Origin of the sequence: Aurantimicrobium sp., from assembly GCF_036667855.1 — a bacterium.
Taxonomy (GTDB): Bacteria; Actinomycetota; Actinomycetes; order Actinomycetales; family Microbacteriaceae; genus Aurantimicrobium.
Genome location: NZ_JAVWTF010000002.1, coordinates 1 through 53177, shown reverse-complemented (window position 1 = coordinate 53177; position 53177 = coordinate 1). Strand labels below are relative to the sequence as shown.

The following is a 53177-nucleotide window of genomic DNA, read 5'->3' as shown; positions in this document are numbered from 1 at the left end:
ACCTGCATATGCCTTGAAGTCGATGCCTTTGAGAACCTCTACAGGTCCAAAGCTCTTCTTCACGCTTGCAAGTTCAATTAGTGGCACATCCATGCCCATCTCCCTTGATTGTGTTCGCCTCTATGTAGACGACCGGATAAAAAACTTGTGGCCTCAGGCGAGGAATGTCACTCGCGTGGGCAGTGGTGCGGTTCTTGCAAGAAGTACTGATGTAAGAGCTTGGCGCCGACCGAGAAAACGATCGGCGCCAAGCCTGACTTACAAGGTTGTTACTTTACGCCGTACTTTGCGCAAGCCTCTGCCAGAGCTGCGGTGCAGATGTCAGATGCCTTTGCGTCACCAGCGGTTACAACGTCGATGACCTTTTCAGGACCGACCTTGATGGGGGTAACAGCGATGAAGGGGGTTCCGTCTGCAAGCTTCTTGTCTGCAGTGGGGAGTTCACCCTTGAGGATCGCGATGATGGTGTCAGCAGCTGCACCAGCCTCGAGAGCAACAGGCTTGTACACGGTGCAAGTCTGCTTTCCGAGGAGTACGTTCTGCAGACCAGCTACAGATGCGTCCTGACCAGAAACAGGAACGGTCTTGCCGTTCTTGTCGAGGATGTTGATAACTGCAGCAGCGTTGGTGTCGTTTGCTACCCATACAGCGTCAACAGCGCCACCGAGAGAGGTGTAAGCCTGCTCGAATGCGGTTCCAGCCTTTGCGCCATCCCAGGTACCAGGAGTTTCAGCAGCAGGCTTGATACCAGCAGCAGACATAGCTGCTACAGCACCGTCGTAGAACATCTTTGCGTTACCGTCAGCAGGGTCTCCACCTACGTAAACAACAGATGCGGTTGCGGGGTCCTTGCCAGCAGCCTTGAGGCCGTCAACGATGCACTCACCTTCGAGCTGACCTACGTACTCGTTGTCGAACGAGATGTAGTAGTTAGCACCCTCGAGTGGGCGGTCGTAAGCGATAACAGGAATACCCTGTGCAGCAGCCTTCTCAGCTACCTGAACGCCTGCGCCCTGGTAGTCGTCGAGAACCATAACGCCACAGCCCTTGCTGAGCATCTGGTCACCGATGGTTGCGTACTTTGCGGTGTCACCCTGTGCGTTCTGGATGTCAGCTTCGAAACCAGCTTCGGTCAGTGCTGCCTCAAGTGCGGGGCGGTCCTGTGACTCGTAGCGAGGTGAAGACTCAGTGTCAGGAAGAATTACACATGCGCGCTTACCTGCAGCGTTGGTGTCGCTGCCAGGAGTGCCGTTGCTGGCACAGCCTGAAAGGGTAAGTGCTGCTACTGCGGTAAGTGCAGCGATTGAGATCAATGAAGACTTCTTCATTTCTCCCCCTTCATAAATAAAAAAGGATCCCGGACTAGTCCGGGGGCGGCTCGTCGGTGAGCCACACTCTTATGTTGCCGTAGCCAACAAATAAATAGCAAATGATTTTGGTCACGAACGCATAACAAATATGGGAAGTTTCTTTATTTGTTGTGTAGCAGAACAAAAAGAAAATCGTTTGTTGTAACAAAGAACACCAATTGTCACCCATCTTTTCTTTAGCTTTTTTGCCACTGATTAGAGACAATGGAGCTGTGAGTACAACCCCACCCATCCCTGCTCGTCACGCGATGACGACCAAGGGCAGCAACCGTGAAGACATTCGTCGACACAATCTCTCTGCTGTGCTCACACTGCTCTCTCGCACCGGCCAGATGCCACGTTCTGCTCTGACGGAACTCACCGGTCTCAACCGCTCCACCATCTCTGACTTGGTTACTGAGCTGGAAGATCTCGGCCTGGTTACCGAATCTGAGGCGGTGACGACGCAGGGCGTCGGCCGCCCCAGCCTGATGGTCTCCCCCGCTGAGGAAGTTGTCGCCTTCGCTGTCAACCCTGACATTGACGCCATCACCGTCGGCGTCGTCAGTTTCTCCGGCAAGGTCATTGCCAAGGTGCGCCAGGCAACATCGGTCCAACCTGCTGCAACAACAGCTGCCGAGACAGCCAACAAGCTCATTGAACAACTTCGCAAGGATCTGCCTGCCAATTACCGCATTGCCGGTATTGGCGTCGCCATCCCCGGGCAGGTTCGTCACGCCGATGGCGTGGTCCGCCTCGCTCCCCACCTGAACTGGGTAGAAGTTCCCTTTGCACGCATGCTGCAGCAACTCACCGGGCTTCCCGTCTATATCGATAACGATGCGTCTCTCGGCTCACTAGCCGAGCGTGACTTTGGTGCCGGTAAGGGCTTCCGCGAGATCGTCTACCTCTTCGGTTCTGCTGGAGGTATCGGTGGTGGCGTGATCCACGACGGCATCCCGCTCCGCGGTGCTGCCGGCTACGCCGGCGAGCTGGGACACGTGCGCATCTCGGATTCGCCCAACGAAGACGGTTCCGGTCTCACCGGAACACTGGAATCGTTGGTGCGTCGTGATGTGCTGCTGAACGCTCTGGGCCTCATCAACGCGGACGACGAGCAGCTTGCTGCTGCCCTAGCCGCAGACAAGTCAGCCAAGGTGCGCAAGATCATAGAAGCACAGATTGATGCCCTCGCTATTGCCGTGGGCAACTACGTCAACATCTTCAACCCAGAAGTGATTCTTCTTGCTGGTTACCTCTCCACGCTCTTTGCCTACGACTCTGACCGCTTGCTCTCTCGCTTCCGCTGGAGCTCGCTCACCGCGTCACAAGACCGCATGGTGGTGCGCCAGGCAGCACTGGGAGCAAACCTGCTCATGGTCGGTGCTGCCGGTTTGGCATTGGCGCCTCTGGTCAACGCGCCAGCGAGTACTCAGCTCACTCCCGTGCGAAGCAAGTAGCTAGTTCCTGGCTTCTCCGGTCAAGAACGCGCCAATCTGGTGGCGTGCTTGCTGAATCAGGCTGATGTCGGAAACGGCTTCTGACAGCGGACGGGCAGGGGAATCAGTGAGACCCTGCTCCACATACGAAGCCAAAGCTGTTGCTTGATAGCTGAGGCCCTCATGAGCCACGATGCCGGACTCGTCTTTCCACGTGGCCACAACAGCAGGGTTGAAGTCAGCCCCAAACAACGTCAGCGAGGTGGGCGTGAAGAAGGGCTCACCCACGGTCAGCATTCCCTTCACGCCGGAGATACTCGCGGCTGTGGGAGTAAACGCAGCGATCGACGTCGTGATCGCGGCCTGAGCACCAGAGTGATATCCCAGCAACACGGAGACGGTGTCATCAACGCCGCTGGCGGTCAGTGTTCCAGAAGCTGACACCTTCTCAGCTGCGCCCAACACAAGCGATGTGAATGCGAAGTTATAGATTCCGAGGTCGAGCAACCCTCCACCGGCAATGGGATCTACCAAGCGAGGGATGTGGTGAAGCGCCTGACCAAAGTCAGACTGCACCAGCGTGATTTCCCCAAGAATTCCTTCAGACACAATCTGACGAATCACGTCAGTTTGTGGTAGGTAGCGAGTCCACATTGCTTCCATCACCAGCACTCCTGCTGCTGCCGCAGCATTAGCAATAGCCTGGGCATCTTCTGCAGTGGGAGCTAGGGGCTTCTCAATGAGCACGTGCTTGCCGGCAGCAATTGCGAGCTCCGCGTGCGCACGGTGGTGTTGTGGATGCGTTGCCACATAGACAACGTCCACATCTGGGCGTGCCACGAGGGCTTCGTAGGAGTCAAGAGCGACCTCGATGCCGCGTGGCTCAGCAAAAGCTTCTGCACGACCCGGAGTCTGTGAGGCCACGGCCACCACACGCTGGTTGGTGTGTTTGTGAGTGGCGTCAGTAAATACTTCCGCAATCATGCCCGGGCCAATGATTCCCCAGCGCAGTGGGCGAACCGAGTCAGCAGGGATGAGGCGTGGGGAAGGAAGACTCCTAGGCAACATGACTAGGACGCACGCTTAGGTCGAAGTTCTTTCGGCAGCGAGAAGATGAGATCTTCTTCTGCCGTCTTCACTTCTTGAATCTCGGTGAATCCACCCGAGGCAAGCACTTCGAGAACATCTTGCACGAGTTCTTCTGGAACAGAAGCACCACTGGTGACGCCGACTGAAGAGACGCCCTCGAACCATTCCTGCTTGATCTCATCAGCGAAGTCCACGCGGTAGGAAGCCTTGGCACCGTATTCGAGAGCAACCTCAACCAGGCGAACTGAGTTCGACGAGTTCGCAGAACCGACCACAATCACGAGATCAGAGTTGGCGGCAACCTTCTTGATCGCAACCTGGCGGTTCTGGGTTGCGTAGCAAATGTCATCACTGGGGGGATCTTGCAGGTTGGGAAAGCGTTCGCGCAGGAGACGAACGGTTTCCATGGTCTCGTCCACGCTTAGCGTGGTCTGAGACAACCAGACAACCTTGTTGGGGTCCTTGACCTCGATGTGAGGGACAGCGTGTGGTCCGTCCACGATGGTGACGTGGTCGGGGGCTTCGCCAGCAGTTCCTTCTACTTCCTCGTGGCCTTCGTGCCCAATAAGCAAGATTTCAAAGTCGTCACGAGCAAAGCGCACCGCTTCACGGTGAACCTTGGTCACCAGCGGACAGGTGGCATCAATGGCTTGCATGTTGCGAGCTTCAGCTTCAGCCACCACCGCTGGTGAGACACCGTGAGCGGAGAAGACGAGGTGTGAACCTTCTGGAACTTCGTCAACTTCGTCGACGAAGATGGCACCAGCTTCTTCAAGGGTGGTGACCACGTGCTTGTTGTGAACGATTTCCTTGCGCACGTAAACAGGAGCACCAAAGGTTTCGAGTGCCTTCTCCACGGTGATGACTGCGCGGTCAACACCGGCGCAGTAGCCACGAGGAGAAGCCAAGAGCACACGCTTGGGCTCGGGGGAAGGAAGTTCCACCAGAGTGATTTTGGGACGGGGGACGCGGGGCATGCCCAGACCAATATTCGTTGCGCTCACGTGTTCAAGTGTAGGTGACGAGGGTGAGAGTTTGTCCGGAGTCTCGACTACCGTAGAAGGTATGAGTGAAGAGGCATCGACCCCGGAAGATCCGTGGCCCATTGCTGCCCTCACCACCAAGCTCAAGGCATACCTCGATCGTCTTGGTTTGGTGTGGGTTGAGGGTGAAATTACTCAGTGGGATCAGCGCTCTTCCGGCATCTTTGGCAAGCTCAAGGACCTCACCGAAGACTCCACCATGGGCTTCACCATTTGGTCCAATGCCCGCACCAAGATGCCCGACGACATCAAACAAGGCGACCGCGTTATTGCCTTGGTCAAGGTTGACTTCTGGAAAAAGAACGGCAACCTCGGCCTCAACATCCTCGAGCTGCGTCACGTAGGCCTCGGTGACCTTCTGGAGAAGCTGGAGCGCTTACGCGCACAGCTCGCCAAAGAAGGTCTCTTCGATGCTGACCGTAAGGTTCCACTGCCCTTCTTACCTCAGTGCATTGGTTTGATTACCGGTCAAGACTCTGATGCCGAGAAGGACGTGCTCAAGAACGCCCACCTGCGCTGGCCACAGGTGGAGTTCAAGGTCATCCACACCAAGGTGCAAGGCGACCAGACAGTTCCTGAAGTTATTGCCGCTATTCAGAAACTTGATGCAGACCCTGAAGTCGATGTCATCATCGTTGCCCGCGGTGGTGGAGACTTCCAGAACCTGCTCCCCTTCAGCGATGAGAAGCTCGTCCGTGTAGCTGCTGCCTGCGTCACTCCCCTGGTCAGTGCCATCGGCCATGAGGCCGATGCTCCGCTTCTGGATAATGTGGCCGACCTCCGCGCCTCCACTCCTACCGATGCTGCCAAGCGCGTCGTTCCCGACGTGGGTGAAGAATTGGCACGCGTAGCCGATGCGCGCAGCCGCATTAGCAACCGCGTGACTGCTTTCCTGACCGGAGAACTTGATCGCTTGGAATCCCTGCGTTCACGCCCCGTGTTGGCAGATGCGGACTGGATCATTTCCACTCGTGCAGAGGAAATCGTTCGCAACGTTCAGCGCGGTTCTGACCTGGTCGACCGCGCCCTGCACAATGCCGCGCAGGAAACGCTGTCACTCAAGACTCAACTGCGAGCGCTGTCACCACAGCAGACGCTGGACCGCGGCTACGCCATTGCGGTCTTACCGAATGGCAAGGTAGCTCGCTCCGCGAAGGATGCACCCGCAAAGACTGAATTCGCCCTCACCCTGGCAGAGGGCACTATCGACGCGGTTTCGGCCGGTCCACGGAAGGTAGAATCGTAACCATGGCAGCACCAGTAGATGTCTCGAAGCTCAGCTACGAAGACGCACGTAATGAACTTGTTGCTGTTGTTTCTCAGCTGGAGCAGGGAAGCCCCACGCTCGAAGAGACTCTTGCTCTCTGGGAACGTGGCGAAGCACTTGCCAAGCGCTGCGAGGAGTGGCTCGTTGGCGCCAAGGAGCGCCTCAATGCTGCCCGTGCCGGACTAGATTCAGGCGCTGCCGCCGAATGAGCAAAAAGCCCAAGATTGTTGCCGAGCTAGGTCGTCCTGAGACACCAGCGGAAACTGCTGCTCGTAAGGCAGAGAATTCCAGGCTGTATAAATCTCGCAAGACCATCAACAACCTGGTCTATTCGCTCCTCGTGACTGTGGGATTGGTCGCTGTAATTTATTTCCTAGTCCCCCGCGCTGATGGTGAGCCCAACTGGCAAGTTGACTATGTTGCCCAGAGTGAAATTGCCTCAAAATCGCTAGGTGAATCCCTCCTCGTTCCTGCAATGCCTGAACAGTGGCGAGCTAACGCAGCAGAGCTGCGTAATGCCACCAACGGGCAGGTCACCAGCTGGTATATCGGCTTCATTACTCCGAGCGATAAGTTCATCGCTTTCAATGAAGCCTTTGATGCCAACGAGACCTGGGTTGCCAACGAACTCAAGGATTACCCCGCCACCGGTACCGTCACGATTGATGGCCAGCAATGGACCGTCTATGACAATCGGTCCATGAATGATGCCGGAAATGTTGAGTACGCCATGGTGACCACACTGGGACGTTCCACTGTTGTCCTCTATGGCACTGCTGACGATGCAGAATTTGAACAACTTGCCACGTCGATCACGGCTGACCTGAGGAGTGAGCAATGACCCGAATAACTCCTGCAAAGGCCTGGGCTGAAATGGCGCGGGGAAACGAACGTTTCGTTTCCGGCGCCCCTGCTCACCCTCGCCAAGATGTTGACCGCCGTGCCGAGCTCGTGGATGAACAGCGCCCCACTTCGGCGCTCTTTGGCTGCTCTGACTCTCGCCTTGCAGCGGAAATCATCTTTGATAAGGGCTTGGGCGACCTGTTCGTAGTTCGTAACGCGGGTCAGATCATCTCTGACTCAGTCGTTGGTTCTCTCGAATACGCCGTGGGTGTTCTCGAAGTTCCCCTCATTGTTGTTCTCGGCCACGACAACTGTGGTGCCGTCAACGGCGCCATCAACATGCTGGGTCCTGACTCCACTCCCCTGCCTCCCCACATTGAGGCACTTGTTTCACGTATCGTTCCGGCCATCCGCCGCGTTGCGGGCAAAGCAGGGCTGTTTGCCCCAGATGGTTCGCTGAACCCGGAACAGGTCGATGCTCTGGCAGTAGGCCGCGAACACCTCCGTGACACCATTGCAGAACTCATGGAAAGCTCTGAGCTGATTACTCAGGCCATTGCTGAAGGTAATCTCGCCATTGTGGGAGCCAACTACCGTCTAGGTCAGGGTGTCGTACAGCCTGACGTTGTCGTCGGCGACATCGGCGTCTAAGTCTTTTCCCTCTTCACCCACGCAAGGAAGCGCTCATGGCACAGAACAAAGATTTCCGTATCGAGCACGACACCATGGGTGAGGTGCTCGTTCCCATCAATGCCCTCTATGGCGCACAGACTCAGCGTGCAGTGGAAAACTTCCCCATCTCGGGCACCACTCTTGAACCTGCTCACATCGCTGCATTGGCTCAGATCAAGAAGTCAGCGGCACTGGCCAATGCCGAACTGGGTGTTCTGAACCAGAAGATCGCTGACTCTATTGCCTGGGCCGCTGACCAGGTCATTACCGGCAACTATGACGACCAGTTCCCCATCGACACCTACCAAACAGGTTCTGGCACCAGCTCCAACATGAACATGAACGAGGTGCTGGCCACCCTCGCCTCCGGAAAGCTCAAGAAACCCGTTCACCCCAACGACCACGTGAACTGCTCACAGTCTTCTAATGACGTCTTCCCCACCTCTGTTCACGTGGCCGTGACAAGTGCACTTCTGAAGGACCTCATTCCTTCTTTGGAATATCTCGCCAGGTCACTGGAGAAGAAAGCCAAGAAGTGGGCAACTGTAGTCAAGTCCGGCCGCACACACCTCATGGATGCGACTCCCGTGACTCTCGGCCAAGAATTTGGTGGCTATGCAGCTCAGATTCGCCTCGGCATTGAGCGCATCAAGGCTGCATTGCCTCGTATTGCCGAAGTCCCCCTCGGCGGCACAGCCGTGGGAACCGGCATCAACACTCCTAAAGGCTTCCCTCAGCTGGTGATCAAGAAGCTAGCGAAAGAAACCAAGCTTCCCATTACCGAAGCACGTGATCACTTCGAAGCTCAAGCCAACCGCGATGGCCTGGTTGAAGCCTCCGGCGTGCTGCGCACCATCGCGGTGTCACTGACCAAGATCTGCAACGACATTCGCTGGATGGGCTCCGGTCCCAACACCGGCCTGGCCGAGATTCACATCCCTGACCTGCAGCCAGGCTCCTCCATCATGCCCGGCAAGGTTAACCCGGTTGTTCCTGAAGCCGTGCTCATGGTCTGCATGAAGGTCATTGGTAATGACTCCACCGTTGTGATGGGTGGCGCATCTGGTTTGTTCGAGCTCAACGTGGCCATCCCCGTGATGGGTAGTGCTGTTCTCGAGTCGATCCGCCTACTCTCCTCCTCCGCACGCATCCTGGCTGACAAGACCATTAACGGTCTCGAGGCGAACGTGAAGCGCGCTCGTGCCATGGCACAGTCCAGCCCGTCCATCGTGACGCCGCTGAACAAATACATTGGCTACGAAGCCGCTGCCAAGATTGCCAAGCATGCTGTTGCCACCGGCAAGACCATCCGCGAATCAACCATTGAGTTGGGCTTCGTTGATGGTAAGAAGCTCACCCTTGAACAGCTCGACAGCGCACTTGATGTGTTGTCGATGACGCACCCCTAAGGATTCCCATGAAATACACCAAGCTTCGCGACCTCACCGTCTCTCGTATTGGTCTGGGCTGCATGGGCATGTCCCACCTTTTCACAGGCAAGGACCAACCGGACGAAGTTCACATTGCCACCATTCATCGCGCTCTCGAGCTCGGTGTGACGTTCTTCGACACTGCCGAGATCTACGGCCCCTTCAAGAACGAAGTTCTAGTGGGCAAGGCACTCAAAGCACACCGTGACGAGGTTGTCATTGCAACGAAGTTCGGCATGATGACAGGTGAATTCCCCGACAGAAAACTCGGTTTCGACAGCTCCCCCGCCAACATTCGCTACGCCGTTGAGCAGTCGTTGAAGCGTCTGGACATGGACTACATCGATCTCTACTACCAGCACCGTATCGATAAGAACATTCCCATCGAAGACGTCATTGGCACCCTCAAAGAACTCATCGACGAAGGCAAGATTGGCCACATCGGTCTCTCCGAGGCTGGCCAAGCTAACATTCGCAAGGCAAATGCCGTCCACCCCATCACAGCGCTGCAGTCGGAGTATTCGCTCTGGACTCGTGACGGTGAAGATGGAACACTCGACCTGCTCGCCGAGCTCGGTATTGGCTTTGTGCCCTATTCGCCACTCAGCCGAGGCATGCTCAGCGGCAAGATCACCACACTGGACAAGTTCGACGAGGATGACTGGCGCCTGACCAACCCCCGCTTCTTGCCTGATGCATTCGAGAAGAACAAAGAGATTCTCGGCGAGGTCACCAGCATTGCTGCTGAGGTTGGCTGCACGCCAGCACAGTTAGCGCTGGCTTGGCTGTTGGCCAAGGGCGCTGACTGGGCACCCATTCCAGGAACTGTGCGCATTAGCCACCTCGAAGAGGACCTCGCTGCTGTGGACGTGGAGCTCACCACAGAACAAGTGATACGTCTCGACAAGGTGACCCAGCCCGTTGGTGGACACCACAACGAGGCACAAATGAAGATGTTGGACCGCGAGGTTTAGTCATGACGCGCATTGCAGTGATCGGTCCCAGCGACGCTGGCTTACGCCTCGGCGTCGCACTTCAGGCTGCCGGTGCTGAGGTGGTGGGATTCGAACTAGCTCCTGCCGAATACGTGCCCATTCCTGTGGCAAGCGACATCTTAGAAGCAGCCAGTGCAGATGTGGTGCTGAGTTTCGTTGCTCCACATCTCGCCGAAAAGAAAGCACAAGAGTTTGCTCCCCTGCTGCAATCAGGCGCTATCTATGCAGACTTCACCACTGGCACTCCTGAACTCAAGAAGCGCTTGGCAGAGCTGTTTCCTGCCCATGCCTACGCAGATGCTGCCCTCCCCACCGCAGGAAATGTAGAAGCTGCGGGTTCTGCCGCTCACGCGCTCTTTGTGGTTCTAACCAATCTCAAGATTGCAGTCACTGTGATCTCTGATGTTCCTGGCGACGCTGCCGCTCGCACTCTGATTCGCACCCTGCTGAGCAATGGCCTGGCAGAGGTCGTCGCAGACACTCTGTGGGCAGCAGAAAGCCTGGGTATTGAAGAGTGGGCCTGGAAAGACATCCAGGCCGAACTCACCTCTTTCAATGCAGACGCCACCCAGGCTCTCATCGATGACGCTGCCCACAACTTCAAACGCCACCAGATTGCGATGCAAGACGTGGTCGAACTTCTGGCCAGCAGTGGCTATGACAGCACCATGATTGCGCCTATCCAGTTCACCCATGGCCGGATCATGCATGGCAAGAAGATTCCGTTCAGCCAAACGCCAACAAAGAAGTGGCTTAAGTAACGACTTCGCGAGGTAGCCCTCCCCAGCTTCGAACATAGAAAGTTACTCCCAGGTTGTGACCTACTTGGCATAACCGAATGGTCAGCCTCCCAAACTGGGCGGATGCCGCGAACACCTCCAGACCGATTTGGCTTTATTCCGTTACGGCCTGTCGACATCGCCCACATTCTTGATGGGGATGCTGAGGGCGGCGGACATAGGTTTGGCGCTAACAGAAAGAAATCTGAATTCCCTCCTGGGTGGGATGAACCAGAGCTCATCGCAGCAGTCGAAGAAATCCAGTACCGGGTTATTTTGGCTTATGGCTCTTTGTCCCCTGGAGTTTTCGAAGCAGTGATTGCGAGAGTAAAAATGCGAATGATTATTGATATTGATGAAGTCTCTCAACAACTCATGGTTGCCACCGTGATTCCGCTTGAAGGTGACGGAGTTACCATCTGGACAAGTGGCAAAAGAAAACCACGCCCATTACGCGAGAACGAGGCCGGAGCTAGAATATGAGCATGTTGATGTCCGAATCCATTGCGCAGAGAGTTCTCCCCCAGGTGAAGAGCTCTATGACTCGTGCACAATTCAAGGACGCACAGTTCATGTTCAATGAAGGCGAATATGGAATCGTGTTGACAGACACGCTCCGCCTCGCTGTAGCGAAGAACATCCCCATCTCAAAAGATGTGTTGGACGATCTGGAAACATTCTTAGAGGGCCGTGACCCAGTACGTCACGTTCCTAGCCTGCGAATCTATCTCGAAAAACTCAGACGAGACATCGCAGCTTAATTCAGCTCTACACACAAAGAATCCCCGCATTGCTGCGGGGATTCTTTTGTTGTGCCTTGAAGCGGCAGGTAGAGCTTAGTAGTCGAGCTGCTGTTGGAGTGCGTCGAGAACGATGTAGCAGGGAAGAACCTGAGCAACGCTGGCGTTGGGCTCGCGGCCTTCTTTGATAGCTGCCACGAACTCACGGTCCTGAAGCTCAATACCGTTCATGGAGACATCCACGTTGGAGACGTCAATGACTTCTTCCTTGCCGGTGACGAGGTCGTCATAACGTGCGATGTAGGTCGCGGTGTCACCGATGTAGCGGAAGAAGGTTCCCAAGGGACCATCGTTGTTGAACGAGAGGGAGAGGGTGCAGATCTTGCCGGTTTCGGTGGCCAGCTGGATGGACATGTCCATCGCAATGCCCAGCTCAGGATGCTTGGGGCCCTGAATGGCGTTGGCCTTCACGATCTTCTCGCCTGTTTGGTACTGGAACAGGTCCACGGTGTGGGCTGCGTGGTGCCAGAGCAGGTGGTCAGTCCACGAGCGTGGCTGTCCGAGTGCGTTCATGTTGGTGCGTCGGAAGAAGTAGGTCTGCACATCCATCTGCTGAATGTTGAACTCACCCGCAGTGATCTTGTTGTGAACGTACTGGTGAGAAGGGTTGAAACGGCGGGTGTGACCAGCCATGGCAATCAAACCGGTTTCCTTTTGCACATCCACAATCTCTTGAACACCAGCCAAGTTATCTGCCATGGGGATTTCCACCATGACGTGCTTGCCTGCGCGCAGTGCCTCAATGGTCTGATCGTGGTGCATCTGGGTGGGGGTGGCCAAGATGACGCCATCGAGGTCTGGCTGGGCCAGCAGCTCGGTGTAGCTATCAAAGCCCTTGTCTGCGCCATACTTCTCAGCGATTTCATCCGCCACGTTCTGACGGCTGTGGCCGACGTACTTGATGGTGGCATCAGGAATGTTGGCCAGCGCATCGAGGTGCTTCTGGCCGAAGGCACCGAGGCCAACAACAGCAATATTGACGGTCATGTTTAGTCTTCCTTGGGGGTCAAAATGAGGTGGCCAACTGAGGTGTTGGAGGCGGGAACGTGGTTGAAACGATAGACCTCGTTGACCTGGTCACCGAGAGCTCCACGCATGATGAGCCACATAATGAGCTCCACGCCTTCGGAGCCTGCTTCGATCATGTATTCGAGGTGTGGCTTGTATTGGAGAACTTCGGGCTGGTTGATGAGGTCATCCATGAACTGGATGTCCCAGGGCAGGTTGATCAGACCTGCACGAGCACCCTGGATCTGGTGACTCATGCCACCAGTTCCCCACACCTCTACCTTGAGGTCACCGTCGAACTGCTCCACCGCACGCTTGATGGCCTTACCCAGCGCGAGGCAACGCTCACCGGAGGGCTGAGGGTTCATCACGACGTTGACGGGCAACGGAATGACCTTGGTGGGCCACTTATCGGGCGTGCCATACATCAAGGACATGGGCACGGTTAGGCCGTGGTCCACTTCCAAAACATTGAGCACCGTCATGTCGAAGTCATCGGTGATGAGTGAAGCAGCAACGTGTGTTGCCAGCTCCGGAGCACCTTCCACAACAGGAACGGGTCGGGGGCCATAGCCCTCGTCGCAGATGGCGTAGCTATCTGCAATGCCGATCGCGAAGGTAGGCATGATCTCCATACCGAAGTAAGAAGCGTGGTCGTTGTAGACAATGATCGCCACATCAGCAGGGTTATCTTTAGCCCACTGCTTGGAGAATTCATAGCCATCAAACATGGGCTTCCAGTAGGCATCCTGTGTCTTACCGGAGTCCACAGCGTGGCCTACGGCAGGGACGTGACTGGTCGCAATACCAGCAACAATCTTCGCCATTATGCTTCGCCTCGTTCCTTCTTCGAGCGCCAGCCTTCGATGTTGCGGCCGCCGTTAATCATCATTTCTTGATACTGCTCTGTGGTCATATCCGTCATGGTGCTCACGGCCTGAACATAAGAGAGCCCTTCCGAAGCAAAGATCTTGGACAGGAAGTAGACGTTGCCGCCCAGATCCAGCATCTTCTGGAAGTCACGGTCAATGACCGCCTGCTTTTGCTCTTCCGTCATGTCCCATTCGTCGAGGTAGGCACGGTTATCGGCCAAGAAGCGCTTGCGGTTTTCCTCACTGCGCAGGCTCATGCAGAACTGGTTGAGGTGGAAACCCTGACGGGCCAACTCAATAGTGAAGATGGTTGTGCCAGGAATGTCCTTGTACTGCTCAAAATTGGGCTTCATGATTAGCTCCAGTAGAGGGTGTTGGGGTTGGTTACAAGCAATTTGGTTTGCAGCTCAGGGGTGACTGCAATCGAGGGAACATAGTCAACCAAGATGCCGTCGTCCGGCATCTCTGTCTTCATGTTGGGGTGCGGCCAGTCGGTGCCCCACAGAACACGGTCGGGGAATTCTTCGACGATCTTCTTGGCAAAGGGAACAACATCGGCATACTCAGGTGAACCGCTCTTGGTGAGGCGGTCCGGACAGCTGACCTTGCACCAGACGTCCTTGTTGCCCCGCATGAAGTCGAGGAACATCTCGAACTCCTCGTTGTCCACAGGCTTGGTCACATCGGGGCGACCCATGTGGTCAATGACAAGTGGAATGTTCAACGAGTTGAAGAAGTCTTTCTTCTCCTTCAAGTCCGAAGGCTCGAAGTAGAGGACCACATGCCAGCCCAGAGGGCGGATCTTCTCAATGATTTCGCGGTAGTAGTCATCAGGCTTGGGATCAACCAAACGCTTGACGTAATTGAAGCGCACCCCCCGCACACCCAAATCGTGCATGCGCTGGAGTTCTTCAACCGAGATATCTGGCTTCACGGTGACCACACCGCGGGCCTTGCCGTTGGCACGCTCAAGCACATCCAAGAGTGCAGAGTTGTCGGAACCGTGGCAGGTTGCCTGCACGACAACGTTCTTGTCAAAACCAAGGAAGTCACGCAGGGAAAAGAGCTGCTCCCAGCTGGCATCACACGGAGTGTATTTGCGCTCGGGAGCGAAGGGGAACACATCTCCAGGACCGAAGACGTGACAGTGCGCATCTACTGCGCCAGCTGGCACCTGAAACTTAGGCTTGCTGGGGTTGGGGTGCCAATCGAGCCAGTCAGCATCCTTCACAAATGCGCTCACAGTCCACGCTCCTTCAACTTGGCATCCAGGCGAGGGAAGACGGTGCGGGCGTTCTTGGAGAAGATGTTGGTGCGTTCTTCGTCTGAGATCTTGGCGGCATCGATGTAACGCTTGGTGTCATCGAAGTAGTTGCCGGTCTGAGGGTCGATGCCGCGAACGGCACCAATCATTTCTGAACCGAACAAGATGTTCTTGTTGTCGATGACATCGACCAACAAGTCGATGCCGGGTTGGTGGTAGACGCAGGTGTCAAAGAACACGTTGTTCATCAGGTGGGTGTCCACGCTGGGCTGCTTCAACATGTCAGCCAGGCCGCGGTAGCGACCCCAGTGATAGGGAACAGCTCCACCACCGTGAGGAATGATGAATCGCAGTGTGGGGAAGTCTCCGAACAGGTTTCCCTGCAGCAGCTGCATAAACGCCGTGGTGTCTGCGTTCATGTAGTGCGCACCAGTTGCGTGGAAGTTGTGGTTGCAGGACGCCGACACGTGAATCATGGCAGGAACGTCGAGTTCGACCATCTTCTCGTAGAGCGGGTACCAGAACTTGTCCGTCAAGGGAACGGTCTGCCACTGACCGCCAGAGGGGTCAGGGTTGAGGTTCACACCAATGAAGCCCAGTTCATTGATGCAGCGTTCCATTTCCTTGATGGTCTCGGTCAGATCAGCACCAGGAGACTGGGGCAGCTGAGCAACACCGACGAAGTCTTCAGGGAACAGATCCACCACACGCTTGATCAGGTTGTTGCAAGCAACAGTCCACTCGAGGCTGATGCGTTGGTCACCTTCGTGGTGGCCCATCGCAGAAGCACGAGGAGAGAAGATGGTGAGGTCTGAACCGCGCTCCTTGATGAGCTTGAGCTGGTTCTGCTCAATGGTCTCGCGGATGATCTCGTCCGAGATCTCGGGGTATTCAGGGCTGGGCTGACCTGCTGCATAGGCTGCGAGCTGGTCAATGCGCCACTGGTTGTGAAGCTCAGGGGCCGTTGTGTAGTGGCCGTGGATATCGATGATCATGCGTTGTTCTCCCAAGCAGATTCGAGGACATAAATAGAACCCGACATGAGCATGCGGGCGGTGCGCAGCAACGCAGACTTCGTCACAACAGGGGTTCCAGTGGAGTTATCTACTTCCATCTGGACGGTGAAGAACCCGGTGGGGTGCTCAACTTCCACCTCGAGGCTGGAACCGACGGTGTCTAAACCAGCAATCTGGGCAGCAACACTGCCCTCGAGCATGCAGGCGGTGGCAACAGAGACAGCGCCCAACACACCGATGCTTTCGTGCACACGGTGTGGAATGAAGGTGCGAGTGGAGAGCAGGCCACCGTCTTGCGCGGGTGCGAGCAAGCTCATCTTGGGCACGGTCTTGTTGGTGACGTCGCCTAAGTTCATGAGCGGACCCACGGCTAAACGAATCTCTTCCACGCGAGCCTTGAGCTCAGCGTTCGCCTCGAGCTCTGCAGGAGTTTCATATCCGGAGATTCCAAAGTCTGAAGCATTGAGGCAGACAACGGGCATGCCGTTGTCGATGCAGGTCACCTGCACACCCAACACCTCATCCACCACGTTGCCAGTGGGAAGCAGAGCACCGCAGCTCGAGCCAGCAACATCTTCAAAATTGATGTTGATGGGAGCGTGAGTTCCAGGAACTCCGTCAATGCGTGCGGTGCCGGCGTAGTTGACGACTCCACCGGGAGTCTCGACGAAGGCCGTGGCCTTGGAGTCGGTGTTTTCCATGTAGATCGCAACAGGAGTCACGCCATCCGCAGCTGGAACAAGACCTTTTTCAATAGCGAAGGGCCCCACGCCAGCAAGAATGTTGCCGCAGTTCTGCTGGTCACTGACTTCAGCGCGGTCGGGCCACACCTGCAAGAACAGGTAGTCCACGTCGATGCCGTCACGCTCGGACTTGGAGACAACCGCAACCTTCGAGGTCAGCGGGTGTCCGCCACCCATGCCGTCGATCTCGCGCACATCAGGGGAGCCCATAGCCGCAAGGAGGAAAGTGTCCCGGGCAGCGCGATCTGCAGGCAAATCACTTGCCAAGAAGTAGAGACCCTTTGACGTTCCCCCGCGCATAACCACGCAGGGAATGGCAACCTGAGAGTTATTCACCCGCGTAGTCCTCGTAGACGAGTCCCTTAGCAGCGAGCTTCTCACGCATTTTGTAAATGTCGAGACCTAGCTCACCAGAGGCCAAGCGTGTGCGCTTGCCTGCTTCCATGGCTTCGCGTTCCTGGGCTGCCTTGAGAACCTTTTCGGCGTCTTCACGCTTGACCAAGCACACACCGTCAATGTCGGCCACGATAACGTCACCGGGACGAACAAGCTGGTCTGCCATAAGAATCGGCGTCTGCACGTTTGCAATGGTTTCCTTGACGGTTCCCTGCGAGCTGATGGTCTTCGACCAGACAGGGAAGCCCATTTCAGTCAGGGTTGCCACGTCACGCACACCGGCATCAATAACGAGACCTCGAACGCCGTGAGCCATCAGGCTCTCAGCGAGCAGGTCACCGAGGTAACCGTCGTCGCAAGGGCTTGTGGGGGTCACAATCAGAATGTCGCCAGGTTGTGCCTGCTCGACGGCAACGTGAATCATCCAGTTGTCACCGGGCGCAACTTCACAGGTGAGCGCGTTGCCAGCAATCATGGCGGGGAAGATGGGGCGCAGGCGACGGTTCAGCAAACCAATGCGTCCCTGTGCCTCGTGCACGGTGGCAGATCCGAGAGCGGCGAGGCCGTCCACAATCTCAAGTGGGGTTCGTGGTGTTCCTCGAACGACGCGTGCCATGATTCTCCTTCGAATTAACGCAAATATGCCTGATTACAGACAACTGCATTTGATAGGAGAAAACCAAGGAGCCTTCCGGATAGTGGAAGGCCAATCTGAATGAGCTTTAGGAGCTTGCTTGCAGGCGAGCAGCGTCGCCCAGACCTGCTTCAACCAGCTTCTTCGACAAAGCTGCTCCGGTGACCTGCATTACGGGGACAAGTTTGCCTAGATCACGACCATCACTCGGTGCCACGATGCCCAGTGCGGCGATGACATTGCCGCCCTTGCCTCGCAAGGGCACAGCAATGGAAACCGCACCCTCCGCAAGCTCTTCTTGGGTCTTGGCAAAACCCTGCACCTTGATGGTCTTCAGCTGTGTTTCCAAAATTCCAGGATCAGTAATGGTCTGGTCGGTATACCGATCCAGAGAGTTCAGCACTGCCTTCTGCAGTTCCGCATCACCATGTGCCAGAAGCACTTTCCCCACGCCGGTGGCGTGGAGAGCAAGCCTGGAGCCCGGTTTACTGATGACTTCTAGGGTTCTCGAGCCTGCAATGCGCTCCACAATCAAACAGCGCAGGCCATCGAGCACCGCAATCTGCACAGCATCATTGTGGAGTTGGTAGACGTCTTCCATATATGGAAGTGCCACCTCACGTAAGTCTGAGTGAACCGATGCCAACAGGCCCAGCCGCCAAATCTTGCTGCCGATTTCGTAGTCGCCATCGGAACCACGAACCAACGCGTTCTGCTTTTCCAACTCGTGCACCAAGCGGTGAACGGTGGTCAGCGGCAGGTCTGCGCGACGCGAGATGGATGCCAGCGATTGCCGGCGGTGCCTCACGTCGAAGGTGTCCAAGACGGCGAGCGCGCGACCAGTCACGGTGCGGGTAGGAACGCTCTTCTCGGTCACACTTACAGCCTAGGTTCACCAGACCTTGATTGCACCCGAGTTAGAGAGGGACAGCTTCCTCCAACACACGATCACGAAGAAATGGCCTGAGGCTTTTCTCTCCAACAACATCAACTTCAACCCCTAACAATTCGCCGAGTGCGAATTGCAGGCGAGCAATACCCATAAGGCTGACACCTTTGTCGAAAGTTGCTAACAGGTCAATATCAGAGCCTTCATGCTCTTTGCCCGTCACAACGCTTCCGAAGACCTTCAGGTCCCGAGCACCATGGGATTTCGCAATCTTGATGACCTCGCTGCGGTGCTTACGAAGCTTCTTCCCCAATGGGGTCTGCCCTTGGAACCGAACCAACCTCGAAACCTCAGGCTGGCTCCTGCCCACGGCAGCAGCGATTTCCCGCTGGCTGAGGCCCGCCCTGATTCCTGCACGGACGGCATCTACCAAGATCTTCCGAGACCTGGCATAGAGCAGGTCAGCAGCGCGGGCTTCAGCCTGCAGCTGCTCAAAAGAAGAAATGCTAGACATATAGTAAATGCTATCAGTTATACACAATTACTGACAGAGCATTATTCACAAGGAACTTAGCCGTTTTAGTGACCGTCGAGTTCGGCTGAGATCGACGCGGCTGCATCCGTCAGGGTTGAAACCAAACGGTTCACATCAAGTCTGTTCAAGTGCACAATCACGCCCACTGCCGCAACACAACGCCCATTGCGCATGATGGGGACGGCTATCGACCCGCTGCCCCGGGTCATCTCCTGGCGTGTGATGGAATACCCGTTTTTGCGCACCTCAGCGAGATCCCTCCGCAGTGCATCTGGCTGCGTAATGGATTGCGGGGTGGGCCTGGGGAGGGGCTTGGAAAGGTATTGCTCGATGGCTTTCTCCGATTGATATGCCAGCAACACCTTCCCCACACCCGTGGTGTGGAGGGGAAGGTGGCCACCAGCACGGCTGATGGTGGGGATGCTGCGCTCCCCCACGAGACGGTCAACGTAGAGCGCTTGACCACGGTCGAGAACAGCCAGCGTCACGTTCTCTCCGGTCTCTTCATAGAGACGAGCAAGAGTGGGAAGTGCACTTTCGCGCAGACGTTCACTCAGAGGAGCGTGCTGTGCAATGGTCCAGAGTTTGGTGCCTACGCGGAACTTACGGTCACTGCCTTTACTGAGAAACCCTCCATCTTCGAGTGTTCCCACGATGCGGTGGCAGGTCGACATGGGGAGCTTGGTCAGCTGAGCAAGCTGGGTCAGCGTGAGGGCGCTGTGCTTTTCGTCGAAACAGCCGAGGATCTCCATGGCGCGCTCCAGCAGCGCCGTGGGGGCACCGCTTTCTACCCGTGCTGGGCTCATGATTGGCTCCGTTTCGAAACTTCCATCTCATGAAACTTTAGTCTTGTTGCCACCTTCCGCATAAGCCTGAATAGTCCTAGACGTTCACCTCTTACGAAAAGGTTCAATGATGACCACATCAATCCGCACTCAGGTCGGCATTCTCGGCGCAGGCCCTGCTGGCTTGCAGCTTGCCCACCTCCTTCAGCGCGCAGGCATCGACTCCGTCGTCATTGACGGCCGTAGCCGCGAAGACATCGAAGGCACCGTCAAGGCGGGCATCCTCGAATCCCCCGCTGTTGAGGTTCTTGTCGACACCGATGTGGTTTCCCGCGACTATGTCGAGACCATGCGTCACGACGGTATCGAGTTCCACTTTGATGGCCACGCTCACCGCTTCGACTTCCCCAAGCTCACGGGAAAGGGTGTTTATCTTTACCCCCAGCACGAAGTGCTCAAGGACCAGATCAAGGCTCGCGTTGCTGCAGGCGTGACTCCCCTGTTCGAGCACCTGGCAGACAAGGTCGTGGACGGTCCCACCGGCCCCATGATCGTGGGCAAAAATGCTCAGGGCGAGGCTTTTGAAATCTCCACTGACTTCGTCATCGGTGCCGACGGATCGATGAGCATCGCTCGCGAATACGTCACCGGCAACAAGTTCAGCGGCATGGCACGTGAATACCCCTTCGGTTGGTACGGCATCCTCGTGGAAGCACCACCCAGCTCCGAAGAGCTCATCTACAGCCGCTCAGAAGAAGGCTTTGTACTTATCTCTACTCGTGACGAGCACATCCAGCGCATGTACTTCCAGTGCGACCCCAACATGGACGTCAACGCCGTCACTGACGAGCAGATCTGGGACAAGCTGCAGGCTGGTGTTTCCACCCACGAGCTCAAGCGCGGCAACATCTTCCGCAAGGACGTTCTCAAGTTCCGCAGCTATGTCCACGACAGCCTGCGCAAGAACAAGGTCTTCCTGATGGGTGACGCAGCACACACTGTTCCCCCCACAGGAGCAAAGGGCCTGAACCTCGCATTCAGCGATGTGCTGTGGCTGAACCGTGCACTTCGTGAGTACTACCGCTCAGGTTCTGAGCAGTTCTTGGACAGCTACCAGGAAGACGCCCTCAAGCGCATCTGGAAGGCCACCAACTACTCCTACATGATGACCACCATGCTGCACATCGCACCGGATGCAACCGACTTTGACAAGAAGCGTCAAGTCGCTGACCTCTACTCGTACACCGAGTCACTAGCCGGTCAAACCTTTATCGCTGAAGGTTACGTTGGTTGGGACTACAGCGCAGACGACTGGCGCTAAACCCATACAAAAACTTCGAGGCCCCCAGACCAGCAGGATGGGGGCCTCGAACTTTAAGTGTTTCTAGCGCTTGCGGTGAATGGACTTCATGCGCGTGTATGCACCAATGGCCTCAGGGCCATATTCCATACCGATGCCGGAGTCTTTCCAGCCACCAAATGGTGCAGCAAGGTTAGAGCCATAAAAGTTGATACCAACCGAACCTGACTCAATACGACGAGCCAATTCAGCACCATGGTTGGGATCTTCCGTGAAGATCGAGCCACCTAAACCAAAGGGAGAATCATTGGCAATGTTGACGGCGTCGTTTTCATCCTCAAAAGGAATGACCACGAGGACAGGGCCAAATATCTCTTCCCGTGCCACACGCATCTGGTTGTTCACATCAGCAAAGACAGTGGGCTTGTTGTAGTAACCACGGGTAATACCCTCTGGCATTCCCGATCCACCCACAGCAACACGTGCGCCTTCTTCTTGACCAATGCGGATGTAGTCGGCAACAGTGGCGGCCTGCTCCTTCGATGCAGAGGGACCGTAAACCGTTGCAGGGTCGAAGGGGTCACCAATGGTGGTGTTGCCCACCACGGTCGCAACAGCATCGACAACATCCTTGTAGATGGAGCGAGGAGCCAAGATGCGGGTGGAGTTGTAACATGTCTGTCCCGTGTTTCGCAGGCAGGTGCGGTTGAGCATCGAAGCAAAGTAGTCCAGGTTGGCATCCGGAAGCACGATGCTTGCGGACTTTCCACCAAGCTCAAGGGTGACAGGGCGTAAGAGGCGTCCGCACTGCTCAGCGAGGAGACGTCCCACCCCGGTGGAACCAGTGAAGGCAACCTTGGCCACGAGTGGGTGCTCCACCAGTGCGCCAACGACATCGCGGCCACAGGTGATGAGGTTGAGAACACCCTCGGGGATACCAGCTGCCTGTGCAGATTCCATGAGAATGCGCAGATCCAACGGAGTCTCCGAGGCAGGCTTGATCACGACGGTGCAGCCAGCGATGAGTGCTGGAGCGAGCTTGACCATGACAAGTGCAACAGGGAAGTTCCAAGGCGCAATGAGTGCTGCCACACCACGAGGCTGGCGAACCACCTCAGTGAACTGGTCTTCCACGCCAGGGAAAGGACGCTGGTCGATCTGGTCGACGTAGTCGGCAAGGCCTGCGTAGTAGCGCAGAAGCTTGCCCGCGTGACCGGCAGCCTGACGGGTTTCGGTGATACCGGTACCGTTTTCGCTGGTGATGATCATCGCCAGACGCTCTGCGCGGGCTTCAAACTCTTCGGCCAGGCGAATCATCATGGCAGCACGAGCTGGTGCCCCGATGTCACTCCAGCCGGTGCCGCGGAATGCGCGCGAGGCCGCCTGAACGGCAGCGTCAATGTCCTCAACGTTAGAGGCGGGGACAGCTCCCCAAATTTCTTCGGTGGAAGGATCAACAATCTCGATCTTTTTGTCGGAGCGAGACTTTACCCAGTCACCGTTGATGAAGTTATCGTCGTGGTATTCCTCGAGCGTGGTCATGATGTCCTTACTGAATGACGTCGAGCTTGAGCAGTTCAATAGAGCGGGCAAGCTCTACCTCTGCAATGGCACGTGCTTCGGGGGTAATCAGCTGGCCGTAGATGGTGTCCTCTAAGCGCAGGCGAATCTCTTGAGGAGTCTTGCCAAACCAGAGAGCCGAGAAGGCCATACCGGTGGGCTGGAAGCGCCACAGGCGATCAGCATCACGCATGATGGCATCTTCTATGCCGTCATGGTTGGGGTCGGTGTCGTGACCGTCAATGATCTTGCAGACGGCATCAACTACCTCGTCGCTATATCCGAGTGGAGGCAAGACCTCGCGGGCAATGTTGCATCCTTCAATTTCATGCAGAACACGAACGTCTGACTGCATCGCGTTTTCGCTCCGGAAACCCTCGGAGATGATGCGGTCTTCGTCAACGCGAGCCCAGCCAGTGTCGTGGAGAAGGATTGCCAGACGAGTCACGAGTGAATCTGCCTCGGGGTGGTGATCCAGCAGTAACTCGGCAAAGTTGAACGACAGTGGCAGGTGAATGTCGTTGGCGCGGGTGCGCAGATAGGGACGAACGGCCACCCAGACGGCGTCAAGGTTCTCCCACTCGCCACGAGGGCTTGCTCCGTTAGCCAGAGTGGGGATGTCACCAAGGACATGCGTGTATTCCATAGTCATTTTCTTTACGCTTCCCCGCCCGTAATGAGCGTTTTGAGAGGAATGGAGGAGTCTGCTGCCGCATCAGCAGGGATGTTTGCCCCTGCATTAAGTGCGCGGCGTACGGCCATGTAATCACTGACGTCGTTGACAGCGTCGATGGCCAACAGGGAACCGTTCTTGTAATAGAGAACGGAGAACTTGTCCGCGGCCTGATCACCACGAATCACGGTCTGGTCATATCCGGAGGAGAGCCCAGCAATTTGGAGCTTCAAATCTGCTTGGTCTGACCAGAACCACGGAACAGCACGATATGCCTCGCGCTGACCCATCAGAGTCTTGGCGGCAATCTTGGCTTGGTCCACTGCGTTCTGCACTGATTCCAAACGAACAGTGCCTTCGTGGCCCAGCGGGTGAGGCAAAATCACGGCGTCACCGGCAGCCACCACGTTGGGGTTGGAGGTCTCGGCATATTCGTTCACCACGATCACGCCGTCTTCCATCTCGAGAGCGAGCTGGTCAGCGAGTTCACCGCGCGCGGTCACACCAATACCCACCATGACGATGTCAGCAGGAACGACAGAACCATCAGCCAGCTGAACAGCCGTGACCTTGCCGGCATCTCCAATGAGGTCTGAAACCTGAGCGTTGAGGTGAACGGTAGTGCCACGCTTTTCGTGAGCTGCTTTGAAGAAGTCGCTAACAATGGGTGACACTGCACGGCCCATCAGGCGAGTGCCGGACTGCAAGACGGTAACGTTCTTGCCCGCTTTTTGTGCGACAGCAGCTACTTCAAGACCAATGAAGCCACCGCCAAGAACGACGACATTGTTGATGGAATCCCAGCGCTGCTTGAGCTCTTTGGCATCGTCGAGGTGGCGCATGTAGAGCACACCATCTAGATCTGCACCATCAACCTTGAGCTTGCGAGGATCTGCACCCGGAGTCAAAGCGAGCTTGTCGAACTCGTATGTTTTGCCCGAGCTACCCTTAGCAATTCCGCCGCCAGGACCAAACTCCACGTGCACAATCTGTTCACCGGTGACCACGCCAATGTTGTTCTCAACATAGAAGTGTTCGTTGCGGAACTCTAAAGATTCTTCATCCATGTCACCGGCAAGATATGCCTTCGATAGTGGTGGGCGCTGGTAGGGAGCATAAGCTTCCTCGCCCACGATGGTGACATCACCGGCATAGCCTTCGTCGCGCAGCGATGAGGCTATTTGCATGCCGGCTTGGCCGGCACCGATGATGAGAATCTTTTCTTTCATGATGACTACTGCTTAGGAGCGATTCGAACCTTGAGGCCGTCGAGCTCTGCACACATCTTGATCTGGCAGGACAGGCGAGAAACGGGGAGACGCTCGGACTCAGCACCGTCGAGCATGTCATCTTCGAGGTCAGAAACTTCGCCGGCAGCACCAACGAAAGCCTCATCAACATAGACGTGGCAGGTTGCGCAGGAGCATGCTCCACCACATTCAGCAACGATGCCCTTAACGCCGTTCTTGACAGCGATTTCCATGACGGAATCACCGTCACGAGCTTCGAGGGTGGTCTCAGTTCCGTCGGGGGAAATGTAAGTTACGTTCGGCATGTGTCTCTCCTGTTTTATGTTTCTGTCTCTGAAAAGTTTTAGATGAATTGCTTGCCGCCATCGACCACGAGGGTCTGGCCGGTGATGTATCCGGACTGTTCGCCGGCAAGGAAAATAGCGGTTCCCACGATGTCTTCGGGCTGGCTGGCACGCTTGATGGCGCCGCGGTCAACTCCATAGGTCTCGGCGTCTTCCATCAGGCTCAAGCTGGCTTCAGTGAGGGTAAATCCTGGAGCAATGGCATTGACGGTGACGCCCTGTGGGCCCACTTCACGAGCCATCACACGGGTCATGCCGATCACGGCGCCCTTGGACGCGACGTAGTGCATCCACAGTGGCGAACCGCTGAAGACAGTTGCGGAGGCAATGTTCACAATGCGACCACCAGGCTGAGCCATCTTGGGATAAACCGAGGCTGAACACAGCCACGCCCCCTTGACGTTCACGTTCATGACGCGATCCCACTCTGCAGGGTCAATCTCGGTGAAGGGCTTGCGGGTCAGCGTTGCATAGATGGCTGCGTTGTTGATGAGCACATCAATACGTCCAAACGCATCCAGAGCAGCTTGGGCCAGAGCATCCGTGGATTCTTTGCTGGTGACATCGACCTTAACGGCAATGGCTTTCGCACCAGATGCCTTCAGCATCGAGGCGGTTTCTTCCACGCCTGCCTGGTCAATGTCGGCAACAACGAGCTGGGCGCCTTCGGCAGCGAACCCCTGAGCAAAGGCACGACCTAAGCCACCGGCTGCGCCGGTGACAATGACGACCTTGCCGTCAAACTGTGGTGAAGCACCCATTAGGCGACATCCTCTCGGGTGTAAGTGTTGGCAATTTCTTCGCTGAAATCCATGCATGCCGTAGTCACAAGTACTCGGGACATGGCCTTTGCTTGGTCAGTGAAAAGTTCGTTATACGCGCGGTAGGCACACAACCGCAGCGACTGTTCAGCATCGATGCCAAACCAGTCCATCACGACGCGACGGCCGTGAGGAGTGACGCGCCAGACCTTGTCTGAGTCCTTAACCAGGGCGTCATTGGTGTTGATGGTGACCAGACGAGTGTCGTGGCCATCAATGATGTCCACGATCTGCACGATGTCTTCTTCAGGAACACCGACCTGCTCGAGGATTTCCCGCGCAATGCGTGCACCCTCTTTTTCGTGCTGAATGATCAAGTGGCGCAGAGAGTCATCTGCTCCGGGAGCAATGGCTTCCAGCGCTAAGCGCTCATCGACCGTGGACCAACCCGTGTCGTGGAGAAGTATTGCGGGAAGCACGATGTTTTCATCTGCTTCAGGAATCTGCGAGAGCAGAGCTTGTGCGATCGAATACGCATAGAGGCTGTGCGCATCGTTATCGCGGGTGCGAAGGAAATCCTTCGCAAGGGACCAAATCGCCCCATCCCGCTCGTTCAGTTCAATCATCCCGGGGACTCGCGATGCGTCCGGAATCTTTCCGGTGACATCGCGGCCCAGGTGATTGACAACTGGTGAGTGGGATGGGGACGACATGGTTTATTCCTTAGTGGCTGCTTACTTAGCCAATGATTTCGACGGTACCGTTCGAGCCATCGACTCGAAGCTTCATACCAGTCTTGATCTTGGTGGAAGCAGACCCGGTACCGGTGACGGCGGGAAGGCCGTACTCACGGCAAACGATAGCCGCGTGGCTCATCATTCCACCGATGTCGGTCACCGTTGCGCTGATCTTGCCGAAGACAGGTCCCCAGCTAGGTGCGGTCACAGGAGCAACAAGGATTTCACCTTGCTGGAGCTGGTCGAGCTCCTCTGGTCCCATGATGACGCGTGCCTTACCCTCAACAACACCGGGGGATGCTGCCATACCCTTGAGCTGGTTGGGGTCGCCCTCGTCGCCGCCAAGCCACTGCTGAACCTGCTCGGTGGTGATACCCCAGAGCATGATGGTGAATGGCTCGTTGATCTCTGCGGGAGGCTCGTTGAATGCAGGCTCGGGGCGTGCAGTCATCAGGGCGTCCACGATCTTGCGACGACGCTCGATCTCCTGTGGCCAGTAGGTAGGTGCGATGCAGTCAGCGCCAACACCCCAACCGGTTGCGAGGTCGAACAGTACGGGACGTACTTCGTCGCGGGTCAGGTAGAGCATGTCATCTGGCTCAGTCCAGAAGCCGTAGCTGTGGAGCAAACGAGACAGCTGACGAACCTTGCGCCAGAAGACGCCCATGGTCCAGTGCTCAATGTAGAAGTTGTGGTCTTCTACGTAGGGGTACACGGTGCGTGCAAGACCGAGCTTGCCGTTGAAAGTCTCGAGGGCTTCGCCGTCGAGAAGTTCAGCGTATTCACCGGTGATACGGTCGCGCTCTGCAATGAGTGCATCCTTGGGGCGGTGAAGCTGCTCGCCCTTGGCTGCGCGGACTACGTAGTCCTGGATATATCCCATAGGCAGATCCAGGTTGTCACGCCAGTAGACGTCAGAACCGTAGAAACCGTTACCGCTGGTGTAGTTGAACCAAGGCTCCTGAGCCTTCTCCCATGCAGCAATCCACTTCTTGCCGTCTGCAGAGCCTGCGAGTTCAGCAAGGGTTCCTGCTGCGTCGAGGTTCTTAGCGAAGACAGCGGTGAGGTTGTGCTTCACAGCGAGGTCAGCGAGGTCCTTGAGCTCGTCATCGGGACGGAAGAGAACCGAGTCCACACCCATCACCATCTTGGCGATAGCCAAGTCAGGGATGCCGGGGAAGGATTCCTTGCAGAAGCCGAAGAAGTCGAGGTACGCGACGTATCCCAGGTTCAGGAACTCGAAGTGGTGCTCCCAGTTCTTGTATGCCAGCTGAATCAGACGGTCGTAGTCAGCCATCATCTTGGCGGTGGGGTCAATACCAGCACCGCTGGTGATGACCTCGATGTCAACCATGTCTGGGAGTGCTTCGAAGTTGATGGCGTCCATCTCTTCGATGGTGGAGAGAACCTTCTTCTTCCAGTTCTCCAGCAGGGTGTTCCAGTTCTGGAAGTAGTAACCAGCACGCTCCATGAAGTGAGGAACGCGGTCACCGATTAGCTCAGGTGCAACAGCAACAGGGCTCATGTAGCAGAAGCCGTTGTGGATGCGGAACTCAATACCGTTTGCGGGAGGAATGATGTAGTGGCGTGTGTTGTAGGCACCAAGGCAGCGAACGGCGAACTCGACACCGACGGTCTCGAATGGCTTGAACACGTTGGGCCAGTGCTGCGAGTCGCAGAACCAGAACTTGGAGTTTTCCTTGTCCTTCAGGTTGTCCTGGAAGACGAGGTTGTATGGGTAGAGGTCTTGCCAACCTTCAGCACCCTTGGGTGCTGGCAGGTCATAAGGCGAGACGAAGCTCTTGCGAGCGGCGCTTGGCGTCATTGCTTTTGCCTTCTTTCCGAACATGGAGTGGTGCCTTTCTCATCGTCGAGATTGGTGGAACAGGGGGTGGATCTGTGGTGCAGGTGGTGCCTTGTTGGTGAGGCTTTACTTGCGGTCTCCGATTTGGGCCATCAGCGACTTCGTGATCGCTTCAATACCGGAACCGGTGGAAGTGATTTTCACTTCCTGCTTCTTCTGTGACCACACCGTTTCGGGGCGGCTTTGCAGAAGGAGAACGTTGGAACCTGCAGGCAAGTCGGCGTCGATGGCCCACTCGATGTCCTGAACTGTTCCGTAGTGCTTGTGAGCCGCCTTAGCCAAAGTGGCAACCTGGATGAGTTCTTCATCGCTCAGGCTGGGGCTGTTGCGGCGCTCTGCCTCAACTTCCTTGCGGATCACGGTGCCGTGTCCGGAAGGAACGAGTTCTTCGTGCTTGTCCGAGATGATGCGGTTGATGATGTGCATCATGACTTTGTCGATCAGGAAGTTATCTGGAGTGACTTCACCGGAGACAACCATCTCGCCGAGACCCCAGCTGGAGTCGACCACGATCTTGGACTTGTCACCGTTGCTGGGGTCGATGGTCATCGCGACACCGGAGGTGCGGGAGTTGACCATCTTCTGCACAGCAACTGCCATGGACAGGCCTTCATCGGAGATGTTGTTAGCCATGCGATATGTGATCGCGCGTGCGGTGTAGAGCGAAGCCCAGCACTCACGGATCTTCTGCATCACTGCTTCCTGGCCAATGATCCACAGGTAGGTGTCCTGCTGTCCAGCGAAGCTGGCGTCAGGAAGATCTTCAGCGGTTGCACTCGAGCGCACAGCTACAGGCACTTCCCCGCCACAGAGTTCCATCAGGGTGTTGTAGGCGGCGATGCTCTCGTCGCGGACATCAGCAGGAACTTCCTGAGTCATGATGAGCTCGCGGATGTGTGCTGCGCGGGTGTCCACATCAGTTACATCGTTGGGGTCAAGACCCTCGAGGTGCTTCACAATGTGATCGCGCAGAGTGGTCTGGTTCATCACGGCGTCGAATGCATCGGTGGTCACGGCGAATCCGGGAGGAACAGGCATTCCTGCACTGGTCATGATGGCCAGGCTGGTGCACTTTCCACCAAGACGGTCGTGCTCGGGAGTTTCGGTGCTATCGAAAGCGAAAGTGTACTTACCCATGGTTTTCCCTTACTTGGTCCATTCAACGGGCACCGACGTGGGCACCCGGAAGGAGAGGTTTTCGATGAAGTTAATGTCTGCTCCTGGCATCAGTCGCAGGGTTGGAATTTTCTTGGTGATTTCTTCCAAAGCAACCTTGCCCTGCAGTTTCGCAAGGAGGTTTCCGAGGCAGAAGTGGATTCCGTAACCGAAAGACATGTGGTTACGGGCATTTTCGCGGCCGATGTCGAATACATCGGGGTTCTCGAACACGCTGGCATCGCGGTTTGCCGAGCCCATGAGCAGAAGAACACCAGATCCTTCAGGAATCTTGACTCCGGCGATTTCTGCATCGCGGGTTCCCTTGCGACGCCAAGCCACAATGCTTCCTGCCATGCGCAGCACCTCGTCAATGGCGCCTGGAATCTTCTCGGGGTCTTCCACGAGAGCTTGGTAGGTCTCAGGGTTCGACAGCAACATGCGCAGTGAGTTTGAAATCAAGGTGGTGGTGGTTTCGTGGCCAGCGAAGAGCATCGAGTACAGCAGTGATGCAATTTCGTGGTCAGAGATGTCGTTGCCCTCAGCCTGAAGCTTCAACAGGTCTGCAGCGAGGTTGTCGCGGCCTGGGTTTGTCTTGTTCTCGGCAACAATTTCCTGGCAGAAGTTCCAGTACTCCACCAAGTTGTGTGCGTGAGGAATCTGTTCCTCGTCGGTGAGCTCTGCCCAAGTCATCAGTGCACGGCTAGCCGACCACTTCTTGATTTCGGGAATGCGGCTGATGGGAACACCAAACAAGGTCAAGATGGTGATGGTGGGCAGGTCGTTGGCGATGTCGCTGAGAATGTCTCCGGGTTCTCCCGCGGCGAGCATCTTGTCAATCATGATGTCGACGTTTTCGCGGATGGCGGGCTCAAGGACCTTGTAACGGCGAGGAGTGAATGCCTTGGATGCAACAGTGCGCAGGCGCGTGTGCTCTGGCGGAACGCGAGCGGAGAGTCCTGAGTAGGCGGTGAAGCCGCCTTCTTCCATGATCTTCTTCGCAGGTGCGCCCATGGGGCGAACAGGAGCTTGTGCATTCTCAGAAGAGAAAGTCTCCCAGTCTTCGAAGGTGGCCTTCACGTCGTCATATCGAGAGACGACGTAGTAGCCAATACGCTCATCAAACATCACAGGCTCTTCGCGGCGAAGCTCAGCGTAAGCAGGGAAAGGATCCTTCATGTTGAAAGGTTCGTATCCGTGGTGAGTTGTTGCACTCATGTGCGTTCCTCCTTGAACGTGCGTATCTTCATAGTCGACCCGTTAGAGGTAAACACCTAGAGAGTTTTCTCACTCAGTGAGAATCGGGGTCAAAGTTAATTTTTTCTCCCCGAAAAGACGGGGAAGTTACGCGAGCTTTCCCGCTCAGCGAATGGCGCGTCCAGACATCGAAGCCTGGATGCTTTCGACGGTTCCACGCAGCAAAGGCATCAAACGACGGACCTCACCGATCTTGCCCTTATCTAGCACCATGCCGACTGCAGCAATCGTTTGCCCCTCGACCACAACAGGCAACGCGAGTGAGAACTGCCCCACACGCATCTGTTCGATAGTGATGGAGTAGCCCGTGCGCTGTACTTCCCCTACCTCAGCACGAAGAACTTCTGGATCCACGACGGTCTTCGCCGTGGGGGCTTCAAGCTCTCGTTCGAAGTAGGCCTCAATGAACCATTCAGGCTGGGCTGCCAGCAGCACACGGCCGACGGCCGTGGCATGCAGGGGCAAGCGCCCGCCCACACGTGAAATCAGTGGCACTTTCTTGGAACCATAAATCTTGTCGGTGTAGAGGGTTTGCGTCCCCTCCCGCACTGCCATGTGTACGTTCTCGTGCGTGAGATCGAACAAGTCCTGCAAGAACGGGTGTGCACGGTCGCGCAAACGGCGCCCAGCCAACTGCCCTAGCTCCCAGATCCGCATTCCCACTTGATATTTGCCGTCGGGAGTCTTATCGAGGCCGCCCCACTCTTCCAGTTCATGGACAAGACGATAGGTCGTGGACAGCGGCAAACCTGAGCGTTGAGAGATACGGGCCACAGACAAAGCACCTGGCGAGTTCTCGAAAGCAGATAACACCGAAAGGGCACGTGAGGTGACGCTGCTGTTGTCAGCAGATGCACTTTGCGCTTTCGCCACAGTCACCACCTTGGGGAGTTTATGTAAGAGATGTTACTCGCCAGAGTGCGGAACACTTTCGGCCACATGGGCATGCGGCTTCTTCTTCGGCCAGGCAGCCCACGCCGCTGCCACGAACGCCAAACTGGCACCAATCAAGATCATCACGCCCGTGACCTGGGCACTGGGGAAGAAGAAGTCCAAGATGACGGCCATTAACAACTGACCAGCGATGGAGCCCAACCCCATCAGAAGCACACCAATCTCGCGCACCACAACTGCGGTAATGCCGATGAAGACCACACCGATGGCGCCACCGAGATAAAAGTACGGCTGGGTCGGCAAAGCTGCTGGCAGTCCTGCTGAGAACGAGTGGAATGCCGTGGCAATCAACAGCACACCAGTTCCCACCATGAAGTTCAGGAACGTGGACGTCAGTGGAGTGCCCGCGATGACGGTCATTCGACCGTTCGCGGCGTCCTGCCACGCGACCAGAACACCGCAGACAAGTGGCAAGAGCAGTGGCAACAGAGCAGAGACGGCGGTGGAGTGTCCCACCAGAGACAGTGCCACGGCACCTATACCCAGCACGGCACCACCCACACGATTGAAGCTCAATGGCTTCTTGCCCGCAGGACCGATTCCCCAGAGGTCAAGGAACAATCCACCCATCGACAGACCAGCCACGAAGGCCACTGTGTAGAGGGCAACTCCAGTGAGCCCCACAACCAGTGTCTGCGAGAGCACATAGGCAGCACCTGCGGTGCCAGCCAGAGTGAACCAGGGCGTTATTCCGCCGGTGCGGATGGCTGCCATCAGTTGGCGCCAGCCTTGCTGGCCCTTCTTATTGAAGGAAATAATCACCAGCAAGATGAGGAAACCTGAACCAAAGCTGATCACGCCAGAGAGGAAAGCGTCGTGGATCTCTTGGGCAAAGGCACCGTTGATTCGTGCCTGGCTCGTGCGCAGAATGCCTGCCAGAACGGCAAGCGCAATGGCCACCCACGCCGCCATTAAGGGCTTATGGGTGTGGTGAGTCATATCTCTAGGGTAGGCGGTAACTGTTGCCTGTTAACGAAAATGACCCCGGCCGCTAGGCCAGGGTCACATCGTCTTTGAGGAGATCTAGTTCGTTGTTGCAGAAGCAGAAGGGAGGTCCGACGGTGCGGGCATCATGTGTCCACCCTGCATGCCATCAATGTCACCTTCGAGTCCGCGCATCATGTCATCCATGTCACCGGGCATCTGCATTCCGCCCTGACCAGGCATGACATGAACCTGCACGGGACCGCCTTCGAAGCCATCGTGACCACGGTCAAAACCGCCGAATACTGCGCCGGCAAGTGCGATCCAGAGACCAAACAGGAAGATTCCGATGACGGCGAATGCGCCGCTCACACCAACAGCAATCTTGGCAAGAACGTTGTTCTTACCCGCCTTGTTGGACCATACCCACGCGATGATACCCAGCGCTAGGGCAGGGACGGGGAGGAAGAAAGCAAGTACCAAAGCGACAATACCGAGGGTCTGACCTGGGTAGGTTGCGTGAGCGACTTCAGCAGGCTTTGCTGCTTCGGTCTTGGGCGCTGCAGCTGCCTTGGAAGCCTTGGGCTCGTCAGCAGGATCAAAAGTTGCGGGGGTGGTCTTAGCCATCATTTTCTCCAGTACGGGGATGTTGTGTATTCACCGTATCTAGGGTTCTTATGAGCCAGCTGTGAGAAATATAAGAGCTAGCCTAGAGAAATGGCTCACCCTCCCCAGCAAGTTTCCATCCACATGCGTGCATTGATTACGTGGATCACTATTTTTCCACTGGTTGCCCTGGGACTGACATTCCTGATGCCAGCCCTGGGAGATATGCACCCAATACTCAAGGCAATGATTTTGACGTTGATTGTGGTTCCCCTTGCGGTTTACCTCATCGTCCCCAGACTCCTGGGACTCTATGTGAAGCTCACCAGAAAGAAGAGCACGTAAAACTGGCTAGGAAGGGTTGATGCCGAAGGCGACAGCCAACTTCTCAATCTTCTCTGCACGACCCAAACGAGGCAGGTCACTGCCGTCACGAACCACGCGACCGCGTGCTTCGAAGTCGGCCAAGAAAGTGCGCGCCCAGGCAACGTCAGACTGAGTGGGGCTAATGGCTTCGTTGATGACCGGGATCTGGTCGTGGTGAAGACATAGTTTTCCGGTCATGCCCAGAGCTACTGCATGTTCAGACTTTTCGCGAAGAATTCCATAGCTGGTACCAACCGTTGGCCCATCAATGGGGCCAGGAATATTTCCAATACGGCTGGCCACAACCAGGCGTGAGCGTGGATACGCCATCGCAATGTCTTCCACGCTGGTGCCGGTGTCGCGGCGATAGTCACCACTACCGAAGGCGAGGCGGAAAGCTCCGCGAGCGCAGGCGATCTCTCGTGCTTCTTCAATTCCAAGTGCTGACTCAACCAGTGCGAGCACACGAGTCTTGCCACCAAGTCGGTCAAAAGTTTCCGTGACATGGGAACCGTCTTCGGTCTTCGCCAGCATCACGCCAAGGAGTCCAGGGATATCGCGCAGTTCATCGATGTCGTCGGACCAGAAGTCCGAGGAACGGTCATTGATGCGGACCCAAGCCTGTTTGGTCTCAAGCCACTTTGCCACAGCAGCACGAGACTGGGCTTTCTGAGAAGGGTCAACGGCATCCTCGATGTCGAGGACTATCTGATCTGCCTTTGTTACAGCGGCGGCATCGAATTCTTCAGAGTGCGAACCGTTGACAAGCAGCCAGGAGCGGGAAATTTCTGCGGAAACCATTCCTCAACCCTACTTCGCGAGGAAGTCGGTGATGTGCTTCGCCAGCTCGAGGGGAGACTCGACGACTGCAATGTGAGAGGCACCCGGAATGACAACCTGTCGTGCTCCGGGAACCGTGTCTGCGATGATGGCGCCTGCAGCAGGTGGTGAACCTGGGTCGAACTCTCCCGAGATCACCAAGACTGGAACAGTGATGTCTGCCATGAAGGGGCGGGCGTCGTAGTTTCCCAGTGCTTCACAGGTCTTGATGTAACTGGAGTCATCGGTGGCAACAACCATATCCAGCGTCTTCTTCACCGCTGCAGGGTCTTTGGCGATGAACTCGTCAGAGAACCAGCGGGCTGGAAGGGCAGGAACTAGCGAAGCCGTTCCTGCTGCGCTCACCTGAGCAATACGTTCTCCCCAGCCTTCGGGTCCGCCCATATAGGGAGCCGAACACACCACGACGGAGTGTTTGATGCGGGTGGGGTATTTGTAAGCGATCTCGAGCGCAATAGCTCCGCTGACGGATACACCGGCATAGTCAAAGGATTCAACGCCGAGCTCATCTGCCTTCGCGACGAGAGCATCCGCGATCTCTTCAAGGGTGTAGGAGTCGGTGGGCACAGGTGACTGTCCGTGACCGGGCATATCGAAGCGAATCACTGAATACTTCGCTGCCAGGGTGGGCAACGCCAAGTCCCAGAGGTGCGTGTCTGTGCCGAGAGCATTGCCGAGAAACAGAACATTGTCTGCGCCCGTGAGCTCGACAACAGGCTTCTCAGATACAAAGAAAAGTTCAGGAACAGTCATGAGCTCACTTTATCTAGTTGAACAAGCCTGCAACCAAGACCATTGCTGCCCAGAACCCCAACAACATGAAGGGGCCAAAGGGAATTCTCGTCTGCTTTGTCACAGCCCACGCTTGCTTGAGTGGGAGGTCAGATCGCCTGGTGAAGGTGATAATCAGCACCACGAGAGAGGCCACTCCCCCGGCAACAAATGCCAAGACGGGCGAGAGGATGGCAGCCGGAACACTGATCAACCCAGCAGCACCGCCCAAGAGCCCTGCCAGCTTCACATCCCCCATGCCCATTCCCCCGCCATAGCTCAGCAGCAGCATGAAGGTGAAATAACCGGCAGCGGCAATAGCAGGAAGCATGGGGTATTCACCCGTGGTCATCCAGACCCCGATCCACGCAATTGCCAAAGCGATATAGCCCGGCATCACCCAGACGTTGGGGAGTCTGTGGGTTTTCCAGTCAATGCGCACCAGCGGAATCGTCACCACTGCGAGGTAGGCGAGGGGGATGATCTGCCAGAGCGTCATGCCCAGACACTAATGCAGAAAGCCCTCGCTTGGCGAGGGCTTTCCACAGTCCGCGGGTGAGCCAACGAAGAGTGTTCTCCTCCCCGGCTATTCGCGTGGCGTCTAAAGGACTTCCTGGCGCTCCAGGAGGTCGGTGACGAGCGCCGCAATTGCGGAGCGCTCGGAACGGGTCAGCGTGATGTGACCAAACAAGGGCTGTCCCTTGAGGCTTTCAATCACGCTGGCAATACCGTCATGTCGACCAACTCGCAGGTTGTCTCGCTGGGCAACATCGTGGGTCAAGATAACCCGTGAATTCTGACCGATGCGGCTGAGCACCGTGAGCAGAACATTGCGCTCGAGAGACTGTGCTTCATCCACGATGACGAAGGCATCGTGGAGTGAGCGACCACGGATGTGGGTCAGAGGGAGAACCTCGAGGATGCCACGGTCCACAACCTCGTTCATGACGTTGTCGGAAACAAGAGCACCGAGGGTGTCAAAGATGGCCTGACCCCAGGGGTTCATCTTCTCGTCCTTGTCACCGGGGAGATAACCGAGCTCTTGGCCACCAACTGCATAGAGAGGACGGAAGACAATAATCTTCTTGTGCTGCTGACGCTCGAGGACTGCTTCCAAACCAGCACACAATGCCAGTGCCGACTTTCCGGTGCCAGCGGAGCCACCCATCGAGATAATTCCCATACTGGGGTCGAGGAGCATGTCGATAGCCAGGCGCTGTTCTGCCGAGCGGCCGTGCAGGCCAAAGAGGTCGCGGTCACCGCGAACAAGGGTGATCTCACCCTTGTCGATGACGCGACCGAGAGCTGAACCGCGGTCAGAGTGGATGACCAACCCGGTGTTGATGGGGGTGTCTTTGACCTGTGAGGATCGCAGGATTTCCTCTTCATAGAGGATGGCCATGTCATCAGCACTGAGAGAAATCTCTTCCATACCCGTCCAGCCGCTGTCCACAGCTAGCTCCGCACGGTACTCCTCAGCGCTCATGCCGATAGAAGAAGCCTTGACGCGCATGGGGAGGTCTTTGGAGACCACGGTGACGTTGCGGCCATCGTTGGCGAGGTTCATAGCCACGGCCAAGATGCGGCTGTCGTTATCTCCCAGCTGGAGACCAGAGGGCAGCACTGCCTGGTTGGAGTGGTTCAGTTCCACACGAAGCGAACCGCCATCTCCAATGGGGATGGGGAAGTCGAGACGTTCGTGCTTGATGCGCAGGTCGTCAAGAATACGCAGGGCCTGACGAGCGAAGTAACCAATCTCGGGATCATGGCGTTTCTTCTCCAGCTCACTAATCACCACCACCGGGATGACCACCGCATGCTCCGCGAAGCGGAAGAGTGCCTGGGGGTCAGACAACAAAACCGAGGTATCTAAGACATAGACACGCTCGGTTGTGGATGAGGAAGTGGACTTCTGGCGCTGACCGGATTGACCAGTCTTTGCGCCACTGCTGTGTGGGCTCATGACATGAAAGTACGACTGTGATGACACACTTTCTGTGCGACACGCCCTGTGTTCATCTAAGTGTCACCAGGAAGAAATATTAACCCAAACTGTGAGCATTTTTGGGTCGAGCAATAAGCAATTAGAGCTTAAATCTAAGTTCGAGGGGCAGCTCAGAGCTTCGAAAATAAGAGTGTGCCCCTCCGACTGTTTTATTTGACTGATCCCGCGGTCAACCCACCGACGAGTCGTTTCTCAATTGCAAAAAAGAGAAGCACGACAGGAACAATCGCAACAATCGACACAGCAAATACGTATTGCCAACTAGTTTCATATTGACCAACGAATTTAGTCAGTGCGACCGTAAGTGGCTGGTTTGTTGCGGTTGGTAACAGAACAAGTGCTGCTGCAAATTCATTCCAGGCAGCGACGAATGTGAAGACAATAGCTGTCACTACTCCTGGCCATACCAATGGCATGCTCACTTTGAATAGGACACGTAATTTACTCGCACCATCGAGTTGAGCAGCTTCATCTACTTCCTTAGGAATGCTCGCAAAAAAGGAGTGCATAATCCAGATTGCAAATGACAAATTGAAAGCGGCGTTAACCAAGATGAGCGCAAACCATGTATCCACGAGGTGCATCGATACAAACTGCCTAAAAAGTCCAGAGGTCAGTACAGCGGGCTGCAACATCTGAGTAATGACAACAAGGAATAGGAAAACCCATTTTCCTGGGAAGTGGAAACGTGCCGTGTAATACGCAGCTGGCAACGCAACTAACAACACCAGAATTGTCGAGCACACGCCAATGACGAGGGTAGAAAGAAGGTTGAAAGGCAGAGGTGCTTCGGGAGTTGACCACATTGTGACGAAGTTGGACCAGTGCCACTCTTTGGGGAAATATGTTGGATCCACAGATCGAATTTCCGCTTTAGTTTTGACCGCACCAAAGAACATTATGAGATACGGAAGCAAGAAAAAGACTGCAACGACGACCCCTGCAAATACCCGAAGTAATAGTGGCCCAAGGCCAATTCGATCTTCGGTGTAACGCTTTGAAACACGCTTACTCATGACTCAACATCCTTCATTGGTTTTACGAGCTTGAGATAAATTGCAACGATCGCCAGCACAATAATGAAAGCAATCACAGAAAGAGCACTTGCAGCGCCCACGTCGTGTTGGACCTGTATGTATTTGAATATCAGCGTCATAATTGTGTCTGCGTCATAACCGGGGATTGATCCCGTCATAACTTTCAAAATAGGCAATGAATTGAAAACGTTGATGATGTTGATCAAAATGGCAACTGCCAAAGCGCCACGAAGTTGGGGAAGAATCACCCAGAAGTACTTCCGAATGGGTCCGGCACCATCCATGTTTGCTGCTTCAATGACATCACGAGGTATGCCAGTCAACCCAGCAAGAATCGTGTAAGTCGTAAACGGCAAGGAAACAAAAACAGCAACGGCGATTGCCCAAGCAAATGCTGTATCCGGATTTCTCGTCCAGCCGTAACCTTCAGGTGTGGAAATCAAACCCACATCTACTAAGAACGTGTTGATAATTCCGAAATACGGTTCAAGACCGTAGTAAACAACCATTGTGGTCATCACAACTGAAGATGCCCAGGGAATAATCACAATCATTCGGACGATTCGGCGACCTGGGAACGCTTTGTTCAACAGTTGAGCTAGCGCAAGAGATAGCACCACGGTGACAACTACAACCACTCCTACCCACACAATTGTGCGAAGCAAGATGGGCAAGAAAGATGGGAAGGTAAGGACTTTGACAAAGTTATCAAGACCCACGGAACCCTTATCGACACCAGATTGTGCGATATCTCGGGTCGCGTTATAGAACATGACTCCGACGGGGAAAATCACTACGCCCAAAATGAGGGCAATCGCTCCGCCTATCCAAGAAAGAGGTTCGAGGCGAGAAAAAATCCCGGTGCGGGGGCGCTTTCGCACCCCCGCTGGAATCGATGCGTCGGATTTCACATCTACTGTGTTACTCATCAATTCACTCCGGGATATTTGTTGTTGTTAGCCTGCGTCTGACTGAACTTGAATTTCTGTCAGAACGTCCTGAGCTGGCTTCGTTGCAATCTGGCCAAAGAGTGACTTGAATGCAGCATTTGTTGCAGCCCATTTTGCGTTTGTGCTGGGGTAGAACTGTGCGTCAGGAAGTACCTTCAAGAAAGGTGCAAGTGACTCATCGCCTGCCATAGCTTCAGAACCAGACTTAGTGGTAGGAAGGAATCCTTCTGCTTGTACCCATGGAACGTAGACGTCCTGAGAGTAGAAGTAGTCGAAGAATGCTGTGATTGCAGCCTGCTTCTTACCGTCGTTCTTGAATGCCATCAACTGGTCAGCAACACCAAGAGTGAAAGCGTCACCAGTCTTAGTAGGAATGTTCACGATGGAGTAATTCAGATCAGGGTTACCTTCCTTGATCTGCCCCACTGTGGGAGGAAGACCGACCATCATTCCGATCTTGCCCTGGATAAAGATGTCCATGAGAGGAGAACGGTTAGTCGAACCTGGATCTGCCTGGGTAGCTCCAGCATCGATCATTGCTTTGATCTGGTTTGCACCTGGCAGGTTGGCAGGAATGTCTACGGTGATTTTGGAAGCGTCACCAAAAGTTCCGCCACCGCCCCAGAGCCAAACAGCTGCTTCAGCCTGAGCTTCTTCGGAACCCAATGGCATACCGTATCCAGCAATACCGTTACCAAGACCAGAGATCTTGGTAGCTGCACTGAGGAGCTCATCCCAAGTGGTGGGTGCACTAGAAACACCTGCCTGGCTGAGCAGGTCGTTGTTTACAAAGAGTGCACGTGCCGATGCAATAAACGGAAGTGCATAGGTAACGCCATCGAGCTGCTCGTTCTTGAGGAAAGATTTCTGGAAGTCAGAGTAAGTCTCGGGGGAAGTAACATCCTTGACGTCGTACAAAAGGCCATCTGCAGCGAATCCTGCAAATGGACCACCGTTGTAGATATCAGGAGCTTGTCCGCCCTGAACCTTTGTGGAAACAACGCTCTCGAGGTTGTCCCACGACTGAACTTCTAGGTTGACGGTGATGTTGGGGTTTGCTGCTTCAAAGCCTGAAACAACGGTTTCCCAGTTCTTCTGAGTTGCGTCTGAGTAGCTGGGGACAAGCAGATTAAGAGTGGTCTCACTCGCGTCTGATCCCGAAGCTGCACAACCGGTAAGCGACCACACGCTCATTGCCGCAGCGGCGACAATGGCGCTAATGCGCATTTTCTTGTTTCTCATGGATACTTCCTCACTCTTGATGTTAAAGCGCTCAGATGCATCAGACCTTCTTTGGCCAGCGCATCTTTGCGCATTCTGTGAAATTACAAGATTTCAATGATTTTATTATGCACTGAAAATGATGATAATTACTAATTTCAATCAATAATCGTCATCGATAAGGAAGAGTATCTAAATGTATTTGCAAATTGCAAGTAGAAATCAAAATATTTGACATTTATGAATCATTTATGGATTAAACATCAGAAAGTATTTGTAAATATTGATTATTTATGAACTTTATGGCAGGTTGTAATCATTACCAGTCATAAACTTTAGAAATACTTGATTCAAATAAGGAGAAATACATGTCGAGCAATGAAGCTGGCCGCTGGATGGCGGAAGAAGTCGCAAGTCAACCAGATATGTGGGAATTGGCTGTTTCTCTCGCAAAGAAATTCGACATAGCTCGACCTGGCGCACGTATGGCCGTGATTGGCTGTGGAACATCCTTTTATGTGGCACAGGCATTTGCTCAATTGCGCGAGCGTCTCGGTTTTGGACAAACTGACGCATTCGCTGCAAGTGAATATCTGTGGGAGCGCAACTACGATGTCGTGGTAGCACTCACGCGTTCAGGTACAACCACTGAGATCCTCGACACCACCGAACGACTCAAGGGAACCACCAAGTTAATTGGGATTGTTGGGGACCCCAACACCCCCTTTGTCAACATGGTTGATGAGCTCGTTTCACTCGACTTTGCTGACGAACAATCAGTCGTGCAGACTCGTTTCGCTACTAGTGCCTTGGCGCTACTTCGCACCGGTCTAGGCGAAGACCTCACTGACGTGATTGCTCAAGCTCGCGACGCTCTCACCTCGGAGCTGCCTGAAGCTGTTATCAATGCTGAACAGTACTCATTCCTCGGAGTGGGCTGGGGCGTAGGAATTGCCCAGGAAGCTGCATTAAAGATGCGCGAAGCTGCACAGGTCTGGACAGAGGCTTACTCTGCCCACGAATACCGCCACGGTCCAATGTCAATTGCCCAGCCTGGTCGTGTTACGTGGCAGTTCGGTTCACTTCTCCCCGAGCTGGCACGCGATGTAAAAGAAACAGGCGCACATTTCGAGCACGGATACACTGATCCCATGGTGGAACTGATTCGCGTGCACCGAGCAACACTTGAAACAGCGCTAGAGCGCGGACTCAACCCCGACACCCCACGCAACCTCACACGTTCTGTCATCTTGCGATGAATTTGAAAATGCAACCCGACTATCCGGTCATTGCATTCGATGTCGGTGGGACTGATATCAAATCGACGTTCGTGGATGCTGAAGGGAATATTCGGCAGATTCGACGAACTCCAACACCTCGTAGCAATAACGCAGTCAATGACATTCTGGACACACTTTCAGGAATTCATGCAGATTATGTGGCGGAACTAGAGATTCCGGCAATCAGTGTTGGATTAGCAGTGCCAGGTCTTGTAGATGAAAAAAGTGGAATCGCTCACTATTCTGCAAACATTGGTTGGCAAGACACACCTCTGCGAGCATGGGCGCAAGATCGACTTGGAATGCCCGTAGCACTTTGTCACGACGTGCGTAGCGCTGCTGTCGCTGAATCGCGTTTCGGCGCAGGCATCGACAGCGAACACATGCTCGCTGTCGTAATTGGTACAGGGATTGCCAGCACATTGGTCATACAAGGTAGTGCGTATCTTGGAAGTGGAACTGCAGGTGAAATAGGTCACGGTGTGTTTGACCCCGCAGGCCCACCCTGCGGATGCGGGTCTCGCGGATGTCTAGAAAACATCGTTTCAGCTCGGGCGATGCTCACTGCATATGAAATGGCGACAGGTGAACTTCTCGACGGCGCTAAAGATCTGATTTCCCGCGCCGCAAGCGGGGACAAGGATGCGAAAAGCATCTGGGCTGAATCCGTTAGATCGCTTGCAGTAGCGCTGACGCGGATTTGCACAGTGATTGCTCCTGACACCGTGGTTATTGGCGGAGGAATTTCGCGAGCAGGGGACGCACTGTTCCTCCCGCTTAGAGAGCATTTTGAGTCATTTATGGGTAGATTCCCCAAGCCACTCATCGTGCCGGCAACTCTTGGTGATGATGCTGGATTAATCGGCTCCCTTTACACTGCGCAACAGTTAGCGAAACAACTTCACTCATGATCGTCACTGTCACGGCAAATCCAGCGTTGGATTGCACAATCTATGCTGACAACATCTCTCTGGGGAATAGTTACCGAGTAGAACACTTAATTTGTCAAGCTGGCGGAAAAGGTATCAATGTTGCTCGAGTACTGACAGCTCAAAACCTCCCTTGCACAGCAGTAGTACTTGCAACTAAAGATGATCCGTTTACTGATGAAATCCGCTCAAGTGGGCTGAACTTCAAACTCGTCGAAACCAATTACCCAGTTCGCCGAAGTATCTCCATCATTGACCGCGTCCAATCAGACGCAATGGTTTTTAATGAAATAGGCACTCCTTGTAGTAACAATCTGGGTGCATTATTTTGCTCACAGATTTTAGATGTAGCGAGTAATGCGAATGTCGTCACCATTAATGGCAGCCTGCCTCCTGGGTTTCCGCTGAACTCTCTTTCGTCAGTTGTGAGCTCGCTTGAAGCTAATGGGTGTCATGTCATAGTTGACAGCTCTCCAGAAGCATTGTGGGAATCTGCGCGAGCTGGTGCTTTTTTGCTGAAACCAAATGCTTCTGAATTAAGAGCAACAACAGGGAATTCAGACCTGCTTTCTGCAGCGCGAGAACTCATAAATGCGGGCGCCCAGCATGTACTCGTTTCTCTTGGCGAAGAAGGAATGATGCTTATCTCACGAGACTCGGAACATACACTTCTGGCCAAACTTGATGCCCCTGTTCACGGCAACCCCACAGGTGCCGGAGATGCTCTCGTAGCTGCCTTAGCGGCAGGGATTGATCAAGATTTCCCATCAACTTCTGATGATTGGGCGCATTTACTCACCACTGCAGTGTCATGGTCAGCCGCTGCGGTACTCGAACCCTTAGCTGGCTACCTCCATCCCGATCATGTGACTTTACGCACGCGGGTGCAGATTACCGAAATGAGAAACTCGTGACTTTAGTATCCGTTCAAAGCATCCTCGAAAATGCTCAATCAAAAGCTACGGGTGTGGGGGCTTTTAACGTGCTTCATCTCGAAACAGCCGAGGCATTGGTCGCCGCTGCAGAGCTCAGTGGCTTACCCCTGATCCTACAAATCTCCGAAAATTGCGTGAACTATCACGGCGGTTTGGATCCGATTGCTCAGGCAACCATCACTTTGGCATCACAGTCTTCTGGTCAATTGGCCGTTCACCTTGATCATGCCGAAGATCTCGACCTTGCTTTTCGAGCAATAGATCTTGGTTTCTCTTCGGTTATGTATGACGGCTCACATCTAGACGATCTTCAAAACATTTCAAATACTCGCTCCGTAGTGGAATATGCACATGGACGAGGAGTATTTGTTGAAGCTGAGCTTGGCCGCATCGGCGGAAAAGGCCATGCACATGATTTAGGTGTACTAACTGACCCAGATGAAGCTCGTGATTTTGTGAACGAGACAGGGGTCGATGCGCTTGCAATTGCCGTGGGATCGTCACACGCAATGTCAGATCGTTCTGCTGTTCTAAACCTGGAACGTATCGGCGAAATACATTCATCAGTCTCTGTACCGCTGGTACTTCACGGTTCTTCAGGGGTAAGAGATGAACACATTAAAGAAGCCATAGTCGCGGGCATCACTAAAATAAATGTTTCAACTCATCTGAATAGAGTGTTCACCAAAGCAGTACGTGAAACTCTTCAGGCGAATCCTGATCTTGTCGATTCGAGAAAATATCTCACTGCTGGCCGGACAGCATTAGGCGAGGAAGCACAGCGACTGGCAGAATTGTTCGCGACTGACAGTGAAAGGCCGTGAAGATGGCGCGTTCTGAGCGACTGAGCTCCATACTCGCCCTTGTGGCTGAGCATGGCCATGTTGATGTTGAGCAGATTGTAGATACATTAGCCATCTCTCCTGCGACAGCTCGTCGTGATTTAGATGCACTTGCTGAACAGCAATTACTTGCAAGGACCCGTGGCGGGGCGGTTGCACATTCGGTTGCTTATGACTTGCCAATTCGATATAAAAATCAGCAAAACTCGGAAGCGAAACTCGCGATAGCTCGCGCTGCGAGTGAATTAGTTCCTCGTGGAGCGGTAATCGGCTTGTGCGGTGGGACCACAACTACAGCAGTCGTAGAAGAACTTATGTCTAGGTCTGACATCATGATGCCAGCCACAGATCCAGGTCTGACCGTAGTAACTAATGCTCTCAATATGGCTATGCAACTATCCATGAGACCACAAATCAAAACGGTTGTGACCGGTGGTGTTGTTCACCAACGCTCCTATGAACTCATTGGAAGTTACACCGAAGCTGTACTCGGGAGCATTACCCTCGATGTTGCCTTTGTAGGTGTTAACGGAATAGATACCGTAGTTGGCCCCACAGCCCATGATGAGCGGGAAGCAGCAATTAGCGCATTGATGGCAAGTAGAGCTACTCGTGCTGTGGTTGTCACCGATTCATCGAAGATAGATAAGCGTGCTTTTGCTGCCATCGGGGCCACTCGCATTTTGGGAACTCTTATCACTGATTCTGGAATCACGAATGAGCAGCACCAGCGCTTAACAGATGCTGGCTACGAGGTCATCATTGCCTCTTGATCAAGTCATCATCCACAGTTCAAAACTCTGTACTTCAGGACAGGTTCTCCACAGTGGGTGGGTCAGAGTTAATTCACAGGGATTCATAGCTGAAATAGGTACGGGGGAATCTTGGAAAGAATTCCCCGCACAACAGATTGTTGACGCAAATGAATCTTGGTTGGCGCCAGGCTTTCTTGATATTCATTGTCATGGCGGTAAAGGAATAAGTTATGAATCTGATTCTGACAACCCGCTTACCTCACTTGATTTGCATCAGATACACGGCGTAACAGGGTCAATGCTGAGTCTTGTCAGCGCTTCTTTAGATGAAATATGTCAAAGGCTTGAAACGCTCTCCAAAATTACGGATCCCCGCTTTCTGGGCATCCATCTTGAAGGCCCGTTTCTTTCTGCCCTCTACAAAGGAGCGCACAATGAAGCTGCCCTCATCAATCCATCAGCTAGTGCTGTCGAAAGGCTCCTTTCAAGCGCTTCCGGCACTTTGCGACAAATTACTCTCGCCCCGGAATTACCTGGTGCGCTTGAAGCCATCAGAACTTTTGTTGACGCCGATGTTGCGGTAGCAGTCGGACACACCTCAGCAAATTATGAACAGGCAAAGGCCGCTTTTGACTCCGGAGCGACAATCCTTACCCATACATTTAACGGGATGCCGGCGCTGCATCATCGCCAACCAGGCCCAATTCTTGCCGCTTTACAAAATCCAAACGTGTTCCTTGAACTAATTCTGGATGGAACACATGTTGATGTGAATGTTGCCAAATGGTTATTTGATATTGCTCCTGGCCGAGTAGTTCTCATCACGGATGCGATGGCTGCTGCTGGCAACGAAGATGGAATGTACACACTAGGTGGCCTTGAAGTAAATGTCGTAGACGGAGTCGCTCGCCTCTGCTGTGGAGATTCCATTGCGGGATCGACGCTGACTTTGAATCAGGCAGTACGTAACGCATCAATCCTCTGTGACATAGATATGGTGAGCGTGATTTCATCAGTGACAAGCACACCTGCGCAAGCTATTGGAGTTCAGGATAGCCGCGGTTATCTCGAAATTGGCCGAAAGGCAGACATGGTCATGTTTGACTCACTTGATTCGCTTCCACGGGTCTGGCAGGCAGGCCATGAAATTTCCAGCCCCCGGTAAATTAAAGTTTTCTTAGCCGCCGAAGCGGCGTTCACGGCGTGAGTAGTCACGCATCGCGCGCAGGAAGTCCACCTCGCGCAGGTCAGGATAAAGGGCCTCTACGAAGTAGAACTCGGAGTGGGCGCTCTGCCACAGCATGAAGTCAGACAGGCGCTGTTCGCCGGAGGTGCGGATCACCAGGTCAGGGTCTGGCAGCCCGCCGGTGTAGAGGTGATCACTGATGAGTTCGGGGGTGAGCTTCTCGGCGAGCTGGTCCAGGCTGCCGCCATGACTCTGGTGTTCAGAGATGATGCTGCGCACAGCGTCTGCAATCTCAGCACGGCCGCCATACCCAATGGCCAGGTTCACGTGCAGTCCGGTGTTGTTCTTGGTGCGCTCTTCAGCGGCGAGCAGAGTGTCTAAGAGCTCCTTAGGAAGGACGTCATCCTTGCCCACATGGTTGATCTTCCAGTTGCGGAAGTGGGACAAACCTTCGGCGAGTTCACCGATGATGCCGTATAGCTCGGAGAGCTCTTTCGGGTCACGCCCGGTGAGGTTGTCCGTGGAGAGCAGGTAGAGCGTGACCATGCCGATACCAATGTCATCGCACCAGACCAGGAACTCAGGAACCTTTTGTGCGCCTGCACGGTGACCGTGGGAAGGGTTCTCTAAGAAACGCTCCCGGGCCCACCGTCGGTTGCCATCCACAATCATTCCAATGTGGTGCGGAAGATTGTCTTGGTTGAGCCCCCGACGCAGACGCTTTTGGTACAGGCCGTAGAGCAGACCCGTCTTTGTTGCGCGCGACATCACGTCCCTAACGTTAGCCGAAGCAGCTTCAGAGAACGAGGTGCCCATCCGAGGAAGGGCAGAACAATGCATTCTTGTTATGTAGTTTTAGTGGGTATAAACTTACATAAGACACACACTATGTAAGGAACCTGCCGTGCCCCACACGCATGAAATTCCCCCGCACGGGCATGACGTGGTGCCATGGAAGCAGTCCGGGCGTTCTGGAACACGTGAAGACCGAACTCTCTCCGAGGTCACAGTGAGCCTGCCTCCTGCGATAGCCGACCTCGACGTGATGCTGCCACCAGACGTCATCGCTATGGCTGAACAGGCTCTTATTCAGATTGTCCGAACCGATGCCGAGTTTGGCTCGGGACTCAAGGTGCTCAACAGCTTTCTCATCAGAACGGAAAGCGTGGCCTCGTCCAAGCTCGAATACATCGAGGCCAGCTCTGTCGATTACGCCCGAGCCATAGCCGGAAGCAAAGCGAATCCCAGCGCGTTGTCCATGATTGCGGCGAGCGCGGCACTTACTCGTCTTGTGGACGATGTGAGCCAGACACGGCGTATCTCTCTAGCCAGTATCCTTGCCGCGCATCACGACCTGATGAAAGAAGATTCACTCGACGGCCCCTATGCCGGGAAGTGGCGGGAAGTGCAGAACTGGATCAACGGCAGCGATCACTCTCCTCGCAATGCCGACTACGTTCCACCTCCCGCTCACACTGTTGAGTCCTACATGGCCGATCTCGAGGCTTTCGCCAATCGTGACGATGTCCCCGTGCTCGTGCAGGCGGCACTCGTTCATGCCCAGTTTGAGTCCATTCATCCGTTCACAGATGGCAATGGCCGTATCGGTAGAGCTCTCATCAATGCGGTTCTGCGCCGTCGCGGGATCACTCTGCACTCCGTTGTGCCCATTGCCAGCGCCCTCACCGCAAGGCGCGATGACTACTTTGCTGCGCTGAATCATTTCCACGACGGACTTATTTCTCCCCTGGTTACGCTGTTTGCCCAGGGGTGCAACACGGCATCCCTCGAAGCAGCAGAAACCGCACGCAGGCTCATTCACCTTCCTGTGCAGTGGCATGAACTTTCCCGCAATCGAGTGGGTAGCACGGCACTAGAGATCATTGATGTTCTCCTGGAACATCCGACGCTGAATGTGGAGACAACCCAACGTCTCACTGCAACCTCCCACGTGAGCGCCAATGCGGCACTCGAGAAACTCACGCGTGATGGAATCCTCCAAGAAATCACTGGACGCAGTCGTGACCGGGTGTGGGCTTCCCCCGATGTTTTAGCAGAACTCGATGACCTGGATTTCCGCATAGCCCAGGCTTCTACGCCCAGCTTCGTCACATTCAACGGGCGTAGGCTCGAATCATGAGCTTGCCGCTAATCGAAGATGCCGAGTCTTTCCCTCACGTCGAGGTGAAGCCCACGTGGCGTGGCTGGATCCACACCGGCACCTTCCCCCTGGCAATCGCTGCCGGCATTGTCTTGATTGTGTTGGCTGACGGCCCGGCAGCTAAGTGGAGCTCGGCGGTATTTATGACCACCTCGCTGTTGCTCTTCGGTATCTCCGCGCTCTATCACCGCTTCAACTGGAGCCCCAGGACCAAGGTCATGCTCAAGCGCTTTGACCACGCCAACATTTTCCTGCTCATTGCAGGCACGTACACGCCTTTAGCGGTGCTGGCGCTGCCACCGAGCAAGGGGGTGCTGCTGTTGGTGCTGGTGTGGATTGGTGCCACCTTGGGTATCGCATTCCGCGTGTTCTGGGTGCACGCACCGCGCTGGCTTTACGTCGCTCTTTACATCCTGCTCGGCTGGGCCGCCATGATGTACATCGTGGACTTGTTCCAAGCGAACGTGGCCATGATGATCCTGGTCGTGGTGGGTGGCCTTGCCTACACCGCCGGCGCTGTGATCTATGGGCTCAAGAAGCCCAACCCCATTCCGGGCGTCTTTGGCTTCCATGAGATCTTCCACACCCTCACGGTTGTGGCCTTTATGTGCCACTGGACGGCAATCTTGCTGATTGCTCTCCACCCCGCTTATAACGCTTAGAGGTTGTTGTCGGCCCAGATCACAATGGCGTCGTAGTGATACTTTCCTAAACCTTCGGCAATACCTTCGTAGGTGTCCCGATAGGGCGAGGGCATGATGTAGCTCAGTGCCAGGTTCTTGTAGGCCTCACGAGTGGGCTTCCAAAACTGTGTGGTGAATTCGTAATGCTGACGCACAGCTTCCTGGACTGCCTCGGCACTGGCGGGCAAACCTTCGTTCAGGCCAGCTACAAACTGCTGCGTGATCGCATCAAACGCTGCGGTGAACTGCTCGTTCTGCTCTTTCGAGTAGTCGTTGCTGTATTGCTCGGAATACATTCCAAATTGATTGGACATGCTGCTACTTCTCTGAAGCCGAACCTTCGGCCGCTTCTTCAGCGTCCAACTTGGCCTGAATATCCGCACGCATGTTTACCTTGCGCATCCGGCGAACCATGTCTAGGAGCAAGAGCAAGGTCAGGCCAGCAACCAGGATGGTGGCAAAGAAACCAACAGGACCGGGAGAGACCAGCTGTGGGTCTATGGTTTCTTTTGCAAAAAGCACGGTTCCTCCGAGGGGTTTGTAGCCAATAGCCTTGATATAGAGCGTACCGCCGAAAAGCTGTGAGCTTGCCGTCACCAAGGAGTCCGATGAGCACCGAGAACACACTCGCTGACCGTTATGGTCGACCAGCGACACCTCGGGGACCCATCCGGCGCAATCTCGGTGTGATCATTACCTCCGCAGTAATTATCATCGCGCTGACGCTTTGGGCCATCAGCACAGATGCCTTGGGATTTGGCCCCCAAGCCGAAGCTCGTGACCTCGGTTACAAAAACCTCACTGACACCAGCGTGACAGTGGAATTCGAACTCACGGCAACTCCTGGACATGAAGTGGCCTGCGCCATCCAAGCCAAGAACACCGCTTTCGCCATTGTGGGCTGGAAGGTATTTGTCTATCCCCCTTCCAGTCAGCGAATTCGCGACTTTTCAGAGACCATCACCACCAGCCAGCCCGCCACCACGGGTTTGGTCTACCGTTGTTGGCTCACCTAGGCTGAAACGTATGGCTAGCGAAGAAATCAAAGAAACATGGCTCACCCAAGAGGCGTATGACCGCCTCAAGGGGGAACTCGACACCCTGTCCACGACGGGTCGTGAAGAGATTGCCAAGCGCATTGAAGCAGCCCGCGAAGAGGGTGACCTCAAGGAAAACGGCGGCTACCACGCTGCCAAGGACGAGCAGGGCAAGATCGAGGCTCGTATTCGCACCCTGACTGCACTGCTCAAGGACGTCAAGGTGGGCGAAGCTCCCGAAAGCTCTGGCGTTGTGGAGACCGGAACCGTCATTACCGCAACCATTGCCGGTGAAGAATCTGTCTTCCTGCTTGGTAACCGCGAGATTGCCGCTGGCACCGACTACACCGTCTACAGCGAGAGCAGCCCCATGGGTGCTGCCATCCTCGGCCTCAAGGTCGGCGAGAAGACTGTCTTCACTGCTCCCAACGGCAAAGACATTGCGGTTGAGGTCATCAACGTAGCCACCTTCACCGGCTAACTCATTACTTCAGCAATAAAGCCTTCCCGATGGGGAGGCTTTATTCGTTAAGACTTAGATGTCGTCGCTGATGCGGACTTTGTAGCCCTCATCGCGCAGGGCCTTCACGACCTGCTTGCGGTGTTCCTTGCCACGAGTTTCGATGTGGAGTTCGAGTTCGACTTCACTGATCTGCAAACCACGTCCGTGACGGGTGTGGAGAACCTCAACCACGTTGGCGTTCTGTTCGGACACAATCTCTGCTGTGCGAGCGAGCTGACCGGGACGGTCAGGAAGCATGACGCGGAGTTTGAGATAACGCTCGGAAGCAGCAAGACCATGACCCACGATGCGCTGCAGTAGAAGAGGGTCGATGTTTCCACCCGAGAGGATGGCAACGGTCTTTCCGCTCTTCTTGATCTTCTTCGCCATGATGGCGGCAACACCGACAGCACCTGCTGGCTCGACAACGAGCTTTGCTCGTTCGAGCAGCATGACCAAAGCACGGGCAGTGTCATCGTCCGTAACGGTGACGACCTCATCCACGGTGTCTTTGATGATGTCGAAGTTCAAGGTTCCAGGGCGAGCAACAGCAATACCGTCACAGATGGTGGGCTGAACCTCGACATTGACGGGTTCGCCAGCTGCGAGCGAGGGCGGGTATGACGCAGCGTTCTCTGCCTGCACACCAATGATGCGCACGGTGCGACCCAGAGTCGCAGCCTTCTGCTTCACCGCAGAGGCAACACCGGAGATGAGGCCACCGCCACCGATGGGAACAATGATGGTGTCCACGTCGGGGACTTCGTCCAAGATTTCCAGGCCCAGAGTTCCCTGACCGGTGATGACGTGCTCGTGGTCGAAGGGCGCAATAAAGATGGCGCCGGTTTCTGCCGCACGCTCCTTGGCAGCCTTGAGCGACTCATTGAAGATGTTTCCAGCCAGGACTACCTCAGCACCGTATTCGCGGGTTGCTTCGAGCTTGGGCAGGGCAACACCGAGAGGCATGAAGATGGTGGCTTTGATTCCTAGTTCACGGGCAGCGAGGGCCACACCCTGTGCATGGTTGCCAGCAGATGCTGCGATGACACCTTTGGCACGCTCGTCGGGGGTGAGCTGAGACAGACGGTTATAGGCGCCTCGGAGCTTGTAGCTTCCGGTGCGCTGCAGGTTTTCACACTTGAGAAAGACTTCGGAGCCCAGCAGGCTACTGAGGTAACGAGAGGTTTCCATCGGAGTGGACTGTGCCACCTTGGCCACGGTGGCGCGGGCGGCCTCAAACTCGTCCAGAGTGGGGCCAGCAACGTGCTTCGAGGTCATAACCAAATCTTAGGGCACTAGAACTTTCCACCCATTTCGTGGAGACGCTCGATGCGCTCCGCGATGGGTGGGTGGGTTGAGAGCATGCGCTCTGCTAGACCTGGCTTCTCAGGGTCTGCAATCCACATGTGCGCCATGCTCGAGCTCTGCTTTTGCATGGGGCGACCATAGGCACCCAGCTTCTGCAGGGCACTAGCTAAAGCCTCGGGGTGACGGGTGGTGAGTGCTCCCGTGGCATCTGCGAGGTATTCACGCTGGCGGGAAATGGCTAATTGCACCATGGTGGCCACCAGCGGGGCAATGATCATGGCAACCAGGCCAAAGATCATCACGACCGGGTTACCTCCCCCACCGTTGTCGTCTCGGCGGTTGCCGGCAAAGAACGACATCCGAACGAGCATGTCGGCCAGGAAGCCGACGGCGACAACAAGCCCAAACACAATCATGGAGACGCGGATGTCATAGTTGCGCACGTGACCAAGCTCATGAGCCATGATGCCCTCGAGCTCAGCGTCATCCATCAGATCAAGCAAGCCCGATGTGGCCGCAACTGAGGCATGCTGGGGGTCACGGCCCGTGGCAAAAGCATTGGGGGCTTGGTCGTTGATGATGTAAACCTTGGGCATGGGAGTGCCTGTGGCAATGCAGAGGTTCTCCACAATGCGGAACAACCGGGGGTTGTCTGCCTTCTGAATCTCGATGGCTCCTGCCATCGAGAGCGCCTGTGAACTAGCGAGGTAGTACTGGAAGAAGGCATAAGCCGCAGCAATCACCACAGTGAAGATGGCGATATTGATATCGCCATACATATAGGCAGCGAACCACCCCAAACCGCCAATGATCACGAGGAACACCAACATGATGAAGATGGTGTTGCGCTTATTCGCAGCGATTGCGGAATACATAGAGCTCTAGCTCTCAGGAGTTCTGATTAGAACTGAATACGTGGAGGCTCGGCGATAGCTGCAGCATCTGCAACATCGAAGAAGTCGCGCTTATCGAACTTCAACTTGTTTGCCCACATGTTGTTGGGGAAGGTGAGGATCTTGGTGTTGAACTCACGAACGCCACCGTTGTAGAAACGGCGTGCTGCCTGAATCTTGTCTTCGGTGTCGACAAGCTCACCCTGGAGCTGAAGAAAGTTCTCACTGGCGTGCAGCTGGGGG

60 protein-coding genes are annotated in these 53177 nt (G+C 55.1%); 22 read left to right on the top strand and 38 right to left on the bottom strand.

The annotated features are described in order from the left end of the window. Positions 1-269 precede the first annotated feature (269 nt). On the bottom strand, positions 270-1328 hold the full coding sequence (locus RR877_RS01630; RefSeq protein WP_280804752.1) for a substrate-binding domain-containing protein: 1059 nt from the start codon (positions 1326-1328) through the stop codon (positions 270-272). Positions 1329-1582: 254 nt separating this feature from the next. Here RR877_RS01630 and RR877_RS01625 point away from each other — a divergent pair, with 254 nt between their 5' ends. Further along, complete coding sequence (locus tag RR877_RS01625) at positions 1583-2809, top strand: ROK family transcriptional regulator (protein WP_332618730.1); 1227 nt, start codon at positions 1583-1585, stop codon at positions 2807-2809. Here the strand turns inward: RR877_RS01625 and RR877_RS01620 are convergent, their stop codons facing one another. Together RR877_RS01620 and RR877_RS01615 are read right to left on the bottom strand one after the other, a co-directional pair. Continuing rightward, on the bottom strand, positions 2810-3856 hold the full coding sequence (locus tag RR877_RS01620; protein WP_332551010.1) for a Gfo/Idh/MocA family oxidoreductase: 1047 nt from the start codon (positions 3854-3856) through the stop codon (positions 2810-2812). It lies immediately after the preceding gene. Between the two features lie 2 nt (positions 3857-3858). After that, entirely contained in the window at positions 3859-4854 is a 996-nt protein-coding gene (locus tag RR877_RS01615) for a 4-hydroxy-3-methylbut-2-enyl diphosphate reductase (protein ID WP_280804879.1), read from the bottom strand. Positions 4855-4942: 88 nt separating this feature from the next. On the opposite strand from RR877_RS01615, the gene xseA reads away from it, so the two are divergent. The 9 genes from xseA to RR877_RS01570 all read left to right on the top strand — a co-directional run bounded on the left by xseA (position 4943) and on the right by RR877_RS01570 (position 11667). After that, the gene (gene xseA / locus RR877_RS01610; RefSeq protein ID WP_332551009.1) at positions 4943-6166 is read left to right on the top strand and encodes an exodeoxyribonuclease VII large subunit; all 1224 of its coding nucleotides are present in this window, start codon (positions 4943-4945) and stop codon (positions 6164-6166) included. Positions 6167-6168: 2 nt separating this feature from the next. Continuing rightward, the gene (locus tag RR877_RS01605; RefSeq protein ID WP_110234092.1) at positions 6169-6396 is read left to right on the top strand and encodes an exodeoxyribonuclease VII small subunit; all 228 of its coding nucleotides are present in this window, start codon (positions 6169-6171) and stop codon (positions 6394-6396) included. Further along, positions 6393-7028, top strand: a complete 636-nt coding sequence (locus RR877_RS01600) for a DUF4245 domain-containing protein (RefSeq protein WP_110234094.1) — start codon at positions 6393-6395, stop codon at positions 7026-7028. Before RR877_RS01605 ends, RR877_RS01600 begins: the two co-directional genes overlap by 4 nt. Then, the gene (locus RR877_RS01595) at positions 7025-7681 is read left to right on the top strand and encodes a carbonic anhydrase (RefSeq protein ID WP_204163598.1); all 657 of its coding nucleotides are present in this window, start codon (positions 7025-7027) and stop codon (positions 7679-7681) included. Before RR877_RS01600 ends, RR877_RS01595 begins: the two co-directional genes overlap by 4 nt. 35 nt (positions 7682-7716) lie before the next feature. Then, positions 7717-9111, top strand: a complete 1395-nt coding sequence (locus tag RR877_RS01590; RefSeq protein ID WP_332618729.1) for a class II fumarate hydratase — start codon at positions 7717-7719, stop codon at positions 9109-9111. 8 nt (positions 9112-9119) lie between these two features. Next, complete coding sequence (locus RR877_RS01585; protein WP_280804735.1) at positions 9120-10106, top strand: aldo/keto reductase; 987 nt, start codon at positions 9120-9122, stop codon at positions 10104-10106. Between the two features lie 2 nt (positions 10107-10108). After that, complete coding sequence (locus tag RR877_RS01580) at positions 10109-10888, top strand: hypothetical protein (RefSeq protein ID WP_332551379.1); 780 nt, start codon at positions 10109-10111, stop codon at positions 10886-10888. A gap of 102 nt (positions 10889-10990) precedes the next feature. Then, positions 10991-11389, top strand: a complete 399-nt coding sequence (locus RR877_RS01575) for a hypothetical protein (protein WP_277495255.1) — start codon at positions 10991-10993, stop codon at positions 11387-11389. 2 nt (positions 11390-11391) lie between these two features. Next, positions 11392-11667: a hypothetical protein gene (locus RR877_RS01570; RefSeq protein ID WP_277495256.1), complete on the top strand. Its 276-nt coding sequence runs from the start codon at positions 11392-11394 to the stop codon at positions 11665-11667. A gap of 75 nt (positions 11668-11742) precedes the next feature. Here RR877_RS01570 and RR877_RS01565 read toward each other — a convergent pair whose 3' ends face one another. The 10 genes from RR877_RS01565 to RR877_RS01520 form a co-directional block, all read right to left on the bottom strand. Beyond that, entirely contained in the window at positions 11743-12693 is a 951-nt protein-coding gene (locus tag RR877_RS01565) for a Gfo/Idh/MocA family oxidoreductase (RefSeq protein WP_332551380.1), read from the bottom strand. Positions 12694-12695: 2 nt separating this feature from the next. Next, a complete protein-coding gene (locus RR877_RS01560; protein ID WP_280796433.1) occupies positions 12696-13541 on the bottom strand; it encodes a class III extradiol dioxygenase subunit beta in 846 nt (281 codons plus the stop codon). Beyond that, on the bottom strand, positions 13541-13939 hold the full coding sequence (gene ligA, locus RR877_RS01555; RefSeq protein WP_110234105.1) for a protocatechuate 4,5-dioxygenase subunit alpha: 399 nt from the start codon (positions 13937-13939) through the stop codon (positions 13541-13543). Before ligA ends, RR877_RS01560 begins: the two co-directional genes overlap by 1 nt. A gap of 2 nt (positions 13940-13941) precedes the next feature. Beyond that, positions 13942-14829 carry an amidohydrolase family protein gene (locus RR877_RS01550; protein WP_332551381.1) on the bottom strand — a complete coding sequence of 296 codons (888 nt, stop codon included), beginning with the start codon at positions 14827-14829 and terminating at the stop codon, positions 13942-13944. After that, complete coding sequence (locus tag RR877_RS01545; RefSeq protein ID WP_332627611.1) at positions 14826-15845, bottom strand: amidohydrolase family protein; 1020 nt, start codon at positions 15843-15845, stop codon at positions 14826-14828. The genes RR877_RS01550 and RR877_RS01545 overlap by 4 nt, the downstream gene beginning before the upstream one ends. Next, positions 15842-16945 (bottom strand): 4-oxalomesaconate tautomerase, encoded by a 1104-nt coding sequence (locus tag RR877_RS01540; protein ID WP_332627609.1) that lies wholly within the window; start codon positions 16943-16945, stop codon positions 15842-15844. Before RR877_RS01540 ends, RR877_RS01545 begins: the two co-directional genes overlap by 4 nt. Further along, on the bottom strand, positions 16938-17621 hold the full coding sequence (locus RR877_RS01535; protein WP_332550914.1) for a 4-carboxy-4-hydroxy-2-oxoadipate aldolase/oxaloacetate decarboxylase: 684 nt from the start codon (positions 17619-17621) through the stop codon (positions 16938-16940). Before RR877_RS01535 ends, RR877_RS01540 begins: the two co-directional genes overlap by 8 nt. Before the next feature lie 106 nt (positions 17622-17727). Continuing rightward, entirely contained in the window at positions 17728-18516 is a 789-nt protein-coding gene (locus RR877_RS01530; protein WP_332618726.1) for an IclR family transcriptional regulator, read from the bottom strand. Between the two features lie 40 nt (positions 18517-18556). Further along, positions 18557-19042: a nucleotidyltransferase family protein gene (locus RR877_RS01525; protein ID WP_332550912.1), complete on the bottom strand. Its 486-nt coding sequence runs from the start codon at positions 19040-19042 to the stop codon at positions 18557-18559. Between the two features lie 65 nt (positions 19043-19107). Further along, entirely contained in the window at positions 19108-19869 is a 762-nt protein-coding gene (locus tag RR877_RS01520; RefSeq protein ID WP_332550911.1) for an IclR family transcriptional regulator, read from the bottom strand. A 109-nt stretch (positions 19870-19978) separates the two neighbouring features. Between RR877_RS01520 and RR877_RS01515 the strand changes: the two genes are divergently transcribed. After that, positions 19979-21169, top strand: a complete 1191-nt coding sequence (locus RR877_RS01515) for a 4-hydroxybenzoate 3-monooxygenase (protein ID WP_332627607.1) — start codon at positions 19979-19981, stop codon at positions 21167-21169. A 63-nt stretch (positions 21170-21232) separates the two neighbouring features. On the opposite strand, the gene RR877_RS01510 is transcribed toward RR877_RS01515, so the two are convergent. The 12 genes from RR877_RS01510 to RR877_RS01455 form a co-directional block, all read right to left on the bottom strand. After that, on the bottom strand, positions 21233-22690 hold the full coding sequence (locus RR877_RS01510) for an aldehyde dehydrogenase family protein (RefSeq protein ID WP_332550909.1): 1458 nt from the start codon (positions 22688-22690) through the stop codon (positions 21233-21235). A gap of 7 nt (positions 22691-22697) precedes the next feature. Then, on the bottom strand, positions 22698-23354 hold the full coding sequence (locus RR877_RS01505; RefSeq protein WP_332550908.1) for an HD domain-containing protein: 657 nt from the start codon (positions 23352-23354) through the stop codon (positions 22698-22700). Positions 23355-23365: 11 nt separating this feature from the next. Further along, positions 23366-24610 carry an FAD-dependent oxidoreductase gene (locus tag RR877_RS01500; protein ID WP_332627606.1) on the bottom strand — a complete coding sequence of 415 codons (1245 nt, stop codon included), beginning with the start codon at positions 24608-24610 and terminating at the stop codon, positions 23366-23368. A 5-nt stretch (positions 24611-24615) separates the two neighbouring features. Next, on the bottom strand, positions 24616-24936 hold the full coding sequence (locus RR877_RS01495; RefSeq protein ID WP_110234163.1) for a 2Fe-2S iron-sulfur cluster-binding protein: 321 nt from the start codon (positions 24934-24936) through the stop codon (positions 24616-24618). 38 nt (positions 24937-24974) lie between these two features. After that, on the bottom strand, positions 24975-25736 hold the full coding sequence (locus tag RR877_RS01490) for a 3-oxoacyl-ACP reductase family protein (protein ID WP_280802367.1): 762 nt from the start codon (positions 25734-25736) through the stop codon (positions 24975-24977). Beyond that, positions 25736-26449, bottom strand: a complete 714-nt coding sequence (locus RR877_RS01485) for an HD domain-containing protein (RefSeq protein WP_332550906.1) — start codon at positions 26447-26449, stop codon at positions 25736-25738. The genes RR877_RS01490 and RR877_RS01485 overlap by 1 nt, the downstream gene beginning before the upstream one ends. A gap of 25 nt (positions 26450-26474) precedes the next feature. Continuing rightward, the gene (locus RR877_RS01480; protein ID WP_332627605.1) at positions 26475-28322 is read right to left on the bottom strand and encodes a PEP-utilizing enzyme; all 1848 of its coding nucleotides are present in this window, start codon (positions 28320-28322) and stop codon (positions 26475-26477) included. A gap of 81 nt (positions 28323-28403) precedes the next feature. Beyond that, the gene (locus RR877_RS01475) at positions 28404-29474 is read right to left on the bottom strand and encodes a PEP/pyruvate-binding domain-containing protein (RefSeq protein ID WP_332550904.1); all 1071 of its coding nucleotides are present in this window, start codon (positions 29472-29474) and stop codon (positions 28404-28406) included. 9 nt (positions 29475-29483) lie between these two features. Beyond that, on the bottom strand, positions 29484-30710 hold the full coding sequence (locus RR877_RS01470; protein ID WP_332627603.1) for a cytochrome P450: 1227 nt from the start codon (positions 30708-30710) through the stop codon (positions 29484-29486). A gap of 144 nt (positions 30711-30854) precedes the next feature. Further along, positions 30855-31622 carry an IclR family transcriptional regulator gene (locus RR877_RS01465; protein ID WP_110234904.1) on the bottom strand — a complete coding sequence of 256 codons (768 nt, stop codon included), beginning with the start codon at positions 31620-31622 and terminating at the stop codon, positions 30855-30857. Positions 31623-31655: 33 nt separating this feature from the next. Continuing rightward, a complete protein-coding gene (locus tag RR877_RS01460; RefSeq protein ID WP_332550902.1) occupies positions 31656-32642 on the bottom strand; it encodes a DMT family transporter in 987 nt (328 codons plus the stop codon). 84 nt (positions 32643-32726) lie between these two features. Further along, positions 32727-33254, bottom strand: a complete 528-nt coding sequence (locus RR877_RS01455) for a hypothetical protein (RefSeq protein ID WP_332550901.1) — start codon at positions 33252-33254, stop codon at positions 32727-32729. 90 nt (positions 33255-33344) lie between these two features. Here RR877_RS01455 and RR877_RS01450 point away from each other — a divergent pair, with 90 nt between their 5' ends. Then, positions 33345-33578, top strand: a complete 234-nt coding sequence (locus tag RR877_RS01450; RefSeq protein WP_332618724.1) for a hypothetical protein — start codon at positions 33345-33347, stop codon at positions 33576-33578. A 6-nt stretch (positions 33579-33584) separates the two neighbouring features. Here RR877_RS01450 and RR877_RS01445 read toward each other — a convergent pair whose 3' ends face one another. The 7 genes from RR877_RS01445 to RR877_RS01415 form a co-directional block, all read right to left on the bottom strand. Then, entirely contained in the window at positions 33585-34400 is an 816-nt protein-coding gene (locus RR877_RS01445) for a CoA ester lyase (protein ID WP_332550899.1), read from the bottom strand. A gap of 9 nt (positions 34401-34409) precedes the next feature. Then, positions 34410-35192: an alpha/beta fold hydrolase gene (locus RR877_RS01440; protein ID WP_332618723.1), complete on the bottom strand. Its 783-nt coding sequence runs from the start codon at positions 35190-35192 to the stop codon at positions 34410-34412. A 13-nt stretch (positions 35193-35205) separates the two neighbouring features. Beyond that, positions 35206-35709, bottom strand: a complete 504-nt coding sequence (locus tag RR877_RS01435) for a prepilin peptidase (protein WP_332550897.1) — start codon at positions 35707-35709, stop codon at positions 35206-35208. A gap of 102 nt (positions 35710-35811) precedes the next feature. Then, positions 35812-37173, bottom strand: a complete 1362-nt coding sequence (locus RR877_RS01430; protein ID WP_332627602.1) for a PhoH family protein — start codon at positions 37171-37173, stop codon at positions 35812-35814. 191 nt (positions 37174-37364) lie between these two features. Then, positions 37365-38231: a carbohydrate ABC transporter permease gene (locus RR877_RS01425; protein WP_332551491.1), complete on the bottom strand. Its 867-nt coding sequence runs from the start codon at positions 38229-38231 to the stop codon at positions 37365-37367. Further along, positions 38228-39181 carry a sugar ABC transporter permease gene (locus RR877_RS01420; RefSeq protein ID WP_332551492.1) on the bottom strand — a complete coding sequence of 318 codons (954 nt, stop codon included), beginning with the start codon at positions 39179-39181 and terminating at the stop codon, positions 38228-38230. The genes RR877_RS01425 and RR877_RS01420 overlap by 4 nt, the downstream gene beginning before the upstream one ends. A gap of 27 nt (positions 39182-39208) precedes the next feature. Beyond that, the gene (locus tag RR877_RS01415) at positions 39209-40444 is read right to left on the bottom strand and encodes an extracellular solute-binding protein (protein ID WP_332618720.1); all 1236 of its coding nucleotides are present in this window, start codon (positions 40442-40444) and stop codon (positions 39209-39211) included. Positions 40445-40791: 347 nt separating this feature from the next. Here RR877_RS01415 and RR877_RS01410 point away from each other — a divergent pair, with 347 nt between their 5' ends. Genes RR877_RS01410 through nagA form a run of 6 tightly spaced genes read left to right on the top strand, consistent with a single transcriptional unit; the run spans position 40792 to position 46329 of the window. Continuing rightward, positions 40792-41682: an SIS domain-containing protein gene (locus RR877_RS01410; RefSeq protein ID WP_332551607.1), complete on the top strand. Its 891-nt coding sequence runs from the start codon at positions 40792-40794 to the stop codon at positions 41680-41682. A gap of 8 nt (positions 41683-41690) precedes the next feature. After that, complete coding sequence (locus RR877_RS01405; protein ID WP_332627600.1) at positions 41691-42614, top strand: ROK family protein; 924 nt, start codon at positions 41691-41693, stop codon at positions 42612-42614. Next, positions 42611-43546, top strand: a complete 936-nt coding sequence (locus RR877_RS01400; RefSeq protein WP_332551473.1) for a PfkB family carbohydrate kinase — start codon at positions 42611-42613, stop codon at positions 43544-43546. The genes RR877_RS01405 and RR877_RS01400 overlap by 4 nt, the downstream gene beginning before the upstream one ends. Continuing rightward, entirely contained in the window at positions 43543-44391 is an 849-nt protein-coding gene (locus tag RR877_RS01395; RefSeq protein WP_332551472.1) for a class II fructose-bisphosphate aldolase, read from the top strand. The genes RR877_RS01400 and RR877_RS01395 overlap by 4 nt, the downstream gene beginning before the upstream one ends. Positions 44392-44393: 2 nt before the next feature. Next, positions 44394-45182: a DeoR/GlpR family DNA-binding transcription regulator gene (locus tag RR877_RS01390; RefSeq protein WP_332618718.1), complete on the top strand. Its 789-nt coding sequence runs from the start codon at positions 44394-44396 to the stop codon at positions 45180-45182. Beyond that, the gene (gene nagA / locus RR877_RS01385) at positions 45172-46329 is read left to right on the top strand and encodes an N-acetylglucosamine-6-phosphate deacetylase (protein ID WP_332618717.1); all 1158 of its coding nucleotides are present in this window, start codon (positions 45172-45174) and stop codon (positions 46327-46329) included. Before RR877_RS01390 ends, nagA begins: the two co-directional genes overlap by 11 nt. A gap of 12 nt (positions 46330-46341) precedes the next feature. Here nagA and RR877_RS01380 read toward each other — a convergent pair whose 3' ends face one another. Then, on the bottom strand, positions 46342-47118 hold the full coding sequence (locus RR877_RS01380) for an isoprenyl transferase (protein WP_332627627.1): 777 nt from the start codon (positions 47116-47118) through the stop codon (positions 46342-46344). A 136-nt stretch (positions 47119-47254) separates the two neighbouring features. Here RR877_RS01380 and RR877_RS01375 point away from each other — a divergent pair, with 136 nt between their 5' ends. Together RR877_RS01375 and RR877_RS01370 are read left to right on the top strand one after the other, a co-directional pair. Then, the gene (locus RR877_RS01375) at positions 47255-48490 is read left to right on the top strand and encodes a Fic family protein (RefSeq protein WP_332618716.1); all 1236 of its coding nucleotides are present in this window, start codon (positions 47255-47257) and stop codon (positions 48488-48490) included. Further along, entirely contained in the window at positions 48487-49173 is a 687-nt protein-coding gene (locus RR877_RS01370) for a hemolysin III family protein (RefSeq protein ID WP_332550895.1), read from the top strand. The genes RR877_RS01375 and RR877_RS01370 overlap by 4 nt, the downstream gene beginning before the upstream one ends. On the opposite strand, the gene RR877_RS01365 is transcribed toward RR877_RS01370, so the two are convergent. Together RR877_RS01365 and RR877_RS01360 are read right to left on the bottom strand one after the other, a co-directional pair. Then, a complete protein-coding gene (locus RR877_RS01365) occupies positions 49170-49508 on the bottom strand; it encodes a TipAS antibiotic-recognition domain-containing protein (protein ID WP_280796456.1) in 339 nt (112 codons plus the stop codon). The two genes, RR877_RS01370 and RR877_RS01365, sit on opposite strands and share 4 nt — an antisense overlap. Before the next feature lie 4 nt (positions 49509-49512). Next, entirely contained in the window at positions 49513-49791 is a 279-nt protein-coding gene (locus RR877_RS01360; protein WP_110234195.1) for a hypothetical protein, read from the bottom strand. An 11-nt stretch (positions 49792-49802) separates the two neighbouring features. Here RR877_RS01360 and RR877_RS01355 point away from each other — a divergent pair, with 11 nt between their 5' ends. Together RR877_RS01355 and greA are read left to right on the top strand one after the other, a co-directional pair. Further along, complete coding sequence (locus RR877_RS01355; protein ID WP_110234197.1) at positions 49803-50210, top strand: DUF4307 domain-containing protein; 408 nt, start codon at positions 49803-49805, stop codon at positions 50208-50210. A 10-nt stretch (positions 50211-50220) separates the two neighbouring features. Then, positions 50221-50712 (top strand): transcription elongation factor GreA, encoded by a 492-nt coding sequence (gene greA, locus RR877_RS01350; RefSeq protein WP_110234199.1) that lies wholly within the window; start codon positions 50221-50223, stop codon positions 50710-50712. A 54-nt stretch (positions 50713-50766) separates the two neighbouring features. Here the strand turns inward: greA and ilvA are convergent, their stop codons facing one another. The 3 genes from ilvA to RR877_RS01335 form a co-directional block, all read right to left on the bottom strand. Next, positions 50767-52011 carry a threonine ammonia-lyase gene (gene ilvA, locus RR877_RS01345; RefSeq protein ID WP_332627599.1) on the bottom strand — a complete coding sequence of 415 codons (1245 nt, stop codon included), beginning with the start codon at positions 52009-52011 and terminating at the stop codon, positions 50767-50769. Positions 52012-52028: 17 nt separating this feature from the next. Continuing rightward, entirely contained in the window at positions 52029-52916 is an 888-nt protein-coding gene (locus tag RR877_RS01340; RefSeq protein ID WP_277494822.1) for a M48 family metalloprotease, read from the bottom strand. A gap of 26 nt (positions 52917-52942) precedes the next feature. Beyond that, positions 52943-53177: LemA family protein (locus tag RR877_RS01335; protein WP_332627597.1), on the bottom strand; the 235-nt coding region annotated here is incomplete at its 5' end.

What these genes read in the sequence shown, in the direction of transcription:
- RR877_RS01630 (WP_280804752.1), bottom strand. Translation starts at nt 1,328, where the DNA reads ATGAAGAAGTCTTCATTGATCTCAATCGCTGCACTTACCGCAGTAGCA.
- RR877_RS01620 (WP_332551010.1), bottom strand. Translation starts at nt 3,856, where the DNA reads ATGTTGCCTAGGAGTCTTCCTTCCCCACGCCTCATCCCTGCTGACTCG.
- RR877_RS01615 (WP_280804879.1), bottom strand. Translation starts at nt 4,854, where the DNA reads ATGCCCCGCGTCCCCCGTCCCAAAATCACTCTGGTGGAACTTCCTTCC.
- xseA (WP_332551009.1), top strand. Translation starts at nt 4,943, where the DNA reads ATGAGTGAAGAGGCATCGACCCCGGAAGATCCGTGGCCCATTGCTGCC.
- RR877_RS01605 (WP_110234092.1), top strand. Translation starts at nt 6,169, where the DNA reads ATGGCAGCACCAGTAGATGTCTCGAAGCTCAGCTACGAAGACGCACGT.
- RR877_RS01600 (WP_110234094.1), top strand. Translation starts at nt 6,393, where the DNA reads ATGAGCAAAAAGCCCAAGATTGTTGCCGAGCTAGGTCGTCCTGAGACA.
- RR877_RS01595 (WP_204163598.1), top strand. Translation starts at nt 7,025, where the DNA reads ATGACCCGAATAACTCCTGCAAAGGCCTGGGCTGAAATGGCGCGGGGA.
- RR877_RS01590 (WP_332618729.1), top strand. Translation starts at nt 7,717, where the DNA reads ATGGCACAGAACAAAGATTTCCGTATCGAGCACGACACCATGGGTGAG.
- RR877_RS01585 (WP_280804735.1), top strand. Translation starts at nt 9,120, where the DNA reads ATGAAATACACCAAGCTTCGCGACCTCACCGTCTCTCGTATTGGTCTG.
- RR877_RS01580 (WP_332551379.1), top strand. Translation starts at nt 10,109, where the DNA reads ATGACGCGCATTGCAGTGATCGGTCCCAGCGACGCTGGCTTACGCCTC.
- RR877_RS01575 (WP_277495255.1), top strand. Translation starts at nt 10,991, where the DNA reads ATGCCGCGAACACCTCCAGACCGATTTGGCTTTATTCCGTTACGGCCT.
- RR877_RS01570 (WP_277495256.1), top strand. Translation starts at nt 11,392, where the DNA reads ATGTTGATGTCCGAATCCATTGCGCAGAGAGTTCTCCCCCAGGTGAAG.
- RR877_RS01565 (WP_332551380.1), bottom strand. Translation starts at nt 12,693, where the DNA reads ATGACCGTCAATATTGCTGTTGTTGGCCTCGGTGCCTTCGGCCAGAAG.
- RR877_RS01560 (WP_280796433.1), bottom strand. Translation starts at nt 13,541, where the DNA reads ATGGCGAAGATTGTTGCTGGTATTGCGACCAGTCACGTCCCTGCCGTA.
- ligA (WP_110234105.1), bottom strand. Translation starts at nt 13,939, where the DNA reads ATGAAGCCCAATTTTGAGCAGTACAAGGACATTCCTGGCACAACCATC.
- RR877_RS01545 (WP_332627611.1), bottom strand. Translation starts at nt 15,845, where the DNA reads ATGATCATCGATATCCACGGCCACTACACAACGGCCCCTGAGCTTCAC.
- RR877_RS01535 (WP_332550914.1), bottom strand. Translation starts at nt 17,621, where the DNA reads ATGGCACGCGTCGTTCGAGGAACACCACGAACCCCACTTGAGATTGTG.
- RR877_RS01525 (WP_332550912.1), bottom strand. Translation starts at nt 19,042, where the DNA reads ATGTCTAGCATTTCTTCTTTTGAGCAGCTGCAGGCTGAAGCCCGCGCT.
- RR877_RS01520 (WP_332550911.1), bottom strand. Translation starts at nt 19,869, where the DNA reads ATGAGCCCAGCACGGGTAGAAAGCGGTGCCCCCACGGCGCTGCTGGAG.
- RR877_RS01515 (WP_332627607.1), top strand. Translation starts at nt 19,979, where the DNA reads ATGACCACATCAATCCGCACTCAGGTCGGCATTCTCGGCGCAGGCCCT.
- RR877_RS01510 (WP_332550909.1), bottom strand. Translation starts at nt 22,690, where the DNA reads ATGACCACGCTCGAGGAATACCACGACGATAACTTCATCAACGGTGAC.
- RR877_RS01505 (WP_332550908.1), bottom strand. Translation starts at nt 23,354, where the DNA reads ATGGAATACACGCATGTCCTTGGTGACATCCCCACTCTGGCTAACGGA.
- RR877_RS01500 (WP_332627606.1), bottom strand. Translation starts at nt 24,610, where the DNA reads ATGAAAGAAAAGATTCTCATCATCGGTGCCGGCCAAGCCGGCATGCAA.
- RR877_RS01495 (WP_110234163.1), bottom strand. Translation starts at nt 24,936, where the DNA reads ATGCCGAACGTAACTTACATTTCCCCCGACGGAACTGAGACCACCCTC.
- RR877_RS01490 (WP_280802367.1), bottom strand. Translation starts at nt 25,736, where the DNA reads ATGGGTGCTTCACCACAGTTTGACGGCAAGGTCGTCATTGTCACCGGC.
- RR877_RS01485 (WP_332550906.1), bottom strand. Translation starts at nt 26,449, where the DNA reads ATGTCGTCCCCATCCCACTCACCAGTTGTCAATCACCTGGGCCGCGAT.
- RR877_RS01480 (WP_332627605.1), bottom strand. Translation starts at nt 28,322, where the DNA reads ATGTTCGGAAAGAAGGCAAAAGCAATGACGCCAAGCGCCGCTCGCAAG.
- RR877_RS01475 (WP_332550904.1), bottom strand. Translation starts at nt 29,474, where the DNA reads ATGGGTAAGTACACTTTCGCTTTCGATAGCACCGAAACTCCCGAGCAC.
- RR877_RS01470 (WP_332627603.1), bottom strand. Translation starts at nt 30,710, where the DNA reads ATGAGTGCAACAACTCACCACGGATACGAACCTTTCAACATGAAGGAT.
- RR877_RS01460 (WP_332550902.1), bottom strand. Translation starts at nt 32,642, where the DNA reads ATGACTCACCACACCCATAAGCCCTTAATGGCGGCGTGGGTGGCCATT.
- RR877_RS01455 (WP_332550901.1), bottom strand. Translation starts at nt 33,254, where the DNA reads ATGGCTAAGACCACCCCCGCAACTTTTGATCCTGCTGACGAGCCCAAG.
- RR877_RS01450 (WP_332618724.1), top strand. Translation starts at nt 33,345, where the DNA reads ATGGCTCACCCTCCCCAGCAAGTTTCCATCCACATGCGTGCATTGATT.
- RR877_RS01445 (WP_332550899.1), bottom strand. Translation starts at nt 34,400, where the DNA reads ATGGTTTCCGCAGAAATTTCCCGCTCCTGGCTGCTTGTCAACGGTTCG.
- RR877_RS01440 (WP_332618723.1), bottom strand. Translation starts at nt 35,192, where the DNA reads ATGACTGTTCCTGAACTTTTCTTTGTATCTGAGAAGCCTGTTGTCGAG.
- RR877_RS01435 (WP_332550897.1), bottom strand. Translation starts at nt 35,709, where the DNA reads ATGACGCTCTGGCAGATCATCCCCCTCGCCTACCTCGCAGTGGTGACG.
- RR877_RS01430 (WP_332627602.1), bottom strand. Translation starts at nt 37,173, where the DNA reads ATGAGCCCACACAGCAGTGGCGCAAAGACTGGTCAATCCGGTCAGCGC.
- RR877_RS01425 (WP_332551491.1), bottom strand. Translation starts at nt 38,231, where the DNA reads ATGAGTAAGCGTGTTTCAAAGCGTTACACCGAAGATCGAATTGGCCTT.
- RR877_RS01420 (WP_332551492.1), bottom strand. Translation starts at nt 39,181, where the DNA reads ATGAGTAACACAGTAGATGTGAAATCCGACGCATCGATTCCAGCGGGG.
- RR877_RS01415 (WP_332618720.1), bottom strand. Translation starts at nt 40,444, where the DNA reads ATGAGAAACAAGAAAATGCGCATTAGCGCCATTGTCGCCGCTGCGGCA.
- RR877_RS01410 (WP_332551607.1), top strand. Translation starts at nt 40,792, where the DNA reads ATGTCGAGCAATGAAGCTGGCCGCTGGATGGCGGAAGAAGTCGCAAGT.
- RR877_RS01405 (WP_332627600.1), top strand. Translation starts at nt 41,691, where the DNA reads ATGCAACCCGACTATCCGGTCATTGCATTCGATGTCGGTGGGACTGAT.
- RR877_RS01400 (WP_332551473.1), top strand. Translation starts at nt 42,611, where the DNA reads ATGATCGTCACTGTCACGGCAAATCCAGCGTTGGATTGCACAATCTAT.
- RR877_RS01390 (WP_332618718.1), top strand. Translation starts at nt 44,394, where the DNA reads ATGGCGCGTTCTGAGCGACTGAGCTCCATACTCGCCCTTGTGGCTGAG.
- RR877_RS01380 (WP_332627627.1), bottom strand. Translation starts at nt 47,118, where the DNA reads ATGTCGCGCGCAACAAAGACGGGTCTGCTCTACGGCCTGTACCAAAAG.
- RR877_RS01370 (WP_332550895.1), top strand. Translation starts at nt 48,487, where the DNA reads ATGAGCTTGCCGCTAATCGAAGATGCCGAGTCTTTCCCTCACGTCGAG.
- RR877_RS01365 (WP_280796456.1), bottom strand. Translation starts at nt 49,508, where the DNA reads ATGTCCAATCAATTTGGAATGTATTCCGAGCAATACAGCAACGACTAC.
- RR877_RS01355 (WP_110234197.1), top strand. Translation starts at nt 49,803, where the DNA reads ATGAGCACCGAGAACACACTCGCTGACCGTTATGGTCGACCAGCGACA.
- greA (WP_110234199.1), top strand. Translation starts at nt 50,221, where the DNA reads ATGGCTAGCGAAGAAATCAAAGAAACATGGCTCACCCAAGAGGCGTAT.
- ilvA (WP_332627599.1), bottom strand. Translation starts at nt 52,011, where the DNA reads ATGACCTCGAAGCACGTTGCTGGCCCCACTCTGGACGAGTTTGAGGCC.
- RR877_RS01340 (WP_277494822.1), bottom strand. Translation starts at nt 52,916, where the DNA reads ATGTATTCCGCAATCGCTGCGAATAAGCGCAACACCATCTTCATCATG.